Origin of the sequence: Oscillibacter sp., assembly GCF_032018205.1 — a bacterium.
Classification (GTDB): Bacteria; Bacillota; Clostridia; order Oscillospirales; family Oscillospiraceae; genus Oscillibacter.
In genome coordinates, this window is record NZ_DALZOY010000003.1 from 1 (window position 1) to 53,668 (window position 53,668).

The following is a 53,668-nucleotide window of genomic DNA, read 5'->3' on the forward strand; positions in this document are numbered from 1 at the left end:
CAGGCGGACAGGGCGGCTTCAACCGCGGCCCCGCAGGCGGACAGGGCGGCTTTAACCGCGCCCCTCAGGGCGGCTTTAACCGCCCCAACACCAACACCCCTCGTCCGGCGGCTACCCCCGCGGCCCCCGCTGAACCCAAGAAGGAAGGAGGAGCTGAATAATGCTTCTGCCCAAGAGAGTAAAATACCGTCGTGTGCACCGTGGCCGTATGACCGGCAAGGCATACCGCGGAAACACGATTACCTACGGTCAGTTCGGCCTCCAGGCCATGGAGCCCGGCTGGATCACCAGCAACCAGATTGAGGCGGCCCGTATCGCCATGACCCGTTACACCAAGCGTGGCGGTCAGGTCTGGATCAAGATTTTCCCCGACAAGCCCGTCACCAAGAAGCCCGCCGACACCCGCATGGGTTCCGGTAAAGGTTCCCCCGAGTTTTGGGTTGCAGTTGTGAAGCCCGGCCGTGTCATGTTTGAGATTGCCGGCGTTCCCGAAGAAACTGCCCGCGAGGCCCTGCGTCTGGCCAGCCACAAGCTGCCCATCAAGACGAAGCTGGTTATCCGCGAGGCTGCTTCGGAGGCTCAGGAAGCAGGTGAGTAAGATGAAGGCAAGTGAAGTTCGCAAGATGAATGCCGAGCAGCTCAACGAGAAGCTGACCGGCCTGAAGAAGGATCTGTTTTTCCTGCGTATGCAGCACGCCACCAACCAGCTTGACAATCCCCTGAAGATTCGGGAAACCAAGCACGACATTGCCAGAGTCAAAACCGTGTTGCGGGAGCTTCAGGCTTCCGGAAAGCAGTAAGGAGGTAAGTGAACATGAGTGAAATGGTGAGAACTTCCTCCCGGAAGACCAGAATCGGCAAGGTTGTGTCCGACAAGATGGACAAAACCGTGGTCGTGGCTATTGAGGACCGCGTGGCCCATCCCCTGTACAAGAAAATTGTCGGCCGCACCTACAAGCTGAAGGCCCACGACGAGGAAAACGCATGCGGCATCGGTGACAAGGTTAAGGTTATGGAGACCCGCCCCCTGAGCAAGGACAAGCGGTGGCGCGTGGTCGAGATTATTGAAAAAGCGAAGTAAGGAGGTGCCGAGTTATGATCCAACAGGAAAGCTATTTGAAGGTTGCCGATAATACCGGCGCCAAAGAGATCAAGTGCATCCGCGTTCTGGGCGGCTCCACCCGCAAGTTTGGCAACATCGGCGACGTTATTGTGGCGTCCGTCCGCAAGGCCCAGCCGGGTGGCACCGTGAAAAAGGGCGAGGTGGTCAAGGCCGTCATCGTTCGCAGCGCTAAGGGCGTCCGCCGCAACGACGGCACCTATGTCCGCTTCGACGATAACGCTGCCGTCCTCATTAAGGACGACCAGAACCCCAGAGGAACCCGTATCTTTGGGCCGGTTGCACGCGAGCTGCGCGACAAGGATTACATGAAGATCCTGTCCCTGGCTCCCGAAGTGATTTGAGGAGGACGCCTGATATGTCTATGAATATCAAAAAGGGCGACACCGTGGTCGTTCTCTCCGGCAAGGACCGGGGCAAGCAGGGCAAGGTTCTGGGCAGCGTGCCCAAGACCAGCCGGGTCGTGGTGGAAGGCATCAACATGGTGACCTGCCACGTGAAGCCCCGCAAGCAGGGCGAGACTGGCGGCATTGTCAAGCGCGAGGCGGCAATCGCCTCCTGCAAGGTGCAGGTGGTCTGCCCCAAGTGCAGCAAGGGCACCCGCGTTGCCCACAAGATTGAAAACGGCAAGAGCGTTCGCGTGTGCAAGCACTGCGGCGCCGCGCTGTGAGAAAGGGGAGTAGACGAACATGGCAAGACTGAAGGAAAAATACGGCGCCGAAGTCGCTCCCGCGCTCATGAAGCAGTTTGAATACAAGAGCGTCATGCAGATTCCCCGGATCGACAAGGTTGTCGTGAACGTGGGCTGCGGCGAGGCTCGGGAAAACGCCAAGGTTCTTGAGAACGTGGTGGGCGATCTGGCCCAGATTACCGGCCAGAAGCCCATCATCACCAAGGCGCGCAAGTCCATCGCGAACTTCAAGCTCCGCGAGGAAATGCCCATCGGCGCGAAGGTCACTCTCCGCGGCGCAAAGATGTGGGAATTTCTGGACCGGCTGTTCAACGTGGCTCTGCCCCGCGTCCGCGACTTTCAGGGCATCAATCCCAACTCCTTTGACGGCCGGGGCAACTACGCTCTGGGCATTCGGGAGCAGTTGATTTTCCCGGAAGTGGAGTACGATAAGATTGACAAGATCCGCGGCATGGATGTGGTTATCTGCACCACCGCAAAGACCGACGAAGAAGCCCGCGCCCTGCTGGAGCAGGTCGGCGCTCCCTTCGCCAAGTAAGGAAGGAAGAGAAGAATGGCTAAGAAGTCTATGATTTTGAAGCAGCAGGCTCCCGCGAAGTTCTCTTCCCGGAAGTACAACCGCTGCAAGCTCTGCGGCCGCCCCCATGCCTATCTCCGGGACTACGGCGTTTGCCGTATCTGCTTCCGTGAGCTGGCCTACAAGGGCGAGATTCCCGGCGTTCGGAAGGCGTCTTTCTAAGACCCGCCGATTTTACTTTTGTAGCTTGGGGCGAAAGCCCTGGTGAAAGGATGGCGAAAGGTCACTGTGAATCGGGCACCACGCGCGAGCGGACTGCTCCATTCATAGTGATACCTCGCTGCCTGAACGGTTTTTCCGAACCGTAACTCTAAAAACAGGAGGATTTATCCATGCATATCACAGATCCGGTTGCGGATATGCTCACCCGCATCCGCAACGCCAACAGCGCAAAGCACGACACCGTTGATGTCCCCGCCTCCAATATGAAGAAGAGCATTGCTCAGATTCTGCTGGACGAGGGCTATATCAAGAACTTCCAGATGGTGGAGGACGGCCTTCAGGGCGTGCTTCATATCACCTTGAAGTACAACGCCGGCAAGGAGAAGGTCATTACAGGTCTTCGCCGTGTCAGCAAGCCCGGCCTGCGCGTCTATGTGGGCGCTGATGAGCTGCCCCGCGTGCTTCGCGGCCTGGGCATCGCGATCATTTCCACGTCAAAGGGCATCATGACCGACAAGAAGGCCCGCGAGGGGCATGTCGGCGGAGAAGTCCTGGCGTTCGTCTGGTAAGGAGGGTACTGAATCATGTCTAGAATCGGCAGAATGCCCATTACCGTCCCCGCCGGCGTCACCGTCAACGTGGCAGAGGGTAATGTGGTCACCGTCAAGGGTCCCAAGGGCGAGCTTGCCCGGGCCCTGCGCCCCGAAATGATCATCAAGCAGGACGGCAACACGATCACCGTGGACCGTCCCTCCGAAGATAAGCAGCACAAGGCCCTGCACGGCCTGACCCGCACCCTGCTCCACAACATGGTGGAGGGCGTCGCCAATGAGTTCACCAAAGAGCTGGACGTCAATGGCGTGGGCTACCGTGTGGCCAAGGAGGGCAAGAACCTGGTGATGAACCTGGGTTTCTCCCATCAGGTGATCGTTTCCGAGATCGAGGGCATCACCATTGAGGTCCCCGCTCCCAATAAAATCATCGTGCGCGGCTGCGACAAGCAGGCTGTGGGCCAGTTTGCCGCCGAAATCCGCGAGAAGCGTCCCCCCGAGCCTTATAAGGGCAAGGGGATCAAGTATTCTGACGAGGTCATCCGCCGCAAGGTTGGTAAGACCGGCGCCAAGAAGTAAGGAGGTGTGCCGATATGATTAAGAAGCCGAATACAAATGCTCAGCGCCTGAAGCGTCACAAGAGGGTGCGTGCCAAGATCTCCGGCACCGCCGCTACCCCCCGCTTGAATGTCTTCCGCAGCGAGTCTAACATTTACGCCCAGATTATCGACGATGTGAAGGGCGAGACCTTGGCAGCCGCGTCTTCTTTGGATAAAGAGATTGCCGGTTACGGCGGCAACGCCGCCGCCGCCTCCGCCGTGGGCAAGCTCATTGCAGAGCGGGCCAAGGCGAAGGGGATCGAGAACGTGGTTTTCGACCGTGGCGGTTATCTGTACCATGGCCGTGTGCAGGCACTGGCCGAAGGCGCCCGCGAGGGCGGCCTGAAGTTTTGATCGGAGGAGGTAAACAACATGCCTAGATTTGAAAGAGAGCCCAGCGAATACGCAGAGAAGGTTGTTGCCCTCAACCGAGTTTCCAAAACCGTTAAGGGCGGCCGCGTGATGAAGTTCTCCGCCTTGGTGGTGGTGGGCGACCAGAAGGGAAAGGTCGGCTATGGCTTGGGTAAGGCCGCCGAAGTTCCCGAGGCCATCCGCAAGGGCCTGGAGTCTGCGAAGAAGAACATGATTACCGTGACCCTGGCCGGGTCCACCATTCCCCACGAGGTGATCGGCGCCTCCGGCGCCGGACGCGTGCTGATGAAGCCCGCCGCCCCTGGTACCGGCGTGATTGCCGGCGGCGCGGTCCGCGCTGTGGTGGAAGCTGCCGGAATTAAGGATATTCGTACCAAGTGCCTGCGCTCTAACAATGCCAACAATGTGGTCGCTGCCGCCTTCGAAGGACTGCGGTCCATGCGTGGGCCGGAAGAAGTGGCTCGTATCCGGGGCAAGAGCGTCAGCGAGATTGTGGGTTAAGGAGGGGCTTATTATGGCAAACTTGAATATTAAGCTCGTCAAGAGCCTAAACGGTCGTCTGGAAAAGCAGATTCTGACCGCCCATTCTCTGGGCCTGCGCAAAATCGGTGACATCACCGTGCAGCCCGACAACGACCAGACCCGCGGCAAGATCGCCAAGATCGGCTATCTGCTGCAGGTCGCCGAAGTGAAATAAGGAGGCACGGAAACATGAAACTCAACGAACTGTCTCCCGCCGAAGGCTCCGTCCAGCAGCCCTACCGCAAGGGCCGGGGCGCCGGCAGCGGCAACGGCAAGACCGGCGGCCGCGGCCATAAGGGCCAGAAGGCCCGTAGCGGCGGCAAGGTCCGCGTGGGCTTCGAAGGCGGCCAGATGCCTCTGGCGCGTCGCGTTCCCAAGCGCGGATTCAACAACATCTTTGCAAAGCCTCTGGAGATTATCAACCTCAGCGCGCTGAATCTGTTTGAAGACGGCGAGACCGTCACGGATCAGGTGCTGCTGGAAAAGGGGATCCTTTCCAAGTGCACCTATGGATTCAAGGTGCTGGGCAACGGCAAGGTCACGAAAAAAGTGACGGTGCAGGCCTCTGCCTTCTCCGCGTCTGCCAAGGAGGCAATCGAGGCAGCTGGCGGAAAGGCCGAGGTGAAGTAACGTGATCGCTACGATTCGCAAAGCATGGGATATTCCCGAGCTGCGGAAGAAGATCATTTTCACTTTGCTGATTTTGCTCATTTTCCGCATCGGTAACGCCATCACCGTTCCCTATGTGGACACGGCCACGCTGTCCAGCTATCTGAACAGCCAGACCACCACCATTTTGGGGCTGTATAACGTGATGAGCGGCGGGGCGTTTGCACAGGCAACTGTCTTCGCACTGAGCATCCAGCCCTATATCAACAGCTCTATTATCATTCAGTTGCTCACCGTGGCGATCCCCGCTCTGGAGCGGCTGGCCAAGGAGGGTGGCGAGGAAGGCCGGAAGAAGATTCAATCTATCACCCGGTATGCCACCGTGGCCATTGCCATTTTGCAGGCGTTCGGCTACTATATGATTATGAAGCGCTACGACATCCTTACCGATGCAGGCATCTGGCCCGCACTGGTCATTATCGTGTCCTTCATCGCCGGTTCCTCCTTCGTGATGTGGATGGGCGAGCAGGTCACCGAATTCGGCGTGGGTAACGGCATCTCCATCATCCTGTTCGCGGGCATTCTCTCCCGCGTTCCCAGCATGGTATCCGGGATGTACGAGGGCGTGATCACTTGGTCCGGCGTCCGCAGCGGAGCGCTGACGGAGCAGACGCTTCTCGATGCAGGCTACACGGCGACAAACGCAAAGTATATGCTGGAGCAGGCACTCGCTCCCTGGAGCGTGGTTCTGATTCTTGTGGGTATTCTGGCGCTGATTGTGTTCATTGTGTTTATCAACAGCGCTGAACGCCGTATCCCCGTCCAGTATGCCAAGCGGCAGGTGGGTCGGAAAATGTACGGCGGCCAGACCTCGACTCTTCCCATGAAGGTGAACATGTCCGGCGTGCTGCCCATCATCTTCGCACAGTCCATCGCTTCTCTGCCGGCTACTATCATGGCGTTTACCGGCGTGGGCGAGGAGGGAAGCTTCAGCTATGCGCTTTCCCAGTTCCTTGATACTAAGTCCGTCCTCTATATGGTGGTGTATTTCATCCTGATTATCGGTTTCAGCTATTTCTACTCCACCATTCAGTTCAATCCCGTGGAGATTGCCAACAACCTGAAAAGCAGGGCGGCTTTATCCCCGGCTTCCGTCCGGGCAAGCCCACGGTGGACTTCATTCGGAAGGTTTTGAACAAGGTGACGCTCTTTGGCGCAATTTATCTGGGCATCGTGGCCATGGTTCCCTTGCTGGCGGGTATGGTGATTAAACACTCCTCCCTGGGCATTGGCGGCACCTCGGTCATCATTATCGTGGGCGTGGCGCTGGAAACGGTGCGCGCGCTGGAGTCTCAGATGCTGATGCGCCAATATAAGGGCTTCCTGGAATAAGAAAGAGGCGAAATGGAATGAAACTGATCCTGTTGGGCGCACCCGGCGCCGGAAAAGGGACACAGGCTGAAATTCTGTGCAAGGAATTTTCCATTCCCACGATTTCAACCGGAAGCATCCTCCGCGCGGCCGTGAAAAACGGCACGCCCACCGGCCTGAAGGCAAAATCTTTCATGGACGCGGGCAAGCTGGTCCCTGATGAGGTCATCATCGGCGTCATCTCGGACCGGCTGGCGGAGCCGGACTGCGCAAACGGCTACATTCTGGACGGGGTGCCCCGCACCATCGCTCAGGCCGAGGCGCTGGAGAAGGCCGGTATTTACTTTGACCACGTAATTTCCATCGAAATCTCTGATGAGGAGATTGAGAAGCGCATGGCGGGCCGACGGGTGTGCGAACAGTGCAGCGCCAGCTTTCACGTGGTGGCGGTTCCCCCCAAGCAGGAGGGAATCTGCGACAAGTGCGGCGGAAAGCTGAGCCGTCGGCACGACGACGACCCCGAGGTTGTGGAACAGCGCCTCGTGGTCTATCACAAGGAGACAGAACCGCTGAAGGACTTTTACAGGTCCCGGGGCGTTCTGGAATATGTGGAGAACCAGCCCACCGTGGCTGGAACCTCTCAGGCAATCCTCCACGCGTTGGGGAAATGAGGATGAAATGATTATTCTCAAATCCCCGGAGGAGATCGACTTGATGCGCCGAGCGGGAAAACTTACCGCGGCTGCCCGTGCCTTGGCAGGGGAAATGGTAAAGCCCGGCGTTACAACCCAGGAGATCAACGACGAAGTGGAGCGATTTATCCGAAAGAATCATGCGGTGCCGTCCTTCCTGCACTATCAGGGCTATCCGGCCTCCGTCTGCATCAGCGTCAACGACGAGATTATCCACGGCATCCCCGGAAAACGGGTGCTGCTGGAGGGTGACATTGTCAGCGTGGATGTGGGCGCGTATATCGGCGGATTTCATGGGGACTGCGCGGCAACCTTTGCCTGCGGAACCGTTTCCAAGGAGGCTCAGGATCTGATCGACGTGACCAGACAGAGCTTTTTCGAGGGAATCAAGCAGGCGCGTCAAGGCAACCGCACCGGAGATATCTCCGCAGCGGTGCAGGCTTATGCGGAAGCTCACGGATACGGAATTGTGCGGGAATTCGTCGGCCACGGGGTCGGCGCGGATATGCACGAGTCCCCGGAGATTCCGAACTATGGTCATCCCGGACGGGGCCCCAGGCTTCTTGCGGGAATGACGATCGCGGTTGAACCCATGGTGAACGCCGGGTCCGCCTCCATTTATCAGATGAGCGATGGCTGGACTGTCCGCACTGCGGACGGGAAGAACGCCGCCCACTATGAGAACACGATCCTGATTACCGACGGCGAGCCGGAAATTTTGACGGCTCCTGCAATTTGAGAGAGTGCTTATGGAGATCGCAAAGTCGAATATTGTTCAGTCCAGCGCCGGCAGGGACCGGGGAAAGCTTTTCTGCGTGATGAGCGTGGAAGGGGAGTATCTGCTGCTGGCGGATGGGAAATCACGGAGGGTAGAGTCGCCCAAGCGCAAAAAGCGCAGACATGTGCTGTTTGTCGCCGCTGACGACACCCGCCTTTCCACAAAAATTAAAGGCGAAGAAAAAGTCACGAACAGCGAGCTTCGCAGAGCCCTCGCGGAATACCGCGGGGAGGTTCATCCGGACCAGGAGGGATAAGGCTTGGCAAAATCCGATATGATCGAAGTAGAGGGCGTTGTGGTTGAATCCATGCCCAACACCACGTTTAAGGTGGACATCGGCAATGGACATACAATCCTAGCGCACATCTCCGGGAAACTCAGAATGAATTTCATCAGGATCCTGCCTGGCGACAAGGTCACGGTGGAAATGTCACCATACGACCTGACCCGGGGCCGGATCACCTGGCGTACAAAGTAACGAACACACTGCCTACGCCGCTTTGTGCGGCTGGGAACAAAAGCTGAAAGGAATGGTTAGACATGAAGGTAAGACCGTCCGTGAAGCCCATGTGCGAAAAGTGTAAGGTCATTCGCCGCAAAGGCCGTGTCATGGTTATTTGCGAGAACCCCAAGCACAAGCAGAGACAGGGCTAATTAAAAATGGAGGTGCTTTAAGAGTATGGCACGTATCGCCGGCATTGACCTGCCGAAGGATAAGCGGATCGAAATCGGACTGACTTATATCTACGGAATCGGCAGAAAGAGCGCCAAGGACATCCTGGCGCAGACGGGCATCAACCCCGATACCCGCGTGAAGGATCTGACAGACGCCGAGGAGCAGCAGCTCCGCGACGCCATTGAGGCTTATTCCGTGGAAGGCGACCTGCGTCGCCAGACCGCGCTGGACATCAAGCGCTTGACGGAGATTGGCTGCTATCGCGGCCTGCGTCACCGCAGAGGCCTGCCTGTCCGTGGACAGCGCAGCAAGACCAATGCTCGCACCCGCAAAGGTCCCAAGAAGACCATTGCGAACAAGAAGAAGTAAGGAGGGAGAACGAAAATGGCTAAGACAGCAAGTTCCGGTGGAAAGAAAGTCGTCCGCCGCCGTCGTGAGAAAAAGCACATCGAGCGTGGCCAGGTCCATATCCGCTCTTCCTTCAACAACACCATGGTGACTGTTACCGACTCCCAGGGCAACGCGCTCTCCTGGGCTTCCTCCGGTGGCCTCGGCTTCCGGGGCAGCAAGAAGTCCACGCCCTTTGCGGCGCAGACCGCAGCGGAGACTGCCGCTCGCGCCGCCATGGAGCACGGACTGAAGACCGTCGAGGTTTTCGTGAAGGGACCCGGTCAGGGCCGTGAGGCCGCTATCCGGGCGCTGCAGGCCGTGGGTCTGGAAGTGACGATGATTAAGGACGTCACTCCCATTCCTCACAACGGCTGCCGTCCCCCGAAGCGTCGCCGTGTCTGATTTGAAGGAGGTAAAGCTTTATGGCTAAGAATATGCAGCCCATTGCTAAGCGCTGCAAGACTCTGGGCATTTCTCCTGCCGTGATGGGTTACGCCAAGAAGGAAACCAAGCGTAATCCCGGCGGCCAGATGAGAAAGAAGAAGAGCGAGTATGCGACTCAGATGAACGAGAAGCAGAAAGTCAAGTTTATTTACGGGATTCTGGAAAAGCAGTTCCATAGCTACTATGAAAAGGCCGTGGCCACTCCGGGCAAGACCGGCGACAATCTGCTGATTCTGGTGGAGCGTCGGTTGGACAACGTGGTTTACCGCATGGGCTTTGCCATGACTCGCCGTGAGGCCCGTCAGTTGGTGAACCACGGGCACTTCATTATCAACGGCAAGAAGGTCAACATTCCTTCTTATCTGGTCAAGGCGGGAGACGTGATTGAGGTTGCGGAATCCAGCCGCTCCTCCGCAGCGTTCAAGCGCCTTGTGGGCGAGAACGCCGTGATGTTCCTGCTGCCTTCGTGGCTGGAGCGCGAGAAGAATACGCTGAAGGGCACTGTGGTGCGGATGCCCGCCCGCGAGGACATCGATCTTCCCATCGAGGAACACCTCATCGTCGAGCTGTACTCCAAGTAATCGGAGGACACCCTCGAAGATGACAGGAACCGAACGCGGCCTGCCTTTGGGCTTTGCCGCAATGAGAAGATGAAGGAGGGTAACTGCATGATCGAAATCGAAAAGCCCCAGATCGAGTGTATCGAAGCTCCCGGCGACGTGACCTACGGCAAGTATGTGGTGGAGCCGTTGGAGCGGGGCTATGGCACCACGCTGGGCAATGCGCTTCGCCGCATTATGCTGTCCTCTCTGCCCGGCACCGCTGCGACCTCCATCAAGATCGCCGGCGTTCAGCACGAGTTTTCCACTGTCCCCGGCGTCAAGGAAGATGTGACGGAGATTGTCCTGAATGTAAAGGGCCTCCTCACCAAGCTCCACGGCGAAAGCGGGAAGACGGTCTATGTAGAGGCTGTCGGCCCCTGCGAGGTCACCGCCGGCGATATCAAGGCCGACGGCGAGGTGGAGATTCTCAACCCCGAATTGCATATCGCTTCGCTGGACAGCGGCGCGACGCTGAATATGGAAATCACACTGTCTCACGGCCGGGGCTATGTCTCTGCCGACAAGAACAAGCATGCAATGAGCCAGCAGGTCATCGGCGTGATTCCCATTGATTCGATCTATACCCCGGTGTACAAGGTCAACTATACTGTGGAGCCCACCCGCGTGGGCACGTCCAGCGATTTTGACAAGCTGACGCTGGAGGTCTGGACCGACGGCACCATCTCCGCAAGGGACGCCGTGTCCCTTGGCGCCAAGATTCTGTGCGACCACTTCACGCTCTTCACCGACCTCTCGGAGAACGTGGGCAGCAAGCCCACGGTGGTGGAGAAGGGAGAGGCCCAGCGGGATAAGGTGCTGGAGATGACCATTGAGGAGCTGGACCTGAGCGTGCGCAGCTTTAACTGCCTCAAGCGCGCCAACATCAACACCGTGGAGGACCTGATTTCCAAGACCGAGGACGAGATGATGAAGGTTCGCAATCTGGGCCGTAAGTCGCTGGAGGAAGTAATCAATAAGCTGGCGATGATGGGTCTGGCTTTGGCAGACGAAGAGAATAATTGACTGAAAGCCCGGTGGGAGACTGCCGGGAGAGAAAATTCCCGATAAGGAGGAATACCGAAATGCCCGGAACCCGTAAACTCGGTAAAACAACGGACCAGCGCAGGGCGATGCTTCGCCAGCAGGTCACCGATTTCCTGGACAAAGGCGCTATGGAGACCACCGTCACCCGCGCCAAGGAGATCAAGCCCCTGGCCGAGAAGATGATCACCCTGGGGAAGAAGAATGATCTGGCTGCCTATCGGCAGGCTATGACCTTCATTACCCGCGAGGATGTTTGCAAGAAGATCTTCAAGGAGATCGCCCCCGGCTATGCGGAGCGCAACGGTGGTTACACCCGCGTGATCCGCACCGGCATTCGCCGCGGAGACGCCGCGGAGACGGCCATTATCGAGCTGGTAAAGTAAATAATCTTGAAAGCGCCCCTGCCGACTGGCAGGGGCGCTTTTTTAGATGCAAATTTTTCGGAAGGAAAAGAAACGTGTTTTCATAAAAAAGTGTGCTAACAGAGACATCCCGCTTATGTAGCGGGAAAGCGACCATTCTGTGCGCTTTCTCAATCTGCAGCGAATTATAGCGGCCTAATGAAGAAGGTTTCCAGAAAAGCGCATTACAGCGAGGTAAAATCGCACAGATCGTGCATTCGTGGGTTAAGCTGTAAGCGCAGAAAATTTTAATTCTTTAGAAATCTGCTCCGTAGAAGGGCAATCTCTCGCCCGTAACCAGCCACGTCCTCCTGCGGAGTTTCCAGATAAAAGGGCAGGTTCCGCAGCTTGGGATGATTGATGATAGCGATGAACGCGTCAAGACCGAGACTGCCCTCTCCGATACGGGCGTGGCGGTCCTTGTGACTGGCAAAGGGATTCTTACTGTCGTTCAGATGGATGGCTTGCAGGCGGTCAAGTCCCACCGCACTTTCAAACGCATCCAGCACGCCGTCCAGATCGTGTACCAAATCGTACCCGGCGTCGTAAACGTGACAGGTATCCAGACACACGCCCAGAAGCTCGCGGTGCTCGACCCGGTCCATGATAGCCCGCAGCTCCTCAAAGCTGCGGCCCACCTCGCTGCCCTTTCCGGACATGGTTTCAAGCAGCACCCGGGCGGTCTGCCCAGGCTGCAGAACAGCGTTCAATGTTTCGGCAATCAGCGCAATTCCCGCCTCAGTCCCTTGCTTCACATGGCTTCCGGGGTGAAAGTTATACAAGGCACCGGGAAAATGCTCCAGACGGGCCAAATCGTCCGCCATGGTGTTTCTGGCAAATTCCCGGATATTGGGGTCGGCGGCGCAGCAATTCAGGGTGTAGGGCGCGTGGGCCAGAAGGGGAAAAATACCGTGCTCTTCCGCAAAGGCGCGGTAGGCGGCAATATCGTCCATGTCCAGCGCCTTGGCCGCGCCGCCCCGGGGATTGCGGGTAAAAAATTGAAAGGTGGAGGCGCCGATTTCCGCCGCCGTTTTCCCCATGGCGAGAAAGCCTTTAGAAGAGGAGAGGTGACATCCGATGTTCAGCATAAAAATCCTTTCGTCAAAGAGAGGTTACAGCGAAATCCGGTTCTCCGCCATCATAGGCCGCAGGCCGCGTACCCGGGACAGGGCCGCAAGGAGAATACCTCCCAGTACATAGCAGACTGCCGCCTCGCCAAGACCCAGTGTCAGGGCGTTATATGCCAGCGCGGCGGGAAACGCATCGGTAAAGCCGGCTTGTTGGAAGGAGATGACTGCGCCCACGATGACCGCGTTGCACAACACCGGCGGCAGGGGGGCCAGCCATTTGTTGGGGGCCTTCATAGTAAGGATTGCGGCCAAAAGCGTTGCAAGGGAGCCGAAAACAATGTCCAGCGCACCGTAGGGAGACAGGAGATTTGCAACGAGGCACCCCACAAACAGGCCCGGCGCGGCGGCGGGAAACAGGAAGGGCAGGACGCACAGTGCCTCGGAAAAGCGAAACTGCACCGGCCCGTAAGCCACGCCGAAGATGGCTGCAAAGTAGCTGAGGACGGCGTACAGCGCCCCCACGATCCCGGCGAAGGCAATTTGCTGTACGGTGAAGCGTGATTTGGACATGAAAAAAGACCTCCTTTTAAATTCGGAGGCCGTCACAAAGCACGCGGCGCGCAAATGCGCGTAACCCCCATTTTTTTGTTTAGAGAACGGCAAAGATTTTGCCGAACGAACGCCGTATCCGACGCTTGGACAGGGAGATGGCACCTGTCGATTGGAAGTATAGCACAGCCTGTGCACAAAAGTCAAGGGGCCGCCAACAGGCGGCCCCTTGCGATGTTCATTTATGAATCAGACACCACGAGACAATACAGATCGGTAGTTTTGTCGGTGTTGATCCGCAGCTCCGGCTCTACGTCCAGTTCCTCCAGAATGGCTGTCAACTCATCCAGTGTCATTGCGTAACCGGTTCCGGCACCGCCGTCTTCGTCGGAGTAGGGCTGGCTCTCCCGGTCCTCCAAAAGCGCGCTCAGGCGCTCGCCGGCAGGAAGGAAAACCACTCCGGCAAACACGGTGTCTTCCTCCGAAGCGCCGCCGTCCCCATTGGTCTGGTGGGTCATGAGGAAGGAGGGCGGAGCCTGCTGCTCGGAGGGGGCCGCGCTGTCAGGGGAAGGGGAATCGTACATCTCAGAGAGCTGAGGGGAGGAAGCGGTGTAGCTCCGGGTCATCGTATCCTCGTCGGAGGGCGCGTCATAGGACTCGTTTTCCTCTTGGGTAGGAAGTAACTCCTCGCTTTCCGCCGCGCTGCTCTCCGATTCAGCCTTGAAAGCCGCGCCGCCCCCCGCCATGGCGGTCATAGGCGCGCTGCCCGAAAAGTTTTCAAAGGGTAGTACCCGCACGGCGGCGATTACAAGAGCGGCGCAGGCCGCCAGAGACGCAACCGTTTTCAGGCCGCGGTGGGTTTTTTTCCGGGGTGCAGCGTTTGCCCGGATGACGGCCATCACACCGTCGGCAAAGCCGGCGGGGACCTCTGTCTCCTCCACGTCTCCAAATGCGGCTCGGATGGCAAAAGCGTCTGAGACATAAGCCGCGCAGGCGGGGCAGGCGGCAAGATGCTCCCGCACGGTTCCGGCTTCCTGCTCCGACAGCTCCCCGTCTACAAAGGAATCCAAAAGGGGTGCATATTGTTCGCAAATTTTCATATTATCGCCCCTCCTTCTCTGCATTCTTGGACGGAGCGGCGGGTGAAAAGTTCCCGGTTTCCGTTAAAAATTCACAAAGCCGTTTTCGCCCCCGGTTAATCCGGGACTTCACGGTGCCCAAATCCACGTCCAGCGCGCTGGAAATCTCCTGATAGCTCAGTTGATGCAACTCCCGTAGCACCAGCACCGCCCGATAGTCGTCCGGCAGGTTTTTCAGCCCGGAGCGGATGGCCTCCCGCAGTTCAGACTGTTCCGCCTCCTCGTGGGGGGTGAGCCGGTCGTCGGGGATGTTCAGGCTCAGCTCTCCGTCGTCCAAAGAGACGGCCCGCTGCCGCTTTTCCCTCCGCAGAAGATCCACCGACGCGTTGGAGGTCAGACGGTACAGCCACGTTGAAAAGCTGGACTCCCCCCGGAAGAAGGGCAGGCTTTGCCACGCGGAGAGCAATGCCTCCTGTGCCGCCTCCTGCGCGTCTGCCGGGTTGCCGCACATCCGCAGCGCCAGCGAATAAACTCGCTTTTCGTAGCGGAGAACCAGCGTTTCAAAGGCGTCTGCGTCGCCCGCCCGTGCGTCTTTTACCAGTTGTTGTTCCGGTATGTCATTCATTTCAGATCCCTTTTGATCCCTTTCGTCACAGTATAAACGTCCTCCAGTGTGTTCATGCGGACGATCTGCTCCTTGTAATATCCAGCGTGGGGAATCCCCTTTAAGTACCAGCAATAGTGCCGCCGGGCCTCCAGCACAGCCGTTCGCTCGCCCCGGGCCGCGGCAGAAAGCTCAATCTGGCGCACCACGGTGTCGCACCGTTCTTCCAGTGGCGGCAGGGGCGGCAATGGAAGCCCCTCCAAAAGCGCCTTCGCTTGTGTAAACAGCCACGGATTTCCAAAGCAGCCTCGCCCGATCATAGCCATACCCGCGCCAGTTCGCTCTAAAATACGCACCGCGTCCTCGGGCTTGAAAATATCGCCATTGGCAATGACCGGGACGTTCACGGCCTCCTTGACCTCCCTGATGGAGATCCAGTCTGCCTGCCCGCCGTACATCTGCACACGGGTGCGTCCGTGGACCGCGATTGCGGAAATACCCGCCTGTTCCAAAAGTTTTGCAACTTCCACTGCGTTCAGATTTCCCATGTCCCAGCCCCGGCGAATTTTCGCCGTCACCGGCACGGGGCTGGACCGCACCACCGCCTCGGCAATCCGGGCGGCTTTTTCCGGGTCCTTCATCAAAGCCGAGCCGTCTCCGTTTTTCACGACCTTCCCCACGGGACAGCCCATGTTGATGTCTACCACGTCAGCCCCGGACAGCTCCGCCGCAATCTGCGCCGCCTCCGCCATGCAGGCGGGGTCGCTGCCGAAAATCTGAACGGCAAAGGGCCGCTCGCCGGGAAAGGGGGCCAGCAGGCCTTGCGTTTTTTTGTCGCCATAGCACAGGGCCTTGGAGGAAATCAACTCCGTACAGGTATAGCCCGCTCCGTTTTCCGCACAAATCTGGCGGAAGGCGGCGTCCGTCACTCCCGCCATGGGGGCAAGGGCCAGCATAGATGGAATTTCCACTGTTCCTATTTTCAAAAAATAAGCTCCTTTGCGGGCCGGGGCCCAGATTGCCAATTCTTACGAAGACACCCCAAGCAGGGGCGCAATATACTTTCTTAGTCTATCACAACTCGAATCAAATGAAAAGAGGGAACCTGCCCCTTTCCCGGTCCGGGCCGGAAAACTCTCCAAAATCCGCCGGGGATGGCGGCGGCAAACCAAAAACTTTTGAACTCTCTCTTTTACCGACGGCATTTTTAAATGTTGTTATGTAAAATAATGGAAAACCAACGAGGGAGGGGACAAGCCTGATGCACGGGCAGATCACTTTGGACAACGCACGGGCGGTGCGTTTTTTAAACGGCGGCGTGCGCTTTTTTTTGGCGGCGGCGCTGACTGCGGCCCAGATTACGGGGGGGAGCGCGCCCTTTGCGCTGGGCTTTACGGCGGCCTGCGGCGCGGGAATCAACGGAATGTGCGCTCTGGCTGGGGCGGTTGTGGGTGCGCTGGTGTTTCTGGAGTTTTCGGCGGGACTTGCCCACATTGCTGTGGCAATTCTGGTGTATACGGCGGCGGCGGCCTTTCGGGGCATGAAGCTTACGGACAGGCCTTTGTTCACGCCTCTGGTGGCCTCTGGAATGACGCTGGCGGTGGAGGGCATCTATGTGGCGCAGTCCCTCTCGCCGTTGGCCAGGCTTACGCCGTGTCTGCTGACCACCGTGCTGGTGGGTGTCTCCGCCCGGTGCTGTGCACCGCTGCTGCGGGGCGGAGAGGAAACAAAAAAGTCCGAGTCTCTGGAATTTCTGGCGGTGACGCTGCTGCTTGCGTTTTCCGATGTGGCTCCCGGGGGAATCTCTCTGGGGCGGACGGTCATCGCCTGTCTGGTGCTGTTTACCGCATGGCAGAAGGGCGCATCCGCAGGAACAGTCACCGGCGTGTGGGCCGGACTTCTGGCGGACCTGTGCGCAGGGGGGAACGCGCCGGTCTTCACTGCCGCGTATGGCTTTGCTGGAATGGCAGCGGGCCTGCGGACGGGGCGAAGCCGCATCTCCGCCGGGGCGCTTTGGCTGCTGGCGGCACTGACGGCGCTTGCCCCTGTGACGCAGGAGCAGGGACTTTCCGCTATCGGGGAGGCGGCGCTGGCGATTCCGCTTTTTTTACTGGTTCCTCCAAAACTTTTGGGCGGCAAGCGGGTCAAGCAGACCGCCCATCAGGAAGCCAGTGCGCTGCCTACTCTCCGGGAGCGGCTGGATCGGGCCGCGTCGGCCTTCCGGGACTTATACGACAGCATGGGCCGGGGGCCCATCCAGTCCGCAGAGGAAAATCCCGCAATTGTGTTTGACCGGGCGGCGGAGCGGGTCTGCCGTGGCTGCGCCCTGTGCGATTTGTGCTGGAAAAAGGAGTACGGCGCGACCTACAACGCTTTAAACGACGCCACGCCCTATCTTCTGGAGCGGGGACGGTCGCTGGCAAAGGACTTTCCAAACCACTTTTCCTCTCGCTGCATCCACCTGCCGGAATTTCTGGGAGCGATCAATGTGGAGCTGTCAGCCTATCTTCTGCGCAAGCAGTACCGACGCAGAATGGAAGAGACTCGGCAGGACGCAAAGGGGCAGTATGCCCGGCTCAGCGACCTGTTGGCAGCCACGGCGGCAAATCTGGAAGCGGTTCCCACGTCGGTGGGGGTTCGCCACCGGTATCAACTGGGCGCGGCCATTAAGCCTAAGCAGGGGGAGGTTTCCTGCGGCGATACGCTGGCTTCCTTTGAAACGGACAACGGCCTGCTGTGTCTGCTTTTGTCCGATGGCATGGGCAGCGGCGAGGCGGCCCGGCGGGAATCCGCCCTGACCTGCCGGCTGCTGCGCCAGTTTTTAGAAGCGGGTGTGGAAGCTGAGGCTGCGCTGAACACCATGAATGCTGCCATGGCCCTTCGTGGGCAGGAAACGGGAAGCTTTTCCACCATCGACCTTTTGACGTTGCAGTTGGAAAGCGGGGAAGCCGCCATTTACAAATACGGCGCGGCGCCCTCCTATATCAAGCGTTTCGGAAGAGTGCGCCGTATCACCGGCGCGGCGCTGCCCGCGGGCCTGAAAACGTCTCCGGCGGGGCCGGATGTGACCCGTCTGCGGCTGGAGCCGGAGAGCTTTGCTGTTCTTATCAGCGACGGGGCGGCGGACAGCAACCACGACGAGTGGCTTCAAAATCTACTGGCGGGCTGGAGCGGGACGGACCCGCAGCAGCTTGCAAATTTGATTCTGCGGGAAGCAGAAAAGCAAAACGGTCTTGTGGACGACTGCGGCGTTCAGGTGCTGTACCTGCCGTCCGAAGGACTGAAAGAAGTGTAAGGCAAATCCAAAGGCGATTATAAAATTTTTGAGACGACAGGGCCGCGGGATTTTTAAATTCCGCGGCCTTGGTTTGTTTGAAAATTTTTCCTATAAAAGTCAAGCTGAAAATCTTTTCCTCGGCGGGGTATAAAAATTTCCCCGCAGTGCCAAAATGAGACTGGATTATATGCCGTTCCGGTTTGCGGAACCGACAGAAAAAAAGGAGTGGATCAGGATGGTCAAGGGCATTTCCCGGCGGGTAGTGGTTGTGGACTCGCCGGACAGACGATACTTTGAGCAGGCAATTTTTATTGTGCGCAACGATGCGGCGGGAGAGGGCGTTTCCTCCCGGGAGTTGGTGGAGGAGGCCCGCCGGGTGGCGCAGGAATACGCGGGCGGCTCGGGCCTGAAAAAGCGGCTTAACCAGATTCCTCCGGTGCTGTGGTCCCTGACCGGCGCGGGGGCCTGTGGGCTGGCGTGGCTGCTGGTATCGGTGCTATAAGGAAATAAAATAAGACGGTACGCTTTCAAAGAAAGAAAGCGCACCGCTTTATTTGTGCGGCGCGGCGGAATATCCGCCGCGCCGCTCTCCGGTCCAAAAAAAACTGCGAACCGCTTAAAAATTCAAGAATGGGGAACCAAGGGCTGCACCGTAAAGCTCAGCGTTGCCGGAGAGTGGGGATATTGCCGGGAAAAGGCCCGCACGATCCGGTCGCAGACCATGCAGCTATTTTCATAGTTGGCCTGCGGCAGCATCAGTATGTACTGGGAAACGCTGCACCGGGCCACCACGTCGCCCCGGCGAAGATTTCCCACAATCACGTCCTGCAAATTGTCCATGCAGCAGTCCAAACTGCGGCGGGACAAGGGCTTCGACTCGCAGCCTGCGGCGGAAATCAAGGCAATGTGCACCGCGGCTCCGCTGCGGGCCACGGACCGGGCCTCTGCCTGATAAATAATGCGGAAAAAATCATAGTCACACAGAAGAGCCCCTCTGACGCTGCCGGGCTCGTCCAACTGCTCCCGCAAAAGCCCCAGATTTACAGACCGCTCGTTGACGGTGCGGGCAGCCTCGCGATAGATGGCCCTGCTTTCGTCGGCGGGCATAATGCCAAAATTTGTAAAGAGCAGATCGCTCATGCGTTCATAGGTTTTAATCACGCTTTGCTGGTCGCCCAATGCAAGCTGCGCCTGCATCAGAAATTGATACACTTCCTCGTCGTAAGGCTCCACAAGGATCGCCCGCCCGCACAAAGCCACAATGTCGGCTTGACGCGCCTGCTCCTGCAAGAGGGGGAGAACGGAGCGCAGCGTTCTGAGATAGAGATTGTGAAAATAGGTGCTCTGCGGGACAATCCAGGATTCGGAGGACAGCTTGGGCAGAAAATCGCCCTGATAAAGCTCCAAAGCCTCCAGATACAGCTTAAGCTGGGCCTGTTCGTCCGGCTGGGCCGAAGCGGTCTGGCACAAGACTTCAAATTCCTCTACGTCCACGGAGACGGAAATTTCGTCGTTCCAGGCATAGCTGCCGCCACGGCGGATGATCAGCGTGTGCCCTGCGCCGTCGCTCAACCCGTCCAGCATGGTGCGAACCCGGTGAAACATGGTTTTCAAAGCGTTCACGGGGTTCACGGTTCCCTCGTCGCCCCACAGCAGGCTGAACAGCTCGCTTTGCGAAACAGGACGGTTTCGACAGCAGATCATATATGCCAGCAGCAGCCACACCTTCCGGGACCGGTTGTCGCTGTCTGTGATCTCCCGGCCGCTCCAAAGCAGCGAGAAGCCTCCCAGCATTTGAATTTTCAAAATGGAAGACTGCTGACTTGTCAAGCAGGACGCCCCCTGTCAGTTCAAATCCGGTATACGCGCTGCGGCGCAGCGCCCGATACACCAGACTATAACATATCTCCCCTTTTTTTGCAACTGTTACATTTTCAAAAAAGCCGTCCGCAGAAGCTTCAGAGGCCGGAGTAGGCCGCGCCGGAACGCAGTGAGCCGCCTGACTTTTTCAGCACGCCGGCCATAGGTGGTCCGGATATAATATGGGAAAAGAGCAAGCAATTCTGCGGGACGGAGGGGTGCATTCCTTACGGTGGTTACGACGGAGACTTCGCGTCGGCGGAGTGAAGACGCAGCCGGGGCAGCAGCTTGGGGGCAAGAACGCCCACCACAATAATTTTTACCATGTCGCCGGGAAGGAACGGAATCATCCCCGCCATCAGGACCGCTCCCAAATTCATTCCCTTGCCCATGTACACGTTCAGAATGAACGCCATATAGGGCAGGCCCACCGCGTATAAAACCGCCAGCCCCGCCAGAGCAGCAGGGACCACCCGCTTCATGGACCGTCCATCCCCCGCGAGTGTTCCGATGACCCATGCGGCGGGAATCAGTCCCAGCAAAAAGCCGCAGGTGGGATAGAGAAAGTATCCCAGTCCGCCGCCGGAGGTAAAGATGGGCAGGCCTGCCAGCCCCAGCGCCACGTAAACAAGCTGGCTCAGCGCCCCGTATTTTGCCCCTAGCAGCACGCCTGCCAAAGCGGTAAAGAAAAATTGCAGCGTGATGGAGGAATAGAGAAACGGAATCTTGATGAACGCGCCCACGGCGGTCAGCGCCGCGAACAGGGCGCAGAGAATCAGTGCTATTGTTTTCATGAGGGCCTCCTGTTGTAAACTTGATTTTTATTTATGGTTTACAGAGAGAATAGCACATTTTTCAAGAATGTCAACTTATTTTTTGAAGTGGTTTACAACTCCGGGCGGTTTACAAACAGAGTGCAACGTGGTATGCTGACAGGGAATTTATAAGAGGAGGCGGACCTGATGAGCCGTCAAAAAATATTGGAGCTGCTGAGGAGCCGCCCGGGGGACTATTTTTCCGGTGAAGAGGCCGCCGAGCGGCTGGGAATGAGCCGGGCCGCGGTCTGGAAGGCGGTGGACGCCCTGCGAAAGGAGGGCTATACCGTGGAGGCGAGGACGGGGCTGGGCTACCGGCTCCTTTTTGCGCCGGACGCGCTGACGGAAAAGGAAATCCGGGGCTTTCTGGGCGAGACGGAGCTGGTGGGACGGGAGCTGGTGTGTCTGGACAGCGTGGATTCCACCAATACGTATCTGAAAAAGCAGGCTCTTTCCGGCGCAGAGGAGGGCACCGTGGTGACAGCGGATTGCCAGACGGGGGGGCGGGGGCGGATGGACCGTCCGTTTCAAAACCCCGGAGGGAAGCTGGTGGCACTGTCTGTGCTGCTGCGGCCCCGCGGGGTACCGCTTGGGCGGCTTGGCTGCGTCACCGCCCAGACCGCCGTGGCGCTGTGCGGCGCGGTAGAGGAGGTCTGCGGGATTCGCCCGGGCATCAAGTGGACCAACGATCTGGTCATCGGGCGGAAGAAGCTCTGCGGTATCCTGACGGAGATGGCGCTGGAGGGGGAGAGCGGCAACCTGCAATATCTTGTCATCGGCATGGGAATTAACGTCCACCAGACGGCGGAGGATTTTGGCCCGGAACTTCGGGAAATCGCCGTGTCGCTGGACATGGCGCTAGGAAAGTCCGTGTCCCGCCCCGCGTTGGCGGCAGCGGAAATCCGGGCGCTGGACCGGCTGTACCGAGACATCCTTCGGGGAGATACCGACCGGTATCTGGACGCTTATCGGCGGGACTGCGTAACATTAGGGAAGCCCGTGCAGCTCCTATCATCCGACGGCGGGCGGGAAACGGCTCAGGCGCTGGATATTGACGACGAGTTCGGCCTTATGGTGGAGCTGGAGGACGGAACGCGAAAGACCGTCCGCACCGGAGAGGTATCCGTCCGGGGGATGTACGGCTATGTGGACTGAGGGGTTCCCAACGCGGGAGCGGCAGGGCTCCGGGAGGAAAAGAGGAGGACTGGTTTGAAAAAATACTGGGAGTTGTTTATCGCCTTCGCAAAAATCGGTGTGATGACCTTCGGCGGCGGAATGGCGATGCTGCCGATGCTGCAGCGGGAGGTGGTGGAGAACAAGGGCTGGGCCACCGAGGAGGAGCTGGCGGACTATTTTGCCATCGGTCAGTGCACCCCCGGCATCATCGCGGTGAATACCGCCACCTTCGTGGGGCAGAAGCGGGGCGGCGTGCTGGGCGGCATTGTGGCCACCATCGGCGTGGCGTTTCCGTCGTTGGTGATTATCTCCCTGCTGGCCGGAATTATCGACAGCTTTAATCATCTGGCATGGGTGAAAAACGCCTTTGCAGGGATTCAGGTGTGCGTGTGCGTATTGATTTTCAACGCGGTGGCGAAGCTGCTGAAAAAGTCGGTGGTGGACAAGCGGACGCTGGTGATTTTTCTACTGGTGCTGGCGGGGAGCTTTGCGCTGGATGTGACGCCGGTGGTGTTTGTGGTGCTTTCCGCTTTGGCAGGCATCGCACTGCGGCAGTTGGAGGCGCGAAAGGCATGATTTATCTTCAGCTTTTTTGGGAATTTTTTAAGGTGGGCTTGTTTGCCGTGGGCGGTGGAATGGCCACACTGCCGTTTCTGTCCCATATGGGGGAAGCCACCGGTTGGTTTACGCAGGCTCAGCTTATGAATATGTTGGCGATTTCTGAGTCCACGCCGGGACCCGTGGGCATCAACATGGCCACCTACGTGGGGTTTACCACGGCGGGCGTGCCGGGGGCGATTGTCGCCACCGTGGGAGAGGTGACCCCCTCCATCATCGTGATTTTGATTATCGCCGCGCTGTTGCAGCAATTTCGCCGCAGCAAATACGTGGAGTTTGCGTTTTACGGGCTGCGGCCCGCCTCAACCGGGCTGATCGGCGCGGCTTGTCTGGGTGTGATTTTGGAGACGCTGGTGAATTACACCGCTCTGTCGACTGAGGGGGTGGACTGGGCCGGATTGTTCAACTGGCGGGGCTTGGCGCTGGCGGGAGTTTTGCTGGTGTTCACCACTTGGGTGAAGCCCACAAAAAAGTGGCATCCTGTTGTCTTTATCGCAATTTCCGCCGTCGTTGGCGTGGTGTTCCGCTTCGGCGGAGCATGAGACAAGCGCAGCCCCACGCGGGAACCGGCATACGAAACGAAAGCCACCTGTAATGCTTACAGCATTACAGGTGGCTTGTTTGTAAAGGATATGTACTTTTCAGACGGCGGTTGCAGGGAGCTTCTTACCAATTTGAATGGAAATAGACCCAAAGGCCGCCAACCACCACCACCTGCAAAAATAAAATGGCGGGGATGCCGAATCGGAAGGTTTTGTGAAGGGTCTTGTGACGAAAGACCTTCATACCCAGCAGCGCGCCCAGACTGCCGCCAATGGCGCTGAGAAAAAACAGCGTTTTCTCCGGCACCCGGCGGGTGGTTTCATGGGTTTCCTTCCACTTTGCTTTCAGCTTGTCAAAGCCGAAAACGAAAAAAGTAATCAGATTAATCAGTAAAAGCCACGTCAGGGCAAGGCCCCAAGGAGAGCCGAGAATGAAAGCCACGGTGGAAAAGTTTGTGGCTTCCGGGAGCACAGGAAGTTTCGTTTCCATAGAGAGCCCTCCTTTAGTGAATCGGCGAACCATTCAGCCGGAAATACAAAATGAGCCGACGGGATGCTCCCGTCGGCTCATTTTAACACAGCGATCAGACGTTTTCAAGAGCACGCAGGGCCACGGCGGTCTTGGCCGCCAGCCGGGCGTTGTTGTACACAAGCTGGATGTTGCTGTCCAGAGAATCGCCGCCGGTAAGGTCCTTGATTTTCGCCAGCAGGAAGGGGGTGGTTTCCTTGCCGTGAATCCCCTGCTGCTTCGCCTCCTCCACAGCGCGGGCAATGGCCCCGTTGATGACAGCCGGGTCCATGGAATACTCCTCGGGAATGGGGTTTGTCACCAGCATTCCGCCGCCAAGGCCCAGCTGCTGCTGAACGTGGAAGGCTTTTGCCAGCTCTTCCGGGGTGTCCAGACGATAGTCCACGCCGAAGCCGGATTTCCGGGTGTAGAAGGCGGGCAGTTCCTTCGTGCCGTAACCAATGACGGGCACGCCGTGGGTTTCAAGATACTCCAGCGTCAGGCCAAGGTCCAGAATGGACTTTGCCCCAGCGCAGATCACCATGACGGGGGTGTGGGCCAGTTCTTCCAGATCAGCGGAGATGTCCATGGTGGTTTCCGCGCCCCGGTGAACGCCGCCGATGCCGCCGGTGGCGAAGACGGAGATGCCCGCAAGGCTTGCGATAATCATGGTGGTGGTGACGGTGCAGGCCCCGTCCCGGCCCTGCGCCACCAGTACCGGCAGGTCCCGGCGGCTGGCCTTGGGAACGCCGTGGCCGGTTTTGCCAAGATAGTCAATTTCTTCTTTGGAAAGACCGGCTTTCAGCCGCCCCTTAATGATGGCGATGGTGGCGGGGACGGCGCCGCTGTCCCGCACAAGCTGCTCCACGTTCAACGCCGTCTCCACGTTCTGGGGATAGGGCATACCGTGGGAAATGATGGTGGATTCCAGAGCGACCACGGGCTTGCCCGCGTCCAGCGCGGCGCGCACTTCGGGGGAGATATCCAGATAATTGTTCAGCATAATGATTCCTCCGTGTATAATTTTTGATTAAAAATGACTGATTGTAAAATAATTTGCTGAAAATCGGGGGATTAAAGCGCTTTTAAGATCCCGGCGCGGCGGCACAGCTCGTCCGCCTGCATCGCCGGGTTAATCGTCTCTCCGCTCTCCATGGCGATGGAGGAGGCGGCAAGCCCCAGCCGAGCGGTTTCCTCCAAATCCGAGCCGCGGAGATATGCCCAAGTGATGGCGGCCATAAACGCGTCGCCGCAGCCAGTGGTGTTCACCATCGACCCGGGGATTACCGGAAGCTGCACGGCGGCGTGGTGGTCGGCGGCAAACACGCCGTCGCCGCCCAGCGAGATGAACACCCGTCGCAGTCCGGTTTCCAGCAGCGCGTCCGCCGCGCGGCGAAGACTTGTTTCATCCCGGATTTCCACGCCGGAAAGCAGCTCCGCTTCAATGCGATTGGGCTTGAGGGTGTGGAGCTTTCCTAAGATGGGGCGGAGCTTCTCCGCCTTGGCGGTGGAGACAGGGTCGCAGAAAATGGGGGCAGTGCAGTGGTCCGCCAGATAGGAAAGGGCCTCGGCAGGGGGATTCGTGTCCGCCACCACTACCTGCGCGCCGTCCAGCAGCTTCTGCCGCTGGGCAAGAAACTGGGGCGTCAGCCGCTGGTAAATCTCCATGTCGCTGACGGCAAGGGCCATGTCGCCCCCCTCGTCAGTGATGAAGAGATAGGTGGAGGTGTGCTCCCCCGGCAGAAAGGGGGACTGGGATACGTCGATGCCTACCTCTGCGCAGCCAGCGGCAATCTTCCGGGCGTTTAGATCGTCGCCGAACACCGTCATCAGCCGCACGTCCAGCCCCATAAGTGCCATGTTGTGGGCAATGTTCCGGCCCACGCCGCCAAGGCTCATGCGCACCCGGCCGGGATTGGAGTCCCGGGCCACCGGCACCTCGGCGGGCCACCCGCCAATGTCCATATTCACGCCGCCCACCACCGCCGCGTAAGGTGCGGTGCGAACAATGTAGCCTTTCCCGGCGATGCAGCCCTTTTTCATCAGGTTAGAGATGTGAACAGCCACGCTGGAGCGGGTGATGCCCGCTTTTTCCGCCAGCTCCTGCTGGGAAATCAGGGGATTTTCCTCAATCCAGTTGAGCAGTTGGCGCTCCCTTTGGGTCATGAACTTCACCTCTGTAAGCTTTTTGATATTTAGTAATCACATGTTTATTTTACGCGTTTCAGGCAATTTGTCAAGAGGAAAATCAACGGAGTTTCTCCGAGAATGCATCAGAAGATATTTATTGCGGGAACTCCCTGCGTTTGATTTCCGTCCAAGTGGAAAAAGGAGGTTGATTTGGGTGAAAAAAGTGCGGATAGCAATCTTGTCGCTGGCTTTGTGCGCGTTTCTCGCGGCCTGCGGGCAGGTTGCGTCCCCGTTGGCGGACGGAGGAGGGGCATCTTCTTCGGCGGAGACCTTAAAAGGAGAAACCTTATCGACGGAAACGGTGACCGTGTGCCGGATTGTGGACGGAGCGGAGACGGGAGAACTGCTGCTGGCAGAGCTGAACGGAGCGGAGAACGGCATATATCTCCTGTCGACGAAGGGCCTCCCCGTGACGGTGGATGGTCAGTCTGCCGATGCAAAGGACCTTGCCGACGGCATGACGGTGGAGGTAGAGCATTCCGGTACGGTGCTGGAAAGCTATCCCGCCCAATTTGCGCAGATCGTCTCTTTGCGGGCGAAAACGCCGACAAATGGCAGCTATAACGACCTGTGCGGACTGTGGCTCAAGGTTTTGGACGATTTGTGGAGCACAGACCCGGGCCTGAACGAAATGGAGGACGGCGGGACGGTTCCCTATGTGGGCGTGGATTTAAGCGGCGTCCCCGGCGACCTGACGGAGACGGAAAAGGCCGCCGTGGCGTGGCAGTTTGGGCGGCTTCACGGAGCACAGGCCCTGACCGGAACCTTTGACGAGCTGGCGGAGCAGGGATTTATTGACAAAGAGCGGCTTTTCTGGGAGGACGGCGTGCTTTTTTCTGTTACGGCGGACGGGCCGGGCGAAACGGCGGCGTACAGTCTGCCAACCCTGACCTTTGGCGCGCAGAAGTGGCGCGGCGGCGACGGGGCGTATTTCTTTTCCGACTGCGTATGTGTCTGGCCGGAGCGTGGCACATGGACGGAGTACAGCATCGGAAGCGAGGCCATCTCTTGAGTGAAAATCCCCGCCGGACGCGTATCGTCCGGCGGGGATTCCTTGTTGCGCCAAGGGAAATCCCATGCTATAATGTCTAAGAAGCGGGCAGGATATTGAAGCCGCTGCTTCCACGGAGTTTTCCTACATTATAATGTCCGGTTTTGACCGGCTGAAATCAGGAGAGTGAGCATGACCGCAAAAGAATTTCAAACGCGTTCCCTATTTCAAATTTTTATCGGCTATTTCAAGCCCCACCGGCGGCTTTTCTTTTTGGACATCGGCTGCGCTTTTGTAATGTCCCTCATTGATCTGGCGTTTCCCTTTGTGTCCCGGTGGTGCATGTATACCCTGCTGCCCGCAAACGCGTGGCAGGCATTTTTTGCCGTCATGGCGGCGGTGGTGGCGGCCTTTACCCTGCGGGCGGCCCTGAGCTACGTCATCGCCTATTACGGGCACACCTTCGGCATTCTGGTGGAGGCGGACATCCGCCGGGACCTGTTTCACCACATGCAGGAGCTGGATTTCCGTTACTACGACAAAAACCGCACCGGCCAGTTGATGAGCAGGCTCACCGCCGACCTGTTTGACATCACGGAGCTGGCCCATCACGGGCCGGAGGATGTGTTCATCTCCTTTGTGACCATTGTGGGGTCCCTTGCGGTGATGTTTTCCATCCAGTGGCGGCTGGCGCTGGTGATCGCGGTGATTCTTCCTGTGTTTTTCGCCGTGGTGTGGAGTTTCCGCCGGTCCATGGCGGAAGCGTCGGACGCTGTGAAGCGGAAGACCGCCGCCATTAACACGGATATCGAGTCGGGCCTGTCCGGCATCCGCACCGCCAAGGCCTTTGCCAACGAAGCGGCGGAGCTGCGCAAGTTCGACCGGTCCAACGAGACGTTTAAAACCTCCAAGCGGATGTTTCATAAAGCCATGGGCCGGTTTAACGCCGCCATGGAGTTTTTCCTGTGCATGTTGCAGGCGGCAGTGATCGCCGCCGGCGGCTGGCTTATCATGCAGGGGCAGATGAACACCATCGACCTGATTACCTTCAGCCTGTATATCACCACCTTCGTCAGCCCCATCCGGAAGCTCTCCTCCTTTATGGAGCTGTTTGCCAATGGGTCCGCGGGCCTGAAGCGCTTTGCCGAGCTGATGCGGGAGGAACCTGCGCTGAAGGATGCGCCGGGCGCGGAGGACCTTTCCCGGGTGGAGGGCCGGGTGGACCTGGACCATGTGAGCTTTGCCTATCGGGACAATCTGCCGGTGCTTCACGACGTTGACCTGCACATCCGCCCGGGCGAAACCGTGGCGGTGGTTGGCTCCTCCGGGGGCGGAAAGTCCACGCTCTGCCAGCTGATTCCCCGGTTTTACGATGTGTCCGGAGGCAGCGTGCGGCTGGACGGGAAGGATGTTCGCCATGTGAAGCAAAGCTCCCTGCGCCGCAACGTGGGCGTGGTGCAGCAGGAGGTATTCCTGTTTGCCGCCAGCGTGCTTGAAAACATTCGCTACGGACGTCCAGACGCTACCGAAGAGGAAATTTTCAAAGCCGCGAAGGAAGCGGAGATCTACGATGATATCTGCGCCCTGCCCGATGGGTTTGACACCTATGTGGGCGAGCGGGGAACCTTGCTCTCCGGCGGGCAGAAGCAGCGCATTTCCATTGCCCGGATTTTCCTAAAGGACCCTCCGGTGCTGATTCTGGATGAGGCAACCTCCGCGCTTGACAGCGTGACCGAGGCGAAAATTCAGGCCACCTTCGAGCGGCTTGCCAAGAATCGCACCACGCTGATGATTGCCCACCGGCTTTCCACCGTCCAAAAGGCGGACCGGATTCTGGTGGTGGAGAACGGCGAAATTGTGGAGCAGGGCCCCCACGCAGAGCTGCTGGCGAAAAACGGCGCGTATGCCCAGCTTTACCGCACGCAGGAGCTGCGCCATGGATAAAACGAAGCTTTTAGACAGGGCCGCGAAAAGCGGAGAGGAGCGGCTGATTTTGGCCCGGGTGCTGGACCGGCTGGAACAGGCCCAAAGCCGCAATATTCCCGCTGCCACGGATTTTCTATCCCCGCAGGAGCGGACTTCCGCCGAGGTGCTTTTGCGCCTTGCGGGCGTGGGGGAGACGGAGTATGTGTCCATGGGCGGCTATGAAGGGGCGGAGCGGCGGATTCTGTTGTTCCTGCCGGACTGGATGGACACGGAAACAGCGGCGGAGCAAAGTCCTCTGCGGTGCCTGCGGGCGAAATACCGCCCGGAATACGACATTGGTCACCGGGACCTTCTGGGAAGCCTGATGGGCATGGGCGTGACCCGGGAGAAGATCGGAGACATTCTGGCGGGAAAAGAGTCCTGCGATTTGATTGTGCTGGAGGGCGTGGCGGATTTTTTGCTGCAAAGCTGGGAGCAGGCCGGGCGGGCAAAGCTGAGCGTCTCCGCCATTTCGGCGGAGGAGCTGTCCGTGCCGGAGGAGCGCTTTGAGGAGGTCCGAGACACGGTGATGAGCCTTCGGCTGGACGCGATTGCCGCCACGGGCTTTAAAATGGCACGGGGAAAGGCCGCCTCCCTGATTGAGAGCGGACGAGTTCAGGTGAACTGGCTGGAATGCACCAAGCCGGACCGCCTGCTGGCGGAGGGAGACACCGTTTCCGCCCGGGGCGTGGGCCGATTTACGGTGACGGAGATTGGCGGTATGACCAGAAAGGGCCGGACGTCCATTGTGGTTCGGCGGTCCGTTTGAGGAGGCGCGCATATGCTGGAATATGAGTTTGAAACGGTTCCCTGCGACAGTCTAGACGGATACAGCCTTTTTGGCGGCGTGGGCATGGAAACTGTGGACCATCAGGAGGCCATCCGCCGCCGGGCCACTGAGGGCTGGCGGTATGCGGGATTTGTTCCCCGGCTGCAGAGAGCCGGCGGCTTTATTGAGACGATTGACTTGATTTTTGAGCGGGAAACCCCCATAGAGTGACAGGAGGAACTGCATGGAGCAAGCAAAAATTGACCGCATCAACGAACTGGCCCGCAAGGCGAAGTTGCCCGAGGGGCTTAGTGAAGAGGAGACGGCGGAACGCACTGCGCTGCACAAAGAATATGTGGGGGCGGTGCTGGGTAATTTACAGGGACAGTTGGACAATACCGTGCTTCTGCGGCCCGACGGGTCCAAAGAAAAGCTGAAGAGGAAAGAGAAGTGACGCCAATGACCCCCGAGAAACGAAATCAGGACAGTGACTGGGGCCATTGGGCGCTGATCGTCTTCCTGTTCGCAATAGGCATTTGGCCCGTGGCGCTGTATCTGCTGTTTTCAAAGCTGTTTGGCAAGGGTGGCGGCAGGAAAAAAGTCGCGCCCGCGTCCTCCGTGCGCCCGGGCATGGAGCAGTCCGGCCAGCAGGGGCATGTCGGCGGTCGGGCCGAGGCCGCGGCCCGGAACCTGACCCGTCCCCCGGCGGTGAAGCGGTCTAATTCCCGGACCATGAAAATTATCGGCCTTGTGGCGATGGGAATCGGCATTCTGGCGGCTGGCGACCCGGCTGAGATGATGTTTTCCGGTTTCAGCGGATATCTCTGGGAGCTCCTGCAGTATCTGGCCATTGCGGCGGGCGGTCTGGGCCTGTTTCTCGGCGGGCTGAGTATGGATGCGACAATGCGCCGCTATGCGCGCTATTCCGCGGTGCTGGGAGAGGCGGAGGCCATCTCCGTGGAGGACCTGAGCCGAAAGCTGGGCTGGTCCAGACGGCGCGTGGAAAAGGATTTGGAGAAAATGATCGACCGGGGCTATTTCGGGTCTCAAGCCTATCTGGACCAAATTCAGGGCTGCTTTTTCCGCAGCGCCCGGGCCGAGGAGGCCCACCTTCGGCAAAAGGAGGCGGAGGACCCCGCCCGTCAGCCGCCCAAGGAGGCGGAAGAGGGCTATTCCGGCATTCTGCGGAGCATTCGCCGGGCCAACGAGCAAATTGCCGACCCTGTTTTGTCTGAGAAAATTGACCGTCTGGAGGACGTGACCGCACGTATTTTCCGCGCGGTGGAAGCGGACCCGAAAAAGCAGGGCCGCATCGACACGTTTATGAACTACTACCTGCCCACTACCCAAAAGCTGCTGGACTCTTACGCGGAGTTTGACGCGGCGGGCGTGGAGGGAGAGAACCTGCGTCAGGCCAAGCTGCGGATTGAGCAGACCATGGATTCCATCGTCGCGGGCTTTGAGCACCAACTGGACGAGCTTTACAAGACCGATGTGCTGGACGTAGACAGCGATATCCGGGTGATGGAAACCATGCTCCGGCGGGATACCGCCAGCGTAGAGCGGGACTTTGGTCTGGGCGGACCGGAGACGGGAACTCCCTCCTCCGGACGAAGCCGCGACGTGGACCTGGGCGGCACGGCGGCCCAGACACAAGAGGAGTAAAGGCCCCACGGGCGCAGCGAAAAAATGGAAAAGCGCGAAATTGACTGCATTCGGGTGGTGGAGAAGATGTTCAAAACGGTGCAAGGCGTTGGGCTTTACTGCCATAGTGTAGGCGAGGGGAAGCCGGTGGTGCTGCTCCACGGTCTTGGCTGCGACCACCGATTGATGGCCGGGTGCATGGAGCCGGTGTTTGAACATCGGCCCGGCTATCGGCGCATCTACGTGGATTTGCCCGGCATGGGCCGGTCGGACGCGCCTATGGAGCGGGCCTTTTCGGATGATATTTTGGAGCTTTTGCGGGGCCTTGTGGCCGAGCTGACGGCGGGAGAGCGTTTTTTGCTGGCGGGGGAGTCTTACGGCGGCTATCTTGCCCGGGGCCTTTTGACCACGGAGCTTGGCCCGCTGACGGATGGGCTGCTCTTGATCTGCCCGGTGACCGTGCCGGAGCCGGAAAAACGGGTGGTACCCTTGGTGGACGCCCTCCGCTATGACGAGGAGTTCCTCCGGGAGCTGGGGCCGAAGGAGCGGGCGGCGTTCTGCAATCTGGCGGTGTTGGCAAACCGGCGGGTTTACGAACGGTATGAAAAAGAGATCGCTTCCGGGTTGAGCCTTTCAAACGGGGAATTTGTGGCGGAACTGCGGCGGAACTATGCCTTTTCTTTCGATGTGGACGCGCAGGTCCGAGCGCTGGGCTTTGACCGGCCTGCGCTGCTGCTGGCTGGTCGGCAGGACATCTGCGTGGGATACCGGGATTTGTGGAAGCTGCTGGAGGATATGCCCCGGGCGGCGTTTGCCCTGCTGGATTTGGCAGGCCACAATTTGCAGATAGAGCGTCCTGAGCCGTTTGTCGCTCTGGTAAAGGACTGGCTGGACAGGACGGAGAATTTTTCCTAAGCGGCCCGCTTCCTTGCAGATATGAAAAAAGGACGGGGGATTGCCAAGCTGGCAATCCCCCGTCCTTTTAATTTAAATATCCAAATAAACCAAAAGCGTCTAAGCGCCATGCAAATGTTTAGGACTGCGCCCCAAAACGACTGGGCCACGTCAAAAAGCGGAAAAGGCGCGCGTTGCAAGTAAACATCTGCTCGACTCAGCGCCCCTCCTGAAGGTCAGCTCAGAATCACCGCCAGCACGAAACCCAAAAGGCAGCCGAATGCCACCTGAAGCGGAGTATGCCCCACGAACTCCTTCAGTTTGACCTCGTTTTCAAGATCGCTGCTGGCAAGCTCCAAAAGCTCGTTGAGTGCCTTGGCGTGCTTGCCTGCCTCCAGCCGCACACCCATGGCATCGTGCATAACAATGATTGCCAGAATAGCGGAGATGGCAAAGGTTGCCGAGTCCAGTCCGCACTCCAGCCCGGCGGTAACGGCCAAAGCCGTCACGGTGGCGGAATGTCCGCTGGGCATTCCCCCGTCTCCAACCAGACGACGAATGTCCAGCTTTCGATTGACCAGAGCGTAGATGATTACCTTTAAAACCTGCGCGGTAATCCAGGCAATCACCGCATTTATTAAAAGGTGGTTGTTCCATAGCGTCATATTGTGTCAATGCCTCCCCGTACTGCAGGAATTGGCCGCGGCCCGCGCCGCCACACTTCGACATTATAGCACATACTAACCGAATGAGCCAGCATATTCGTGTAAAATCGCGCCTATTTTTAAACTGTCAAAAAAGCCGTGCTTTTAAGACAGAACTATTTTATGCGCCGGAAATTCTGCCCATGCCGCAATAAAGTGATGCTATGGGCAAGCCGGAAAAAACCCGCGCTGCAATAGCCCGCACGGGCGCACACAAGCCCTGCAAGCGCTTGCCTCGGCGGGGCAGGGCAGCTTTGCAGCTTCGACAAAAACCGGCGCAGCCCACTGGCCGCGCCGGTTTTTTTCATAGCGAAGCGGCAACTGCACCGCAGTGAAGGGCAGACTGAAAGATATGCCCAAGAGCCGGGAGCAGGTTTCCTCAGTTGGCCTTTCCGGAAGCAATCGCTTTTTGCAGCCAATCCTTGCCGTCCACAAAGCGGGCCACCACATAGCTGATGACATAGTCACCGGCAGAGTTGATCATGGTGGCGGGGGGGTCCACCAGATTGCCAATGGTGATGGCAATGGGATAGGCCAGCTCCAACTGGGTGGGGAAGAAGACGGAGCACATGATAAATTCGCCGATGTAGCCGCCGCCGGGGATGCCGCTCATGCCCACGGAAGAGAACACCGCCACCAGAATGATCTTCAGGAAGGTGCCTACACCGTCAAACGGAATCCCGAATACGCCGAACAGGAACGCAATTTTCAGCACGCAGGAGAAGCAGGAGCCATCCATATGCATGGTGGCACCCAAAGGCACCACAATCTCGCTGACATCCTTGGGAATGCCGGTTTCCTCAGCCACTTCCATGTTGGTGGGGATGGTGGCGACGGACGAGCAGGTGCCAAGGCTGGTGACGGCGGGACGAAGAATATGCCGCAGCATCACCTTTACCGCGCCCTTGCCGCCGCCAAAGCGGGCAAAGAGAGGAAATGCGGTAAATATATAGATAAGGCAGAGAGGATAGTACACCAACAGCGCGCGGACATAGTTCTGGGCAATGCTGGAGCCGTAGGTTGCCACCAAATCGGCAAAGAAGCCGAAAAACGCGATGGGTGCGTAGTAGGTGATGATCTTGACCACCTTCATCATGCAGTTGGACAAATCCTCCAGAAACTTGCCCACCAGAGAGTCGGGCCCGCCGTTCATATTCACGCCAAAGCCAAAGATGATGGAAAACACAATCAGAGGCAGCATAGCCCGGCGGCTCAGCAGGGCCACAAAGTCCTCTGCGGTGAGGAAGCTGACAATCAGCTCCGCGATGGTTTTTTGCTCATCCACTGTTCCGGCGGGAATGTCCTGCCAGGGGACCAGCACAGGAGGAATCAGCTTCATCAGAACAATCATGATGACGGCGGCAATGGCCCCGGTGACCACAAAGGTGGCGATCGTGGTGCCCATGATCTTACCGGCCCGCTTGGCGCTTTTCATGTTGGCCACCGCGCCGGAGATGGAAGCGAACACCAGAGGAACCACGATGCAGAACATCAGGTTGATAAAAATCTGGCCCAAGGGCTTCAGGATAGAAGCGCCGGAGGCAATCACGTCGCCGTTTGCGTCCTTCACGTTGGGGAACAGGGCGCCCACGACGCAGCCCAGCACAATGCCGCATACCATGCAGATCAAAAGGCCGTAGCTGCTCCACAGGGAGCTTTTCTTGCTCATAAATTCAATCCTCTCTTTCACACACAATGGGGGGAGTTCAAACACGCTGCGTTATTTTGCGGGGCGAAGTTCCTCATCGGTAATTTCGCCCTTGCAAACAATGTTGGTAGGCCCTGTCAAATACAGGGACCGGATGCCGGAGCCTTCCCGCTCCACGTCCACGATGAGCTGCCCACCGGTCATATCTACCCGGACGCCGGAGCCGGAAACCTTGCCCTGCAAGGTCAGAACCGCCGCGACGGAGCCGGTGCCCGTGCCGCAGGCGTAGGTAAAGTCCTCCACGCCCCGCTCAAAGGTCCGCTCGTAAACTGCGTCCTCGCCGGTAAGCTCGTAGAAATTCACGTTGGCGCCCTTGGGGAAGGAGGGGTGATGACGCATGGCGCGGCCCAGCTCCCGCAGCTCGTTTGCATCCGCGTCCCGCAGGCCACGGTAGGGAACCACGGCATGAGGAAGACCCGGATTGCCCAGCTCCACATAAGCGCAGGAATAGCGAACGCCGTCCACCTCAATGGGGTGCTCCAATTGGATGGTGGAGGGGTCATTCAGACGGATGCGATAGCGCCGCTTGTCAATGCGCTTGCCGGTGATGATGCCCGCCATGGTTTCAACGGTCTGCGTTTCCCCGGCAAGACCGGTTTCATAGCCATACCGGCAGATGCACCGTGCGCCGTTTCCGCACATTTCGCCCACCGACCCGTCGGCGTTGTAAAACCGCATTTTGTAGTCTCCGCCCTGTGTGGGCGCGTCTACCACCATCAGGCCGTCCGCCCCGACGGACAGATGCCGCTCGCACAGCGTCCGCGCCAGATCCGAAAATGCCTCGGGCGGCAGGCCTTCCTCCAGATTGTTCAGGACAATAAAATCGTTGCCCGCGCCGTTCATTTTCCAAAACTGCATCGGGTGTGCCCCCTTCCGAATTTACTTGCTTTATTATATCAGCAGATTCCCCGCAATTACACTGGAGAATGTGCTAAAATCCATGCAAAAAGTGCGGCCTTCTTTGCGTAATTAAAAAAGCGTGGGCCTGAGAACAGCGCAAAAGAGCGCTTCTCAAGCCCACGCGGCGGTTGTGTCGGTTAAATCGGCAGGGAAGGAAATGCCACTGTTTACGCGGTGGTTTCCCACAGCCTATCCCCTCTCGCAGCGGCATAAACCTCGGCCGCACGGCGGGCAAAGCGCTCCGCCGAAAAGGTTTTTTGGATATGGTCTGCGGCGGCGGTCCGCATAGACGCGCGAAGCTCTTCGTCCGTCAGAAATTCCCGGAGGCGGAGAAGAAATTCCTCGCTGTTTTCAAACTGCCAGCCGTTCACGCCCTCCTCAATTACGCCGTCCAGACACGCGTCTTTCCGGCACAGGGCGGGAAGCCCGGAAGCCAGCGCCTCGATGTAGGTAAGTCCCTGTGTCTCGCTGGTGGAGGCGCTGACAAACAAATCCCCCAGCCGGTAGTAGTCCGCAACCCGGTCGGGCTTCACCATTCCCGTGAAAATCACCCGGTCTCCAAGGCTCAGCTCACGGACGGTATCCTCCAGCGTATGGCGATAGGGGCCGTCGCCTACCACGAGGAGGGTAACGTCCTTCCGCTCCAGCCTTGCAAGGCTGCCAAGCAGTTCCTCCACGTTCTTTTCCTTGGCTAGGCGGCCCACATAGGTCAGCACAAAATTGCCGGAGGGGATGCCCAGATCCTCTTTCATGCGGGAAAGATGCTCCTTGTCGGCGGGGCTGGAGAATCGGCGCAGATCAATGCCGGAGGGGATTACATACACCGGCTTGCGGACGCCGTAGCTCTTCAAAAGGCCACGCACCTTCTCCGTGGGGACGATGACACAGGCTGTCTGCGTGACTACGTGCCGGGAGAAGAAGGCAACCATGCGTCGGCCCCAAGCGCGGCTGGGGGAAAAGTAGTGGGTATAGTCCTCATACACTGTGTGATAGGTATGAACAATGGGCGCGCCGGTGCGGTCACTGATTTTCCGGGCAAGCAGGAAGGTGGAAAATTCGCACTGGGTGTGAATCACGTCGGGCCGCCAACGAATCAGGGACTGAACCTGCCGGGTGGCAAGGGCCGTGCGCAGCCGCGCACCGGGATAGATGACCCCGGCGCTCATGGCGCCCACATAGGTCACGCCGTCCCGCACCAGCGTATGGCGGGATTCGGATAAGGTCAGCACACGAACCTCGTGGCCCTGAGCCACCAGCTCGCGCTGAAGATTCAGTACTGAGGTCACCACACCGTTGACGGTGGGGGCGTACCAATCGGAAGTAATCAGGACTTTCATAAGAGAAACCATCCTTTCCATAACGGAAGCGTGTATTCGGCACGCGGGACTTCACCGTGTCGCCCCGCGGGATATTTTATAAAACGTGGAAAAAGGGTAAAACGCTTCAATCTTGGCGAAAATTGTCAGCATGCCGCGCAAAGCACGCGGAATGGGGAGATGCATACTGTGTTATCTGTACTAGTACAGTTAGCATAGAGCAAACGGCGAAAAATGTCAAGGCTTTCTTAAAAATTGTATCATATATTTAATACAAGAGTACAATATCACAATTTTGGAAAATGTCAAGCCCCGCCGCGTAAAAATTAGATGAAGGAGAGGAAAGACGGTGGATATCTGTGAAAGCCGGGCGGGGATTGCCTTTTTTTCCATAAAAAGCTATAATGCTGATAAGCAAGCGCTTTTAGTATCGACAAATTTGCGGAAATTTTGCATGTTGGTCGGCAAACTTATAAAAAGAAGAAGCCTGTCGTCGCGGCGCGGGTTAGAGACGGAGAGCATTTATGGGAATACACAGCGCATTGGAGGACCGGTTTGCCCATCTGGTCCTGTTTGACACGGAGACAACGGGCATTGACCCTGCGCAAGAGCAGATCATTGAAATTGGGGCCGTCAGCGTCACAAACGGGGTGGAGGACGGCAGCTTCAACGCGCTGGTGCGCCTTTCCGGGGGAAAGACTTTGCCGCCCTTTATTACATCACTGACCGGCATCACGGCGGAGCAGCTTGAACGGGACGGCGTGGAAAAAGCGGACGCGGCAGAGGAATTCAGCCGACTTCTCACCCGGGAGAATACGCTGCTGGTGGCCTACAACGCGCAGTTTGACTTAAATTTTATTTATTATTTTCTGCGGGAGCAGGGCTGTGCGGCCTGCTTGAAGAATCTTAAATTTCTGGATGCGCTCACGGTTTACAAGGACCGGCGGGACTATCCCCACAAGCTGAAGGACGCCATTGCCGCCTATGGGCTGGAGGACGCGGTGCAAAACAGCCACCGGGCCGTGGACGACGCGCGGGCCGCCGCTGCCCTGCTGTGGGCTATGGCCGAAGAGCGGGACGACCTTTTAGAGTATGAGAACCTTTTTGGCTATCATCCGAAATACGGGGTGTCGGGCAAGCGGATTTCCTCCGTAACCTATCTGCCCCAGAACTTCCAGCGAGGCGAGCCACTTTATGAGCGGGCACGCCGGGGATAAGAAAACATACGGCGAAGGGCGGGAGGCTATGCCTTCTGCCCTCTGCTCTATTTCAGCAGCTTTTTCCGCGCACGGTAGTCTGGCAGGTACCTCTCCACCAGCGCGTAAAACTGGGGGCCGTGGTTTTTGTGGCGGATGTGGGCCAGCTCGTGAACCACAACCGCATCAATGGCCGCGTCGGGCGAGCGCATCAGGTAGCAGGAAAAGCACAGGCTGTTTTTCGCACTGCAGCTTCCGTACCGCTTTTGCGCCGAGGTGATTTTAATTCCAGTGGGGGAAAGCCCCATGACGGCGGCGTACTGCGCGACCTTCCCCGGCAGGACGGCCTGGGCCAGCGCCTTCAGCGCCGCAAGCTCCTCCTTGGTGGGGGGCGGGCCTGCTTCTGCGGTCCTTTGGCGCACCTTGTCTGTGCTGCGGGCAATCCAGCTCTCATTCCGGGCCACAAAAGCCTGGATGGTTTCCTCAGAGCACCGCAAGGGCGCCCGCACCAGCAGCTTGCAATCCTTTGTAATTTCCAGCGCCAGCGTCCGCCGGCGGGAGCGAATCAGCGTATAAGCTTCCATACCGCTAAGATACCACAGTGGCGAAAAAAGCGCAAGAGTGGACCGCACACGGCCTGAAAAGGGAGAATACTTCCCGATTTGCAAACGCATTTCAAAAAGGCCGTTCAAAAAACCGGCGAAATCCATATTGTCAGAATCAAGGGAAGCGGGTATACTGGATCTTGACAGAACCTTATAAAGAAACCGGGCGGAGCGCTCCGCGCGGGAAAGGATGGCGCATATGACCGCGTATGCCGACAGAAACAAGCAGGAGCTTTTGACGGAGCAGGAGCTGGTCTGTGAGAAATTTGAAAAGCTCCGGGACCGGAAGTTGAATTTGAACATGGCCCGGGGCAAGCCGGGTAAAGTTCAATTGGATATGGTCAGCGGGGACCTTCTTGGCGTTTTCAAGGGATCGAAGGACTATGTGTCCGACGGAATTGACTGCCGGAACTACGGAGAGACAGCGGGTTTGCCCGCTGCCCGCCGCCTGTTCGCGGAAATTTTGGGCTGCCGGGCGGAGCAGGTGTTCGCAGGGGGAAACTCCAGTCTTCAGCTCATGTACGACACGGTTTCCAAAGCCTATACCCATGGGCTTTTACACAGCCCGCGCCCTTGGTGTCGTGAGGAGACGGTAAAGTGGCTCTGCCCCGTCCCGGGCTATGACCGGCATTTTAAAATCACCGAGTCCTTTGGGTTTGAGCTGGTGAGCATCCCCATGACGGACAACGGCCCTGACATGGATGCGGTGGAAGCCGCTGTGAGGGATCCGCAGGTGAAGGGCATGTGGAACGTGCCGAAATACTCCAACCCCGACGGCATTGTCTATTCTGAGGAAACCGTGCGGCGCATTGCCGCCCTGAAACCTGCCGCGCCGGATTTCCTGCTGATGTGGGACAATGCCTACTGTGTCCACGAGCTGGAAGGGGAGTTTGCTCCGTTTTCGGATATCCTGTCATTGTGCGCAGAGACCGGAAACCCGGACATGGTGTTTGAGTTTGCCTCCACCTCTAAAATCACGCTGCCCGGCGCGGGCGTGGCCTGCTTTGCCTGCTCGGAAGCAAATATGGCGTACATGGTGAAGCTGATCGACGTGCAGGCCATCAGCTTTGACAAAGTGAACCAGCAGCGTCATGTGCTGTATTTAAAGGACAAAGAAAACACGCTGGCGCTGATGCGCCGCCACGCGGGCATTCTAGGACCCAAGTTCCGCTGCGTCACCGACGCACTGGAGCGGGAGCTTGCCCCGCTTGGCATCGCCTCGTGGCGCAGCCCCAAGGGAGGGTATTTCGTTTCCCTGAGCGCCATGCCGGGCACGGCGCGGCGGACGCTGGAGCTTTGTAAAGCCGCAGGAGTTGCCATGACCGGCGCGGGCGCCGCCTTCCCCTATGGAAAGGACCCGGAGGACAGCAACATCCGCATCGCCCCGTCCCTGCCTCCGCTGGGGGAGCTGGAGGCCGCCATGGAGGTGCTGTGCACCTCGCTGAAACTTGCCGCATTGGAGAAAATTTTGAAATGAACTACTACGGAAGCGTATACCGCCCACCCTCCGAGGCCCGGAGTCTCATCGTTCAGGTGACTTACGGGTGCAGCCACAACACTTGCGCCTTTTGCAGTATGTACAAGGAAAAGCGCTTTGCGGTCCGCCCGCTGGAAGAGGTTCTGGCGGACTTTCGGGAGGCCCGCAGGCTTTACCCCCGTGTGGAGAAAATTTTTCTGGCCGATGGGGACGCGCTGGTTCGCAAGGCTGGAGAGTTGGAAACAATTCTGGACACCATCCGGGCGCTTTTTCCCGAGTGCATCCGCGTAACCAGCTATGCCTCGCCGGACAGCATCAATATCCGCTCGGATGAAGAGCTGAAGGTTCTGCGGGAAAAGGGACTAAGCATGGTTTACATGGGCCTTGAATCCGGGTGCGACGCGGTGCTGGAGCTGATGCGCAAGGGCCACGACGCGGCTTTTATCGTGGAGATGGGGCGCAAGGTCCGCAGAAACGGCATCGCTCTGTCCGTCACCGCCATCACGGGCCTTGGCGGCCCGGCGCTTTTGGAGAGACACGCGGCGGAAACCGCCGCCGCCTTCAACGCCATGAATCCGGAATACATCGGGATGTTGACGCTGATGGTGGAGCCGGGCACGCCTTTGTACGACTGGGTGCAGGACGGCTCCTTCCGCCTGCTGACCCCGGCGGAGGACCTGCGGGAAACCCGGCTTTTAGTGGAGGGATTGGACAGCCCCGGCAGCGTGTTCCGCATGAACCATGCCAGCAATTATCTGGCCCTGCGTGGGACGCTGAACGGCGACAAGGCCACCATGCTGGCGACGATTGACCGGGCGGCGGCGGATCTATCGCTGCTGCGGCCCGAGGAATGGCGGGGCCTTTAAAGACCGCAAGAATTTTTAGCGGCATTTCGGGAAATACTTCTTGACAGCCGCCGAAAAATCGGATATGATACGTCCAATCATTAGGGAGTAGCCGGCACAGAAATGTGCATCCGCTGGCGTCAGGTCGGGCAGAACTTCTGCCCCGCTTCGGATCGAAATGGCGAGACTTTTGAGCAAACGCTTCGGCGTTAGCGCAAAAGTCTCGTTTTTTTGCGCTATGGATGCAGGAAAGGAAGAGAATTATGGCGGAAAAACGGGGAATATGGCAGAAGGCAAGGGTGGAGCTATTTCGGGATCTTCGCTGCGGCGAAGAGGGCTTGACGGAGGAGGAGGCCGCGCTGCGGCTGAAGCAAAACGGGCCTAACGAGCTTTTAGCCGAGGCGCGGAAGTCCACAGCGCGGATATTTCTGGAGCAGTTCGCGGATTTTCTGGTGATCGTGCTGATTGCGGCGGCGGCGGTGTCCATTGCCCTGAAGGATGCGGAGAGCGCGGTGGTCATTTTGGCGGTGATCACCATGAACGCGATTCTTGGAACGGTTCAGACTGTGAAGGCCGCGTCGTCGCTGGAAAGTCTGAAAAAAATGTCCGCCCCCACGGCAAAGGTACTGAGAAGCGGCGTGATCCGGGAGATTCCGGGGCGCGAGGTAGTGGTGGGAGACGTGGTGTGTCTGGACGCGGGGGACGCGGTGTGTGCCGATGGGCGGTTGCTGGAGTGCGCCGCATTAAAGGCGGACGAAAGCGCCCTCACCGGCGAGAGCCTGCCAGTTGAAAAGGACACGGCGGAAATCGAGGGGGACGTTCCTCTGGGCGACCGGAAAAACATGGTTTACTCCGGCAGCTTCATCACCTACGGCCGGGGGCGGTTTCTTGTCACCGGCGCAGCCATGGACACGGAAATGGGCCGCATCGCGGCGCTTTTGAAGGCGGCGGGGGAGAAAAAGACCCCCTTGCAGGAGAGCCTGGACCAGTTTGGAAAAAAACTCTCCGTGGGCATCTTGATTCTGTGTGCGCTGCTGTTTATGGTGAGTGTGTTTTTGCGGCACGAGCCGGTGATGAACGCGTTTTTGTTTGCCGTGGCGCTGGCGGTGGCGGCGATTCCCGAGGCGCTGAGCTCCATCGTCACCATTGTCCTCTCCTTTGGCACCCGGACCATGGCCCGGGAGAATGCAATTATCCGCAAATTGCAGGCGGTGGAGGGCCTTGGAAGCGTGTCGGTGATCTGCTCCGACAAGACCGGCACTCTGACCCAGAACAAGATGACTGTGCAGAAGATTTATACCGCCGGAAAAATCATCCCGGTGGAGGACGCGAACTTTTCCGATGCGATGCAGGAGCCGCTGCTGCGGGCGGCGCTGCTGTGCAGCGACGCCACGGTGAACGAAAATGGCGAGGTGGGTGACCCCACGGAGACGGCGCTGGTGCGCCTTGGCGAGCGGTTCCGCTTTGACGAGGAGGAGGTCCGTGAGAAGTATCCCCGCCTGACGGAAATCCCCTTCGATTCCGACCGCAAGCTGATGTCCACGGTCCACAGCCTTTCCGGCGGACTGATGATGATTACCAAGGGAGCAACGGATGTTTTGTTGGACCGCTCGTTGCTCACGCCGGAGCAGCGGGCTGAGGTTGAGGCCGTCAACGAGCAGTTTTCCCGGGAGGGGCTGCGGGTATTGGCCTTTGCCTGTCGCGATCTGGACGCCCCGGCGGTGAATCTATCTGATGAAAACGGGCTGGACTTTTTGGGACTGATTGCCATGATGGACCCGCCCCGGGAGGAATCCGCCGTGGCGGTGGCGGAGTGTATCTCCGCCGGAATCCGCCCGGTGATGATCACCGGGGACCACCGCATCACTGCCGCCGCCATCGCAAAGAAAATCGGCATCCTCACCGAGGGGACCGAGGCGGTAGACGGTGCGGCCATCGACGCCATGAGCGACGGGGAGTTGCGAGACTTCGTTCCCAAAGTCAGTGTGTACGCTCGGGTGTCCCCGGAGCATAAAATCCGCATTGTCCGGGCCTGGCAGGAGCGGGGAAATTTGGTGGCCATGACCGGCGACGGCGTGAACGACGCGCCGGCGTTGAAGCAGGCGGACATCGGCGTGGCCATGGGCATCACCGGCACGGAGGTGGCCAAGGACGCGGCGGGCATGATTTTGACGGACGACAACTTCGCCACCATTGTCCGGGCCGTGGAAAACGGACGGGGCGTGTATGCCAACATTAAGCGGGCCATTCAGTTCCTGCTTTCGGGTAACGCGGCGGGTATCCTTGCGGTGCTGTACGCGTCCCTCATGGGCCTGCCCGCGCCCTTCGCGGCGGTGCATCTGCTGTTTATCAATCTGTTGACCGACAGCCTGCCCGCCATCGCCCTGGGGCTGGAGCCCGGAAGTGAGGACGTGATGCTTCAAAAGCCCCGTCCCCGAAACGAGGGGATTTTGACCCGGGCATTCCTTGCGGACGTGGGGCTGGAGGGCATGGTCATCGCCATTGCCACCTCCGTTGCATTCCACATGGGCCTGAGCGCCGGTGGAGCGCCGGTGGGAACTACCATGGCTTTTGCAACGCTGTGCCTGAGCCGCCTGTTCCACGGGTTTAACTGCAAGTCCCGGCGGCCCGTGCTGTTTTCCAAAAAGCTCTTCAACAACCGGTATCTCCTGCTGGCGTTTTTGTTTGGCGCGGCACTGCTGGCAAGCGTTTTGATGGTCCCGGTGCTGGAGCCGCTGTTCGACGTGGCGGTTTTGTCGGCCACGAATCTTTGGACCATTGTGGGTCTGGCCTTTGCCAGTATGCTGGTGATTCAGGCACTGAAAGCCCTGCGGAGGAAATGAGGGTGCTTCAGTGGAAGCGCATGGCTGAAATAGCGGAGCTGAAAGTGTTTAAAAAGCAGTCCTCAAGCGATTGAAAGAATTTCAAGCGTTTATGAAAAGGAACCTCCGCCGCATTGCGGCGGAGGTTCCTTTTATGAAAGTCGGATTCTGTGAACAGACATCAAAGCGCGGCGGCAAGCTTGCAGATGTCGGGAGCACCGGAAACCACTTCCATCATGTCCCCCCGGCGCACCAGAAGCGTGGGGGCCTGCATAATGCGGTATTTCCGGGCAAGATCCAAATGCTCGCTCACGTCCAGCACCGTGTAGGCAAGTCCCGCCTGTTCAAGGCCTTCTTTGGCGGTTTTGCAGTTGGGACAGGTTTTGGTGGTGAACAGCAGCAGCTCGTCCACCGCGTCGCGCATGGCCCGAACCGTGGAGCTTTGCTCCGGCGCGGGCTGTTGTGCAGAAGAGGTGGCGGCAAGGCTGGGCACGGGCCGGGCGATTTGTTCGGCGGAGCTTGGCGCGTGGGGCTTCAAAGCGGTTCCCAGCTCATAAAGCTTTCGGTCTTTGTATTCCTGCGTCTTGCCGTCGTTCCAGTTCTGCACGGGGCGGTAATAGCCGGTGATACGGCTGTAAACCTCGGCGGGTTTCCCGCAGTGGGGGCAGGTGAAATGCTCGCCGGTGAGATATCCGTGCTGGGAGCAGACGGAGTAGGTGGGGGAAAGGGTGTAGTAAGGAAGCTTGAAGTTTTCCGCAATTTTGCGCACCAGCGCGGCGGCGGCTTTCCAGTCCGGCAGCTTTTCGCCCAAAAACGCGTGGAACACGGTGCCGGAGGTATAGAGGGTCTGCAAATCATCCTGCACCGCCAGCGCGTCAAACAAATCCGAGGTGTACCCCACCGGCAGATGGGAGGAATTAGTGTAATAGGGTGCGTCGCCGGGCTTGGCCGCGGTGGTGATATCTCCGAACCGCTCCGTGTCGTGCTTTGCCAGCCGGTAAGAAGTGGACTCGGCGGGAGTGGCCTCCAGATTGTAAAGGTCGCCATACTGTTCCTGATAGTCGCTGAGCCGCTGGCGCATATGGTTTAGCACGTTCTTGGCAAAGGACTGGGCCTCCCGCGAGGTCAAATCCTTTCTCAGCCACGCGGCGTTAAGCGCGGCTTCGTTCATCCCCACAAGGCCGATGGTGGAAAAATGATTGCCAAAGCTCCCCAGATACCGCTGGGTATAGGGGTACAATCCCGCGTCCAGCAGCTTGGTGATGACCGTGCGCTTGGTGTTCAGGCTGCGGGCGGCCACGTCCATCAGCTTGTCCAGCCGCCGATAAAAGTCCACCTCGTCCTTGGCAAGATACGCAATGCGGGGCAAGTTCACCGTCACCACGCCGACGGACCCGGTGGATTCGCCGGAGCCGAAGTAGCCGCCGGATTTTTTCCGCAGCTCCCGCAAATCCAGCCGAAGGCGGCAGCACATGCTGCGCACATCCGATGGCTCCATGTCGGAATTGATGTAGTTGGAGAAATAGGGCGTTCCGTATTTCCCGGTCATCTCAAAGAGGAGACGGTTGTTCTCCGTGTCGCTCCAGTCAAAGTCCTTGGTGATGGAGTAGGTGGGGATGGGGTATTGGAAGCCCCGGCCGTCCGCGTCGCCTTCCACCATAATTTCAATGAAAGCGCGGTTCACCATGTCCATCTCTTTTTTGCAGTCCCCGTATGTAAAGTCCGTCTCCCTGCCGCCCACGATGGCGGGCTGGTTCGCAAGGTCGGTGGGAACGGTCCAGTCTAACGTGATGTTGGAAAACGGAGCCTGCGTGCCCCAGCGGGAAGGGGTGTTCACCCCATACACAAAGGACTGGATACACTGCTTCACCTCTTTTTGGGAGAGGTTGTCCACCCGCACGAAGGGGGCCAGATACGTGTCAAAAGAGGAGAATGCCTGCGCCCCGGCCCACTCATTTTGCATAATGCCGAGGAAGTTCACCATCTGATTGCAAAGGGTGGACAGGTGGCTTGCGGGGGAGGAGGTGATCTTGCCGGGAATGCCCCCAAGCCCCTCCTGAATCAATTGCTTCAGGCTCCACCCGGCGCAGTAGCCGGTGAGCATGGACAAATCGTGAATGTGGAGATCACCGCTTTTGTGGGCCTGGGCCACCTCAGCGTCGTAAATCTCGCTGAGCCAGTAGTTGGCGGTGATGGCCCCGGAGTTGGACAGAATCAGCCCGCCCACGGAGTAGGTGACGGTGGAGTTTTCCTTCACCCGCCAGTCGTTGATGTGCAGGTAGTTGTTGACTAAATCCTTGTAGTCCAGCACGGTGGAGCCTAAATTTCGGATTTTTTCCCGCTGCTTGCGGTACAGGATGTAGGCCTTGGCAACGTCGCTGTATCCGGCCTTGATGAGGACGTTTTCCACACTGTCCTGAATCTGCTCCACGGAAATGGAGCCGTCCTTGATGTTGTCCTGATAATCTGCGGTGACCTTCAGCGCCAAAAGATCGATGATGTCGGGGTTGTAGTCCTTTCCCACGGCGTCAAACGCCTTGGTGATGGCCACGCTGATCTTGGACAGGGCAAAGTCCACGACCTTGCCGTCCCGCTTCAAAACTCGATACATACCGCTCCCACACTCTCTTAAAGTATTCCCGCCTCGCGGCGCGGGACAAACTGCCCTGCCGCCGCCAGCGTATCAAAGATAGGCCCATATACCGTCAGAACGGAAAGGCGCCGAAGCGCCCTTCCGTTCTTATTCTAGCGGGGCTGTTGGGGGAAGTCAATTAGAAATACCTCTATATCTTGTGGATTATTTCATAAAAAATGCCAATAATCACCCAGATTTAGTAAAGCTAAAAAAGAGTGCGGTTTCGAAAAAAGTCCCTTTGTGTCGAAAGAGGAGAGATTGGACGGAATCTTGCGTTGACTCACTCAACGCCCCGGAGAGAAACCTCCCCGTAAAAAGGGCGGACAATCTCGGCGAAGGCGCGCATTTCATCGGGGGAGAAGCTGTGCAGTCCGGAGCCGATCAGTTCTCCGGAGTCCATGAAGCTTTGGAGAAAATAGCGGCGCGCCCCTTTCAGCCACTGGGCGATGGACAGCAAGTCCGCCGGAGCGTGAAGTTCCCGCACCAGCGTGGTGCGGAACTCATAGTCCGGCGGGCCATCCATCAAAAGTGCGGCGCTCTCCTTCACCGGGGCTGCGTCAAAGCCCAAAACGCCCACGGTCAGTGGATATTTGGGCAGGCTGTTTTTGATATCCATAGCCACATAATCGATGCTACCCGTTTCCAGTAAAGCCCGGAGCCGCTGGGGATAGCAGCCGTTGGTGTCCAGCTTCACCGCAAAGCCCATGGTCTTTACCCGGGCGGCGAAGTCTGAAAGGTCTTCGTGAAGCAGCGGCTCCCCGCCGGAGAGTACCACTCCGTCCAGCAGTCCCCGGCGGGAGGAAAGAAACGCAAAAATTTCCCGCTCCTCATAGTGCTCCCGCGCATTTGCGGGCGCGGTAACCAGACGGGCGTTGTGGCAATAGGGGCAACGGAGGTTGCACCCGCCGGTGAACACCGTTGCCGCCACCTTGCCGGGAAAGTCCACCAGTGACAGCGTTTGCAGTCCGCAGAAGGTCATGGCGACGCCTCTTCTTCCACATCTCCCACGCGCCTGCGAATCGGATCGGGCCGCAGGGAGAGGAGAAGCCCTAGAAAAAAGAGAACGCAGCCGCCAAGCAGCGCATACTGGGAAAGGCTTCGATCGCCCGCCAGCGCGGCGGCGCACAGAATGACGCTGCCCCCGGCGAAAAAAGAAAAGACCTGTGCGGACCCGTCCTCAAACGCGAAGGAGGACAGGCGGAAAAAGGCAAGCGCGGCAAAGCCCAGCGCCAGCAGCTCCGGCGCATAGGATTCCAGCGCGGGATTTGCGGCCCGGGCGCGATAGTCCAGCACCAGATGAAACACCAGCGCCACCGGGGCGGGCAGCAGCAAAACCGACGGTGCAGCCCTGTGACCGCGAGAGCGCCGCCCCGCCGCGGCGGAAAAAACAGCGGGCAGCAGACGCCGCCGGGAAAGCACAGGGGAGCCGAGAGCGCGGCCTGCACCTCCGCCGCCCCGGAAAGGGCCAGCAGGAAAACGCCGGACAGCAGCAGGGGGGCGGCCCCCTGTGCAGAAAAGACATCCTGAAACGGACGAGAGTCGGGACGGCGGTCAGGCAGACGGCGGACCAGCAAAAACAGCGTTACGCCCAAAAAGGCCAGCAAAACCCACAGCAGTCGTCCAAAGAGATTTCCGGGGGTACTCAGTCCGGTTTCCGGAACAAAGCCGGTGCGCGCCTGCGCCAGCCGCAGAAAAAAGGCCGCCGCGCCGCCCGACGCCGCCAGAACAGCCATAGCCGTGGTGTGTTTCATCCGGGTCCTCCTCAAAAGCCGGGACGTTGCGCCCGGCACAATTTGTAAATAGTTCCGCGCCCGCGCGGTTTCCCGACGCGGCCTGCCGATTCGACCGGGGAGTGATCTGGGGCCATTATACGCCAGCGGCGGCGGTTTGTCCACACCGCGCCGGGGAAAACGCACCCATCCCCACGGTTGCCGTTTCGGACAATCCGTGGTATAATCAAACGCCGTAAAATTCGACAATTTATGCGCAGGACTGTTTTTCGTCTTCCGCGCATATGCTGAAGAAACCGCGGATTGCGGGCCTGCTTCGATCAATTTACGGAAAGTGTACAGGCTGTTCAAGAGGTGAATGCCTTTTGAACGAGCGGGAAAGGAAACGAGATGAGACGGTATCTGGGTATGTCGGCGGTGCTGCTGGGCCTGCTTTTTTTGCTGCCGCTGATTACCGTGACGACCCATGTGGTCCGGCGGGAGGCGGAGGCGGGGACGAAGCGGGAGCTGAAGCCGGAAGAGCCGGAAATAGAGCTGCTTCCGCAAGGGGAGACGGACGGGTCCTACACCATCCGCGTTCTGTTGGGGGACGAGGTGAAAACCATGACCATGGGGGAATATCTTCAGGGCGTGGTGCGGGCGGAGATGCCCGCCTCCTTCGAGCAGCAGGCCCTGTGCGCCCAAGCGGTGGCGGCACGGACCTATACGATGTATAAGATGGCCACCGGCGGAAACCACGGCGACACGGCGGATGTCTGCGGAGATCACACCTGCTGTCAGGCGTATCTGGACAAGGAAACTGCCGCGTCCAACTGGGGGGACAGCGCGCAGGCTTACGAGGCGAAGGTGGAAAACGCCGTTGCCCTCACCGACGGGCAGACGATTCTGTACGGCGGGCAGCCTATTTTGGCGGTGTTTCACTCCTCCTCCGCCAAAACCACAAAGCGTGCCGGTGAGGTGTGGAGCAGTGATCTGCCCTATCTCCAGAGCGTGGAAAGCCCCGAGGGCGAGGGCGTCCCCAATTATTACAGCCGCGCGGAGTTTACTCCGACGGGGTTTAAAGAGCTGTTTCTGGCCGCGTATCCGGAGGCGGACCTGTCCGGCTCCGCCTCGAGCTGGATGAAGGATTGGGTCGTTGGCGAGGACAGCAATGTGGAGTCCGTCACCGTGGGGGGCATCAGCGTCCGGGGGACAAAGCTGCGCACCATTTTCTCCTTGCGCTCTTCCACCTTTGAAGCGGAGGTGGAGGACGGGAAAATCGTCTTCTTCGTCACCGGGTACGGCCACGGCGTGGGGATGAGCCAATATGGCGCCCAGCAGATGGCGAAGGACGGCAAGGATTGGAAGGAGATCATCACCCACTACTATACCGGCGTCACCGTGGCGGTGCACACGCCGGAACGGTTGTCGTAATAAAAAAGAGCTTGAGGACGTAAAATCCTCAAGCTCTTTTTATTTTTGAAAAGGCGCGCAAGGGGATCGGAGATCATTCCTCCCGCTTACACGCTGCGAAAGCGGGAGAGAAAGTCTCGTGTCTCCTGCATTTGGGGATTGCCCAAAAGCTCCTCCGGCGTGCCCTCCTCGCAGATAACGCCCTGATTCATATATACCACCCGGCTGCTCACGTCCCGGGCGAAGGCCATCTCGTGGGTCACCACCAGCATGGTCATGCCCTCTCTTGCCAAATCCTTCATCACGTCCAGCACCTCGCCCACCATCTCGGGGTCCAGCGCTGAAGTCGGCTCATCGAACAGCAGAACCTCCGGCTCCATGGCAAGGGCTCTGGCGATGGCCACCCGCTGTTTCTGTCCACCGGAGAGCTGGCGGGGTCTTGCGTTGATATAGGGGGCCATGCCCACCCGATCCAGATACCCGAGCGCGGCGGTGCGGGCCTCTTCCGGGTCCCTTTTCAGAACCTTCACCTGCCCGACCACGCAGTTTTTCAAAACGGTCATGTTGTTGAACAGGTTGAAGGACTGAAACACCATTCCCACGCGGGAGCGGTATGCAGCCGCATCCACGCCCCGGTCCGCCATGTTCTTTCCGTGGAAGAGAATCTCGCCCGAGGTGGGGGTTTCCAGCAGGTTTACGCAGCGAAGCAGCGTGGACTTGCCGGAGCCGGAGGAGCCGATGATGGAGGTCACGTCTCCCTTCTCCACCGTGAAGTCGATGTCCCGCAGCACCTGATGACTGCCAAAGGCCTTGCCCAGATGGCGGATTTCAAGAATCGTCTCGCCCATGTCAGTTCTCTCCTCTCGAAGCGGAGTCCCCGTTTTTGGGAGAATGCTTGCCGCTTTCCCGGTACTCCTTGCTGTGCTCGTCAAAATTGCTGCCCCTGCCGGGATGATTGTAGGTTCCGGCGGTCATGGTCAAGGAGTCGGTCTGCACCAGCTCGTAGCTGTCGGACCCGTCCATCCGCCGCTCTATCCACCGCAGCAGGAAGGAGGCGGCAAGCGTCATGGTGAGATAGCCCGCCATTTCAATGGTGGCGGAGGGGAAGTAGGTGAAGGTGGCCCCGGAAATCGCCTTGTGGGCGGCAAAGAAGTCGGTAAAGCCGATGATAAACATTACGGAGGTGTCCTTGATGTTGATAATCAGGTTGTTGCCGATCTGGGGCATGATGTTCCGCAGGGCCTGGGGCAGAATGACACCCAACATGGTTTGGAAGTGGGTCATACCGATGGCCTTGGCCCCCTCTGTCTGTCCGGGATCAATGGAGAGAATGCCACCCCGGACGGACTCTGCCATATATGCGCCGGTATTGACGGATACCACCAGAATCGCCACGGTCCATATGTTCTCAAAGCGGACGGAGTTGTTGGTGAAATAGGGCAGGCCGTAATAAATAAATACCGCCTGCAAAATCATGGGCGTGCCACGGAAAACCTCAATATAAATTCGCAGCAGCACCCGCACCAGCCCCAGACCAACCCGCTTGACGGGATGGTCGGACTTAGAATGGGGAATCGTCTGCAAAATGCCGCAGCCAAGGCCGATGACGCAGCCGATTAACGTGGCGACCACGGCGAGAATCAGCGTGCGCCAAATGCCGCCCAGATAGCTCACCGTGCCGTATTTTACCCAGAGGTCGGCTATGTCGGCGGCCAGTTGTGGAAATCTTGACCAGTCCATAATGGGTTCCTCGTTCCCTCAGTATTCAGCGGGCGTGCCCGGACAGGAATGCTTAGGCCCCGATGGGCTGTACTGCCACTGCTTGCGCCATCAGGTCATTGAAATCGTCGGCGGTCATGCCGGAGAGGACGGAGTTCATCGCGTCCTTCAAAGCGGTGTTGCCCTTCATGACGGAGATGCCAATATTTACGTCCTCGTCGGAAACCGTGAAGTCATCGCCAGAGCCGGAGAAGTCCAGCAGCGTGAAATCGGGATAGGCAACCATCGCGCCCTGGGCGGTGGGCATGTCGGTGCACACAAAGTCCACCGCGCCGGTTTCCAGCGCCATCAGCATGGCGGGGGCGGATTCTGCCGCCGTCCGGATATCGGCGCCCTCAATCTGAGGCAGGCAGGTTTCATACCAGATGGTGCCCTGCTGGCTGGTGCAGGTGCCGCCGGCAAGGTCGCTGATGCCCTTGGCGCTTGCAAAGGCGCTGTCGGCTTTGGTAAGGCAGATGATGGAGGCGTACAGATAGGGACCTGCGAAGTCCACCTGCTCCGCCCGCTCGGCGGTCATGGACTGGCCCGCGATCACCGCATCCACGGCGCCGGACTGAACGGCGGGAACAAGAGATTCCCACTCCAGCCGGACAATTTCCAGCTTCCAGCCGTTGGCCTCGCAGAGCTTTTTGGCCATCATTACGTCGTAGCCGTTGGCATATTCATTGGTGTCACGGATGGGGACGGCGTCGTTGGAGTCGTCCGGCTGGGACCAGTTATAGGGCGCGTAGCCGCACTCCATGGCCACCGTCAGCACACCGTCCTCCACGCCGGAGGGAACCCCGCCGCCAGCGGAGGATGCGGAGGAACCGGCAGCTGCACCGGAGCCGGAGGCCGCTGGAGCGGAGCCGCCGCAGGCGGCAAGAGATGCGGCCATGGCCAGAGCCAGAACAAGAGTAAAAAACTTCTTCATAAATTTTTCTTCCTTTCAACCAATGGTATTTTGTGGCGGCTGATGTACAATATCCTTCTCCCTGCCGCAAAAAGAACGACAAAAAACGGGCCGCTTTGACGCAAAGCGACCCGTGGAAAAAGCAGGCAATACTGCCCGATTCAGCCATGATAGCGCTTCACAAAAAATGTGACAGTCCGGCGGGTATTCCCCGACAGCCCAGGTATCTTGGAGCAGGCAGCTCCAAAACCCTTCGGCGATGTCCCCTTTTCCGCGGCGGCTGCCTGCCGTTTTACTCGCGGTACTGATGAACCTCGCGCCTCTATCTGAGCGATCCAATTTTGAGGTATCCTATCACGATATAAAGGGGATGTCAACTGTATTCCCAAAATATTTTTGCATTTTTGTGCAAAATGTAAAATTTAGCAAAATTTAAGGGAAAGCGGTCGAAACTCGTTTGTCTTTGGTGGAATTGCGCATAAATAATCCTTTTCAAAATTGGAAGCAGATGATACAATGACCACAGCGGGCGACATTGCTTTGTACGGAGCTTTGAAGGCTGTCCGGCGCAGCCAATTATGTGTCGGACGTACGGGAGAGGTGTGCGGGTGAGAGCGCTTGAGTTCAGCGTTTTAAACTGGATACAGGAAAATTGCCGGACAGAGCTTTTGGACGGGTTAATGCCGCTGATCAGTGCGCTGTGTAATCACGGAGAAATCTGGATTGTGCTGGCGGCAATTTTGCTTTTTACGCGGAGATACCGGCGTACCGGCGCGGTTTTGGCGCTGGCGCTGCTTTTGGATGTGCTGCTTTGCAACGGGATTCTCAAGCCGCTGATTGCCCGGGTGCGGCCCTGCGACATGAATCCCGCAGTAACGCTTTTGATTTCCCGCCCACAGGACTGGTCGTTTCCGTCCGGGCACGCGGCGGCGTCCTTTGCCGCGGTGGGCGCTCTGCTGTCGGAGAAGCGCGGCAGACTGTTGGGGCCCGTCTTGATTTTGGCGGCCCTGATTGCTTTTTCACGGCTGTATTTATATGTGCACTGGCCCAGCGACGTGCTGGCCGGCGCGGTGCTGGGGTTGGCGCTGGGTCTGACCGCCGGGCATTTGATGCGGTGGGCAGATAAGAAAACGGGGCGGTTTCGTCCCGCCGGAGGAGAGGGAGAGATGTGAAGGACACGCGGAAGAAACAGAAAATTCTTCTGGTGGATGGGAACGGAGAGCGCCGTCAGCAGACCGCGGGGGTCCTGCATGGCACGTTTTGCGTAACATCCGCGCTGGACGGAGAAATGGCGGTGGACATCCTGCGTACGCGTCAGGACTTTGCCGCGATTCTGCTGCAATGCCGCCTGTTTGAATTCAGCGGGTTTGATGTGATGCACTTTCTTCATACGAACCGGCTGCTCAAGTCCATTCCCGTGATTGCCATGGGGGCGGAGGATGACGAGCTGAAAGCGCTGAGCCTTGGCGCCGCCGCGTTTTTTAAGGAGTCCAGAGAGCCGGACATTCTCTCCTG

General features: G+C 58.5%; 64 protein-coding genes, 1 pseudogene and 1 riboswitch (1 of these 66 cut by a window edge). Of the genes and pseudogenes, 44 read left to right on the forward strand and 21 right to left on the reverse strand.

The window, feature by feature from the left end:
* The first annotated feature begins 160 nt into the window (after positions 1–160).
* The 24 genes and pseudogenes from rplP to rplQ all read left to right on the forward strand — a co-directional run bounded on the left by rplP (position 161) and on the right by rplQ (position 11,583).
* Positions 161–598 carry a 50S ribosomal protein L16 gene (gene rplP / locus RTU96_RS02815; RefSeq protein WP_312634839.1) on the forward strand — a complete coding sequence of 146 codons (438 nt, stop codon included), beginning with the start codon at positions 161–163 and terminating at the stop codon, positions 596–598.
* A gap of 1 nt (position 599) precedes the next feature.
* Complete coding sequence (rpmC, locus tag RTU96_RS02820; RefSeq protein ID WP_293007381.1) at positions 600–800, forward strand: 50S ribosomal protein L29; 201 nt, start codon at positions 600–602, stop codon at positions 798–800.
* Between the two features lie 23 nt (positions 801–823).
* Positions 824–1,081, forward strand: coding sequence for a 30S ribosomal protein S17 (gene rpsQ, locus RTU96_RS02825; protein ID WP_041615533.1), 258 nt, complete (start codon positions 824–826; stop codon positions 1,079–1,081).
* Between the two features lie 14 nt (positions 1,082–1,095).
* Positions 1,096–1,464, forward strand: a complete 369-nt coding sequence (rplN, locus tag RTU96_RS02830; RefSeq protein WP_040663505.1) for a 50S ribosomal protein L14 — start codon at positions 1,096–1,098, stop codon at positions 1,462–1,464.
* A 14-nt stretch (positions 1,465–1,478) separates the two neighbouring features.
* A complete protein-coding gene (rplX, locus tag RTU96_RS02835; protein WP_293007387.1) occupies positions 1,479–1,790 on the forward strand; it encodes a 50S ribosomal protein L24 in 312 nt (103 codons plus the stop codon).
* Positions 1,791–1,809: 19 nt separating this feature from the next.
* Positions 1,810–2,349: a 50S ribosomal protein L5 gene (rplE, locus tag RTU96_RS02840; RefSeq protein ID WP_293007389.1), complete on the forward strand. Its 540-nt coding sequence runs from the start codon at positions 1,810–1,812 to the stop codon at positions 2,347–2,349.
* A gap of 15 nt (positions 2,350–2,364) precedes the next feature.
* Positions 2,365–2,550: a type Z 30S ribosomal protein S14 gene (locus RTU96_RS02845; RefSeq protein WP_091127912.1), complete on the forward strand. Its 186-nt coding sequence runs from the start codon at positions 2,365–2,367 to the stop codon at positions 2,548–2,550.
* A 170-nt stretch (positions 2,551–2,720) separates the two neighbouring features.
* Positions 2,721–3,119 (forward strand): 30S ribosomal protein S8, encoded by a 399-nt coding sequence (gene rpsH / locus RTU96_RS02850; protein WP_293007395.1) that lies wholly within the window; start codon positions 2,721–2,723, stop codon positions 3,117–3,119.
* A gap of 15 nt (positions 3,120–3,134) precedes the next feature.
* Positions 3,135–3,680 (forward strand): 50S ribosomal protein L6, encoded by a 546-nt coding sequence (gene rplF, locus RTU96_RS02855; protein WP_294856677.1) that lies wholly within the window; start codon positions 3,135–3,137, stop codon positions 3,678–3,680.
* 14 nt (positions 3,681–3,694) lie between these two features.
* Complete coding sequence (rplR, locus tag RTU96_RS02860) at positions 3,695–4,054, forward strand: 50S ribosomal protein L18 (protein WP_293007399.1); 360 nt, start codon at positions 3,695–3,697, stop codon at positions 4,052–4,054.
* A gap of 18 nt (positions 4,055–4,072) precedes the next feature.
* Positions 4,073–4,573, forward strand: coding sequence for a 30S ribosomal protein S5 (gene rpsE, locus RTU96_RS02865; RefSeq protein ID WP_293007401.1), 501 nt, complete (start codon positions 4,073–4,075; stop codon positions 4,571–4,573).
* Between the two features lie 13 nt (positions 4,574–4,586).
* A complete protein-coding gene (gene rpmD / locus RTU96_RS02870; protein WP_040663522.1) occupies positions 4,587–4,769 on the forward strand; it encodes a 50S ribosomal protein L30 in 183 nt (60 codons plus the stop codon).
* 14 nt (positions 4,770–4,783) lie between these two features.
* A complete protein-coding gene (gene rplO / locus RTU96_RS02875; protein WP_293007404.1) occupies positions 4,784–5,224 on the forward strand; it encodes a 50S ribosomal protein L15 in 441 nt (146 codons plus the stop codon).
* 1 nt (position 5,225) lies between these two features.
* A pseudogene (gene secY, locus RTU96_RS02880) lies at positions 5,226–6,595 on the forward strand (preprotein translocase subunit SecY).
* A 17-nt stretch (positions 6,596–6,612) separates the two neighbouring features.
* A complete protein-coding gene (locus RTU96_RS02885; protein ID WP_294856672.1) occupies positions 6,613–7,245 on the forward strand; it encodes an adenylate kinase in 633 nt (210 codons plus the stop codon).
* 7 nt (positions 7,246–7,252) lie between these two features.
* A complete protein-coding gene (map, locus tag RTU96_RS02890) occupies positions 7,253–8,005 on the forward strand; it encodes a type I methionyl aminopeptidase (RefSeq protein WP_294856671.1) in 753 nt (250 codons plus the stop codon).
* Between the two features lie 10 nt (positions 8,006–8,015).
* Positions 8,016–8,300, forward strand: coding sequence for a KOW domain-containing RNA-binding protein (locus RTU96_RS02895; protein ID WP_294856670.1), 285 nt, complete (start codon positions 8,016–8,018; stop codon positions 8,298–8,300).
* A gap of 3 nt (positions 8,301–8,303) precedes the next feature.
* Positions 8,304–8,522, forward strand: a complete 219-nt coding sequence (gene infA / locus RTU96_RS02900) for a translation initiation factor IF-1 (protein WP_014116881.1) — start codon at positions 8,304–8,306, stop codon at positions 8,520–8,522.
* 62 nt (positions 8,523–8,584) lie between these two features.
* Positions 8,585–8,698 (forward strand): 50S ribosomal protein L36, encoded by a 114-nt coding sequence (rpmJ, locus tag RTU96_RS02905; RefSeq protein WP_014116882.1) that lies wholly within the window; start codon positions 8,585–8,587, stop codon positions 8,696–8,698.
* Between the two features lie 25 nt (positions 8,699–8,723).
* On the forward strand, positions 8,724–9,089 hold the full coding sequence (gene rpsM, locus RTU96_RS02910) for a 30S ribosomal protein S13 (protein ID WP_293009145.1): 366 nt from the start codon (positions 8,724–8,726) through the stop codon (positions 9,087–9,089).
* A 15-nt stretch (positions 9,090–9,104) separates the two neighbouring features.
* Positions 9,105–9,512, forward strand: coding sequence for a 30S ribosomal protein S11 (gene rpsK / locus RTU96_RS02915; protein WP_293009143.1), 408 nt, complete (start codon positions 9,105–9,107; stop codon positions 9,510–9,512).
* Positions 9,513–9,532: 20 nt separating this feature from the next.
* Positions 9,533–10,135 (forward strand): 30S ribosomal protein S4, encoded by a 603-nt coding sequence (gene rpsD / locus RTU96_RS02920; RefSeq protein WP_312634843.1) that lies wholly within the window; start codon positions 9,533–9,535, stop codon positions 10,133–10,135.
* 87 nt (positions 10,136–10,222) lie between these two features.
* Entirely contained in the window at positions 10,223–11,179 is a 957-nt protein-coding gene (locus tag RTU96_RS02925; RefSeq protein ID WP_312612230.1) for a DNA-directed RNA polymerase subunit alpha, read from the forward strand.
* A 59-nt stretch (positions 11,180–11,238) separates the two neighbouring features.
* Complete coding sequence (rplQ, locus tag RTU96_RS02930) at positions 11,239–11,583, forward strand: 50S ribosomal protein L17 (RefSeq protein WP_294856667.1); 345 nt, start codon at positions 11,239–11,241, stop codon at positions 11,581–11,583.
* 266 nt (positions 11,584–11,849) lie between these two features.
* On the opposite strand, the gene RTU96_RS02935 is transcribed toward rplQ, so the two are convergent.
* From RTU96_RS02935 to dusB, 5 genes are all read right to left on the reverse strand, one after another.
* Positions 11,850–12,689, reverse strand: coding sequence for a deoxyribonuclease IV (locus tag RTU96_RS02935; RefSeq protein WP_312634845.1), 840 nt, complete (start codon positions 12,687–12,689; stop codon positions 11,850–11,852).
* A 24-nt stretch (positions 12,690–12,713) separates the two neighbouring features.
* The gene (locus tag RTU96_RS02940) at positions 12,714–13,241 is read right to left on the reverse strand and encodes a QueT transporter family protein (protein ID WP_312634847.1); all 528 of its coding nucleotides are present in this window, start codon (positions 13,239–13,241) and stop codon (positions 12,714–12,716) included.
* A gap of 221 nt (positions 13,242–13,462) precedes the next feature.
* Complete coding sequence (locus RTU96_RS02945) at positions 13,463–14,320, reverse strand: zf-HC2 domain-containing protein (protein ID WP_312634848.1); 858 nt, start codon at positions 14,318–14,320, stop codon at positions 13,463–13,465.
* A 1-nt stretch (position 14,321) separates the two neighbouring features.
* Entirely contained in the window at positions 14,322–14,924 is a 603-nt protein-coding gene (locus tag RTU96_RS02950) for a sigma-70 family RNA polymerase sigma factor (RefSeq protein WP_312634849.1), read from the reverse strand.
* Complete coding sequence (gene dusB / locus RTU96_RS02955; protein WP_312634850.1) at positions 14,921–15,889, reverse strand: tRNA dihydrouridine synthase DusB; 969 nt, start codon at positions 15,887–15,889, stop codon at positions 14,921–14,923. Before dusB ends, RTU96_RS02950 begins: the two co-directional genes overlap by 4 nt.
* 32 nt (positions 15,890–15,921) lie before the next feature.
* On the opposite strand from dusB, the gene RTU96_RS02960 reads away from it, so the two are divergent.
* The 3 genes from RTU96_RS02960 (at position 15,922) to RTU96_RS02970 (ending at position 18,682) form a co-directional block, all read left to right on the forward strand.
* A complete protein-coding gene (locus RTU96_RS02960) occupies positions 15,922–16,128 on the forward strand; it encodes a hypothetical protein (protein WP_312634852.1) in 207 nt (68 codons plus the stop codon).
* Between the two features lie 36 nt (positions 16,129–16,164).
* Positions 16,165–18,198, forward strand: coding sequence for a SpoIIE family protein phosphatase (locus tag RTU96_RS02965; protein ID WP_312634854.1), 2,034 nt, complete (start codon positions 16,165–16,167; stop codon positions 18,196–18,198).
* A gap of 217 nt (positions 18,199–18,415) precedes the next feature.
* A complete protein-coding gene (locus RTU96_RS02970; protein ID WP_293008006.1) occupies positions 18,416–18,682 on the forward strand; it encodes a hypothetical protein in 267 nt (88 codons plus the stop codon).
* A 122-nt stretch (positions 18,683–18,804) separates the two neighbouring features.
* Here the strand turns inward: RTU96_RS02970 and RTU96_RS02975 are convergent, their stop codons facing one another.
* Positions 18,805–20,010: a BTAD domain-containing putative transcriptional regulator gene (locus RTU96_RS02975; protein WP_312634855.1), complete on the reverse strand. Its 1,206-nt coding sequence runs from the start codon at positions 20,008–20,010 to the stop codon at positions 18,805–18,807.
* A 266-nt stretch (positions 20,011–20,276) separates the two neighbouring features.
* On the reverse strand, positions 20,277–20,834 hold the full coding sequence (locus RTU96_RS02980; protein WP_312634856.1) for a biotin transporter BioY: 558 nt from the start codon (positions 20,832–20,834) through the stop codon (positions 20,277–20,279).
* Between the two features lie 168 nt (positions 20,835–21,002).
* Here RTU96_RS02980 and RTU96_RS02985 point away from each other — a divergent pair, with 168 nt between their 5' ends.
* The 3 genes from RTU96_RS02985 to RTU96_RS02995 are packed head-to-tail and all read left to right on the forward strand — an operon-like array spanning position 21,003 to position 23,191.
* Positions 21,003–22,010, forward strand: a complete 1,008-nt coding sequence (locus RTU96_RS02985; RefSeq protein ID WP_312634857.1) for a biotin--[acetyl-CoA-carboxylase] ligase — start codon at positions 21,003–21,005, stop codon at positions 22,008–22,010.
* A gap of 54 nt (positions 22,011–22,064) precedes the next feature.
* Positions 22,065–22,607: a chromate transporter gene (locus RTU96_RS02990; protein ID WP_312634858.1), complete on the forward strand. Its 543-nt coding sequence runs from the start codon at positions 22,065–22,067 to the stop codon at positions 22,605–22,607.
* Positions 22,604–23,191 carry a chromate transporter gene (locus tag RTU96_RS02995; protein ID WP_312634859.1) on the forward strand — a complete coding sequence of 196 codons (588 nt, stop codon included), beginning with the start codon at positions 22,604–22,606 and terminating at the stop codon, positions 23,189–23,191. The genes RTU96_RS02990 and RTU96_RS02995 overlap by 4 nt, the downstream gene beginning before the upstream one ends.
* Positions 23,192–23,315: 124 nt before the next feature.
* Here the strand turns inward: RTU96_RS02995 and RTU96_RS03000 are convergent, their stop codons facing one another.
* From RTU96_RS03000 to RTU96_RS03010, 3 genes are all read right to left on the reverse strand, one after another.
* A complete protein-coding gene (locus RTU96_RS03000; protein ID WP_293008018.1) occupies positions 23,316–23,681 on the reverse strand; it encodes a DUF1294 domain-containing protein in 366 nt (121 codons plus the stop codon).
* A 94-nt stretch (positions 23,682–23,775) separates the two neighbouring features.
* Positions 23,776–24,702, reverse strand: coding sequence for a pseudouridine-5'-phosphate glycosidase (locus tag RTU96_RS03005; protein WP_312634860.1), 927 nt, complete (start codon positions 24,700–24,702; stop codon positions 23,776–23,778).
* A gap of 71 nt (positions 24,703–24,773) precedes the next feature.
* Positions 24,774–25,865, reverse strand: coding sequence for a PfkB family carbohydrate kinase (locus tag RTU96_RS03010; protein ID WP_312634861.1), 1,092 nt, complete (start codon positions 25,863–25,865; stop codon positions 24,774–24,776).
* Positions 25,866–26,043: 178 nt separating this feature from the next.
* On the opposite strand from RTU96_RS03010, the gene RTU96_RS03015 reads away from it, so the two are divergent.
* From RTU96_RS03015 to RTU96_RS03045, 7 genes are all read left to right on the forward strand, one after another.
* On the forward strand, positions 26,044–26,901 hold the full coding sequence (locus tag RTU96_RS03015) for a hypothetical protein (protein WP_312634862.1): 858 nt from the start codon (positions 26,044–26,046) through the stop codon (positions 26,899–26,901).
* A gap of 171 nt (positions 26,902–27,072) precedes the next feature.
* On the forward strand, positions 27,073–28,824 hold the full coding sequence (locus RTU96_RS03020; protein ID WP_312634863.1) for an ABC transporter ATP-binding protein: 1,752 nt from the start codon (positions 27,073–27,075) through the stop codon (positions 28,822–28,824).
* Positions 28,817–29,614: a YlmH/Sll1252 family protein gene (locus RTU96_RS03025; RefSeq protein ID WP_312634865.1), complete on the forward strand. Its 798-nt coding sequence runs from the start codon at positions 28,817–28,819 to the stop codon at positions 29,612–29,614. The genes RTU96_RS03020 and RTU96_RS03025 overlap by 8 nt, the downstream gene beginning before the upstream one ends.
* A 12-nt stretch (positions 29,615–29,626) precedes the next feature.
* Positions 29,627–29,845 (forward strand): DUF4177 domain-containing protein, encoded by a 219-nt coding sequence (locus RTU96_RS03030; RefSeq protein WP_312634866.1) that lies wholly within the window; start codon positions 29,627–29,629, stop codon positions 29,843–29,845.
* A gap of 13 nt (positions 29,846–29,858) precedes the next feature.
* Positions 29,859–30,068, forward strand: a complete 210-nt coding sequence (locus RTU96_RS03035) for a DUF896 domain-containing protein (RefSeq protein ID WP_312634867.1) — start codon at positions 29,859–29,861, stop codon at positions 30,066–30,068.
* A gap of 5 nt (positions 30,069–30,073) precedes the next feature.
* Positions 30,074–31,279 (forward strand): 5-bromo-4-chloroindolyl phosphate hydrolysis family protein, encoded by a 1,206-nt coding sequence (locus RTU96_RS03040; RefSeq protein ID WP_312634868.1) that lies wholly within the window; start codon positions 30,074–30,076, stop codon positions 31,277–31,279.
* 24 nt (positions 31,280–31,303) lie between these two features.
* Positions 31,304–32,173: an alpha/beta hydrolase gene (locus tag RTU96_RS03045; RefSeq protein ID WP_312634869.1), complete on the forward strand. Its 870-nt coding sequence runs from the start codon at positions 31,304–31,306 to the stop codon at positions 32,171–32,173.
* A 215-nt stretch (positions 32,174–32,388) separates the two neighbouring features.
* Here RTU96_RS03045 and RTU96_RS03050 read toward each other — a convergent pair whose 3' ends face one another.
* The 4 genes from RTU96_RS03050 to RTU96_RS03065 all read right to left on the reverse strand — a co-directional run bounded on the left by RTU96_RS03050 (position 32,389) and on the right by RTU96_RS03065 (position 36,801).
* Positions 32,389–32,817 (reverse strand): divergent PAP2 family protein, encoded by a 429-nt coding sequence (locus RTU96_RS03050; RefSeq protein ID WP_312634870.1) that lies wholly within the window; start codon positions 32,815–32,817, stop codon positions 32,389–32,391.
* Positions 32,818–33,235: 418 nt separating this feature from the next.
* Positions 33,236–34,525: a dicarboxylate/amino acid:cation symporter gene (locus RTU96_RS03055; RefSeq protein WP_312634871.1), complete on the reverse strand. Its 1,290-nt coding sequence runs from the start codon at positions 34,523–34,525 to the stop codon at positions 33,236–33,238.
* Between the two features lie 51 nt (positions 34,526–34,576).
* The gene (dapF, locus tag RTU96_RS03060; RefSeq protein ID WP_312634872.1) at positions 34,577–35,422 is read right to left on the reverse strand and encodes a diaminopimelate epimerase; all 846 of its coding nucleotides are present in this window, start codon (positions 35,420–35,422) and stop codon (positions 34,577–34,579) included.
* 209 nt (positions 35,423–35,631) lie between these two features.
* Positions 35,632–36,801, reverse strand: a complete 1,170-nt coding sequence (locus RTU96_RS03065; RefSeq protein ID WP_312634874.1) for a glycosyltransferase family 4 protein — start codon at positions 36,799–36,801, stop codon at positions 35,632–35,634.
* A 503-nt stretch (positions 36,802–37,304) separates the two neighbouring features.
* Between RTU96_RS03065 and RTU96_RS03070 the strand changes: the two genes are divergently transcribed.
* Entirely contained in the window at positions 37,305–37,997 is a 693-nt protein-coding gene (locus RTU96_RS03070) for a 3'-5' exonuclease (protein WP_312634875.1), read from the forward strand.
* 47 nt (positions 37,998–38,044) lie between these two features.
* Here the strand turns inward: RTU96_RS03070 and RTU96_RS03075 are convergent, their stop codons facing one another.
* A complete protein-coding gene (locus RTU96_RS03075; RefSeq protein WP_312634876.1) occupies positions 38,045–38,560 on the reverse strand; it encodes a M48 family metallopeptidase in 516 nt (171 codons plus the stop codon).
* A gap of 220 nt (positions 38,561–38,780) precedes the next feature.
* On the opposite strand from RTU96_RS03075, the gene RTU96_RS03080 reads away from it, so the two are divergent.
* The 3 genes from RTU96_RS03080 (at position 38,781) to RTU96_RS03090 (ending at position 43,746) form a co-directional block, all read left to right on the forward strand.
* A complete protein-coding gene (locus RTU96_RS03080) occupies positions 38,781–40,058 on the forward strand; it encodes an aminotransferase class I/II-fold pyridoxal phosphate-dependent enzyme (protein WP_312634877.1) in 1,278 nt (425 codons plus the stop codon).
* Entirely contained in the window at positions 40,055–40,924 is an 870-nt protein-coding gene (locus tag RTU96_RS03085) for a radical SAM protein (RefSeq protein WP_312634878.1), read from the forward strand. The genes RTU96_RS03080 and RTU96_RS03085 overlap by 4 nt, the downstream gene beginning before the upstream one ends.
* 242 nt (positions 40,925–41,166) lie before the next feature.
* Positions 41,167–43,746 (forward strand): cation-translocating P-type ATPase, encoded by a 2,580-nt coding sequence (locus RTU96_RS03090; RefSeq protein ID WP_312634880.1) that lies wholly within the window; start codon positions 41,167–41,169, stop codon positions 43,744–43,746.
* A gap of 160 nt (positions 43,747–43,906) precedes the next feature.
* On the opposite strand, the gene RTU96_RS03095 is transcribed toward RTU96_RS03090, so the two are convergent.
* The 3 genes from RTU96_RS03095 to RTU96_RS03105 all read right to left on the reverse strand — a co-directional run bounded on the left by RTU96_RS03095 (position 43,907) and on the right by RTU96_RS03105 (position 47,779).
* On the reverse strand, positions 43,907–46,336 hold the full coding sequence (locus RTU96_RS03095) for a ribonucleoside triphosphate reductase (protein WP_312634881.1): 2,430 nt from the start codon (positions 46,334–46,336) through the stop codon (positions 43,907–43,909).
* Between the two features lie 304 nt (positions 46,337–46,640).
* Complete coding sequence (locus RTU96_RS03100) at positions 46,641–47,339, reverse strand: anaerobic ribonucleoside-triphosphate reductase activating protein (protein WP_312634882.1); 699 nt, start codon at positions 47,337–47,339, stop codon at positions 46,641–46,643.
* Positions 47,336–47,779 carry a hypothetical protein gene (locus RTU96_RS03105; protein ID WP_312634883.1) on the reverse strand — a complete coding sequence of 148 codons (444 nt, stop codon included), beginning with the start codon at positions 47,777–47,779 and terminating at the stop codon, positions 47,336–47,338. Before RTU96_RS03105 ends, RTU96_RS03100 begins: the two co-directional genes overlap by 4 nt.
* Before the next feature lie 701 nt (positions 47,780–48,480).
* On the opposite strand from RTU96_RS03105, the gene spoIID reads away from it, so the two are divergent.
* Entirely contained in the window at positions 48,481–49,503 is a 1,023-nt protein-coding gene (gene spoIID / locus RTU96_RS03110) for a stage II sporulation protein D (RefSeq protein WP_312634885.1), read from the forward strand.
* A gap of 86 nt (positions 49,504–49,589) precedes the next feature.
* On the opposite strand, the gene RTU96_RS03115 is transcribed toward spoIID, so the two are convergent.
* From RTU96_RS03115 to RTU96_RS03125, 3 genes are read right to left on the reverse strand one after another with little or no spacing between them, the layout of a single operon-like run.
* Positions 49,590–50,330: an amino acid ABC transporter ATP-binding protein gene (locus RTU96_RS03115; protein WP_312634886.1), complete on the reverse strand. Its 741-nt coding sequence runs from the start codon at positions 50,328–50,330 to the stop codon at positions 49,590–49,592.
* A gap of 1 nt (position 50,331) precedes the next feature.
* Complete coding sequence (locus tag RTU96_RS03120; protein WP_312634887.1) at positions 50,332–51,222, reverse strand: amino acid ABC transporter permease; 891 nt, start codon at positions 51,220–51,222, stop codon at positions 50,332–50,334.
* Positions 51,223–51,274: 52 nt separating this feature from the next.
* Positions 51,275–52,174, reverse strand: a complete 900-nt coding sequence (locus RTU96_RS03125) for a transporter substrate-binding domain-containing protein (RefSeq protein WP_312634889.1) — start codon at positions 52,172–52,174, stop codon at positions 51,275–51,277.
* 142 nt (positions 52,175–52,316) lie between these two features.
* Positions 52,317–52,486: riboswitch (Lysine riboswitch) on the reverse strand.
* Positions 52,487–52,761: 275 nt separating this feature from the next.
* On the opposite strand from RTU96_RS03125, the gene RTU96_RS03130 reads away from it, so the two are divergent.
* Together RTU96_RS03130 and RTU96_RS03135 are read left to right on the forward strand one after the other, a co-directional pair.
* Positions 52,762–53,325, forward strand: coding sequence for a phosphatase PAP2 family protein (locus tag RTU96_RS03130; RefSeq protein ID WP_294856615.1), 564 nt, complete (start codon positions 52,762–52,764; stop codon positions 53,323–53,325).
* Positions 53,322–53,668, forward strand: the 5' end (the start) of a protein-coding gene (locus tag RTU96_RS03135) for an EAL domain-containing protein (protein ID WP_312634891.1). The gene runs 2,197 nt beyond the window's last position; the window shows 347 of its 2,544 coding nt (coding positions 1–347); the start codon lies at positions 53,322–53,324; its stop codon lies beyond the right edge, outside the window. The genes RTU96_RS03130 and RTU96_RS03135 overlap by 4 nt, the downstream gene beginning before the upstream one ends.

What these genes read in the sequence shown, in the direction of transcription:
- rplP (WP_312634839.1), top strand. Translation starts at nt 161, where the DNA reads ATGCTTCTGCCCAAGAGAGTAAAATACCGTCGTGTGCACCGTGGCCGT.
- rpmC (WP_293007381.1), top strand. Translation starts at nt 600, where the DNA reads ATGAAGGCAAGTGAAGTTCGCAAGATGAATGCCGAGCAGCTCAACGAG.
- rpsQ (WP_041615533.1), top strand. Translation starts at nt 824, where the DNA reads ATGGTGAGAACTTCCTCCCGGAAGACCAGAATCGGCAAGGTTGTGTCC.
- rplN (WP_040663505.1), top strand. Translation starts at nt 1,096, where the DNA reads ATGATCCAACAGGAAAGCTATTTGAAGGTTGCCGATAATACCGGCGCC.
- rplX (WP_293007387.1), top strand. Translation starts at nt 1,479, where the DNA reads ATGTCTATGAATATCAAAAAGGGCGACACCGTGGTCGTTCTCTCCGGC.
- rplE (WP_293007389.1), top strand. Translation starts at nt 1,810, where the DNA reads ATGGCAAGACTGAAGGAAAAATACGGCGCCGAAGTCGCTCCCGCGCTC.
- RTU96_RS02845 (WP_091127912.1), top strand. Translation starts at nt 2,365, where the DNA reads ATGGCTAAGAAGTCTATGATTTTGAAGCAGCAGGCTCCCGCGAAGTTC.
- rpsH (WP_293007395.1), top strand. Translation starts at nt 2,721, where the DNA reads ATGCATATCACAGATCCGGTTGCGGATATGCTCACCCGCATCCGCAAC.
- rplF (WP_294856677.1), top strand. Translation starts at nt 3,135, where the DNA reads ATGTCTAGAATCGGCAGAATGCCCATTACCGTCCCCGCCGGCGTCACC.
- rplR (WP_293007399.1), top strand. Translation starts at nt 3,695, where the DNA reads ATGATTAAGAAGCCGAATACAAATGCTCAGCGCCTGAAGCGTCACAAG.
- rpsE (WP_293007401.1), top strand. Translation starts at nt 4,073, where the DNA reads ATGCCTAGATTTGAAAGAGAGCCCAGCGAATACGCAGAGAAGGTTGTT.
- rpmD (WP_040663522.1), top strand. Translation starts at nt 4,587, where the DNA reads ATGGCAAACTTGAATATTAAGCTCGTCAAGAGCCTAAACGGTCGTCTG.
- rplO (WP_293007404.1), top strand. Translation starts at nt 4,784, where the DNA reads ATGAAACTCAACGAACTGTCTCCCGCCGAAGGCTCCGTCCAGCAGCCC.
- RTU96_RS02885 (WP_294856672.1), top strand. Translation starts at nt 6,613, where the DNA reads ATGAAACTGATCCTGTTGGGCGCACCCGGCGCCGGAAAAGGGACACAG.
- map (WP_294856671.1), top strand. Translation starts at nt 7,253, where the DNA reads ATGATTATTCTCAAATCCCCGGAGGAGATCGACTTGATGCGCCGAGCG.
- RTU96_RS02895 (WP_294856670.1), top strand. Translation starts at nt 8,016, where the DNA reads ATGGAGATCGCAAAGTCGAATATTGTTCAGTCCAGCGCCGGCAGGGAC.
- rpmJ (WP_014116882.1), top strand. Translation starts at nt 8,585, where the DNA reads ATGAAGGTAAGACCGTCCGTGAAGCCCATGTGCGAAAAGTGTAAGGTC.
- rpsM (WP_293009145.1), top strand. Translation starts at nt 8,724, where the DNA reads ATGGCACGTATCGCCGGCATTGACCTGCCGAAGGATAAGCGGATCGAA.
- rpsK (WP_293009143.1), top strand. Translation starts at nt 9,105, where the DNA reads ATGGCTAAGACAGCAAGTTCCGGTGGAAAGAAAGTCGTCCGCCGCCGT.
- rpsD (WP_312634843.1), top strand. Translation starts at nt 9,533, where the DNA reads ATGGCTAAGAATATGCAGCCCATTGCTAAGCGCTGCAAGACTCTGGGC.
- RTU96_RS02925 (WP_312612230.1), top strand. Translation starts at nt 10,223, where the DNA reads ATGATCGAAATCGAAAAGCCCCAGATCGAGTGTATCGAAGCTCCCGGC.
- rplQ (WP_294856667.1), top strand. Translation starts at nt 11,239, where the DNA reads ATGCCCGGAACCCGTAAACTCGGTAAAACAACGGACCAGCGCAGGGCG.
- RTU96_RS02935 (WP_312634845.1), bottom strand. Translation starts at nt 12,689, where the DNA reads ATGCTGAACATCGGATGTCACCTCTCCTCTTCTAAAGGCTTTCTCGCC.
- RTU96_RS02940 (WP_312634847.1), bottom strand. Translation starts at nt 13,241, where the DNA reads ATGTCCAAATCACGCTTCACCGTACAGCAAATTGCCTTCGCCGGGATC.
- RTU96_RS02945 (WP_312634848.1), bottom strand. Translation starts at nt 14,320, where the DNA reads ATGAAAATTTGCGAACAATATGCACCCCTTTTGGATTCCTTTGTAGAC.
- RTU96_RS02950 (WP_312634849.1), bottom strand. Translation starts at nt 14,924, where the DNA reads ATGAATGACATACCGGAACAACAACTGGTAAAAGACGCACGGGCGGGC.
- RTU96_RS02965 (WP_312634854.1), top strand. Translation starts at nt 16,165, where the DNA reads ATGCACGGGCAGATCACTTTGGACAACGCACGGGCGGTGCGTTTTTTA.
- RTU96_RS02970 (WP_293008006.1), top strand. Translation starts at nt 18,416, where the DNA reads ATGGTCAAGGGCATTTCCCGGCGGGTAGTGGTTGTGGACTCGCCGGAC.
- RTU96_RS02980 (WP_312634856.1), bottom strand. Translation starts at nt 20,834, where the DNA reads ATGAAAACAATAGCACTGATTCTCTGCGCCCTGTTCGCGGCGCTGACC.
- RTU96_RS02985 (WP_312634857.1), top strand. Translation starts at nt 21,003, where the DNA reads ATGAGCCGTCAAAAAATATTGGAGCTGCTGAGGAGCCGCCCGGGGGAC.
- RTU96_RS02995 (WP_312634859.1), top strand. Translation starts at nt 22,604, where the DNA reads ATGATTTATCTTCAGCTTTTTTGGGAATTTTTTAAGGTGGGCTTGTTT.
- RTU96_RS03000 (WP_293008018.1), bottom strand. Translation starts at nt 23,681, where the DNA reads ATGGAAACGAAACTTCCTGTGCTCCCGGAAGCCACAAACTTTTCCACC.
- RTU96_RS03005 (WP_312634860.1), bottom strand. Translation starts at nt 24,702, where the DNA reads ATGCTGAACAATTATCTGGATATCTCCCCCGAAGTGCGCGCCGCGCTG.
- RTU96_RS03010 (WP_312634861.1), bottom strand. Translation starts at nt 25,865, where the DNA reads ATGACCCAAAGGGAGCGCCAACTGCTCAACTGGATTGAGGAAAATCCC.
- RTU96_RS03020 (WP_312634863.1), top strand. Translation starts at nt 27,073, where the DNA reads ATGACCGCAAAAGAATTTCAAACGCGTTCCCTATTTCAAATTTTTATC.
- RTU96_RS03025 (WP_312634865.1), top strand. Translation starts at nt 28,817, where the DNA reads ATGGATAAAACGAAGCTTTTAGACAGGGCCGCGAAAAGCGGAGAGGAG.
- RTU96_RS03030 (WP_312634866.1), top strand. Translation starts at nt 29,627, where the DNA reads ATGCTGGAATATGAGTTTGAAACGGTTCCCTGCGACAGTCTAGACGGA.
- RTU96_RS03035 (WP_312634867.1), top strand. Translation starts at nt 29,859, where the DNA reads ATGGAGCAAGCAAAAATTGACCGCATCAACGAACTGGCCCGCAAGGCG.
- RTU96_RS03040 (WP_312634868.1), top strand. Translation starts at nt 30,074, where the DNA reads ATGACCCCCGAGAAACGAAATCAGGACAGTGACTGGGGCCATTGGGCG.
- RTU96_RS03045 (WP_312634869.1), top strand. Translation starts at nt 31,304, where the DNA reads ATGGAAAAGCGCGAAATTGACTGCATTCGGGTGGTGGAGAAGATGTTC.
- RTU96_RS03050 (WP_312634870.1), bottom strand. Translation starts at nt 32,817, where the DNA reads ATGACGCTATGGAACAACCACCTTTTAATAAATGCGGTGATTGCCTGG.
- RTU96_RS03055 (WP_312634871.1), bottom strand. Translation starts at nt 34,525, where the DNA reads ATGAGCAAGAAAAGCTCCCTGTGGAGCAGCTACGGCCTTTTGATCTGC.
- dapF (WP_312634872.1), bottom strand. Translation starts at nt 35,422, where the DNA reads ATGCAGTTTTGGAAAATGAACGGCGCGGGCAACGATTTTATTGTCCTG.
- RTU96_RS03065 (WP_312634874.1), bottom strand. Translation starts at nt 36,801, where the DNA reads ATGAAAGTCCTGATTACTTCCGATTGGTACGCCCCCACCGTCAACGGT.
- RTU96_RS03070 (WP_312634875.1), top strand. Translation starts at nt 37,305, where the DNA reads ATGGGAATACACAGCGCATTGGAGGACCGGTTTGCCCATCTGGTCCTG.
- RTU96_RS03075 (WP_312634876.1), bottom strand. Translation starts at nt 38,560, where the DNA reads ATGGAAGCTTATACGCTGATTCGCTCCCGCCGGCGGACGCTGGCGCTG.
- RTU96_RS03080 (WP_312634877.1), top strand. Translation starts at nt 38,781, where the DNA reads ATGACCGCGTATGCCGACAGAAACAAGCAGGAGCTTTTGACGGAGCAG.
- RTU96_RS03085 (WP_312634878.1), top strand. Translation starts at nt 40,055, where the DNA reads ATGAACTACTACGGAAGCGTATACCGCCCACCCTCCGAGGCCCGGAGT.
- RTU96_RS03090 (WP_312634880.1), top strand. Translation starts at nt 41,167, where the DNA reads ATGGCGGAAAAACGGGGAATATGGCAGAAGGCAAGGGTGGAGCTATTT.
- RTU96_RS03095 (WP_312634881.1), bottom strand. Translation starts at nt 46,336, where the DNA reads ATGTATCGAGTTTTGAAGCGGGACGGCAAGGTCGTGGACTTTGCCCTG.
- RTU96_RS03100 (WP_312634882.1), bottom strand. Translation starts at nt 47,339, where the DNA reads ATGACCTTCTGCGGACTGCAAACGCTGTCACTGGTGGACTTTCCCGGC.
- spoIID (WP_312634885.1), top strand. Translation starts at nt 48,481, where the DNA reads ATGAGACGGTATCTGGGTATGTCGGCGGTGCTGCTGGGCCTGCTTTTT.
- RTU96_RS03115 (WP_312634886.1), bottom strand. Translation starts at nt 50,330, where the DNA reads ATGGGCGAGACGATTCTTGAAATCCGCCATCTGGGCAAGGCCTTTGGC.
- RTU96_RS03120 (WP_312634887.1), bottom strand. Translation starts at nt 51,222, where the DNA reads ATGGACTGGTCAAGATTTCCACAACTGGCCGCCGACATAGCCGACCTC.
- RTU96_RS03125 (WP_312634889.1), bottom strand. Translation starts at nt 52,174, where the DNA reads ATGAAGAAGTTTTTTACTCTTGTTCTGGCTCTGGCCATGGCCGCATCT.